This is a genomic window from Nocardia jiangxiensis NBRC 101359, assembly GCF_000308615.1.
In the GTDB taxonomy this organism is placed as follows: Bacteria; Actinomycetota; Actinomycetes; order Mycobacteriales; family Mycobacteriaceae; genus Nocardia; species Nocardia jiangxiensis.
On the sequence record NZ_BAGB01000075.1, the window covers coordinates 1 to 57,671 of the forward strand.

At 68.2% G+C, this 57,671-nt stretch carries 27 protein-coding genes and 1 pseudogene (1 of these 28 running past the window's edge); 12 read left to right on the plus strand and 16 right to left on the minus strand.

Annotated elements, in window-relative coordinates:
• Positions 1-204, minus strand: a 204-nt coding sequence (locus ON40_RS32035; RefSeq protein ID WP_040828823.1) for a hypothetical protein, incomplete at its 3' end; no start/stop codon positions are given.
• Positions 205-440: 236 nt separating this feature from the next.
• Here ON40_RS32035 and ON40_RS32040 point away from each other — a divergent pair.
• From ON40_RS32040 to ON40_RS32050, 3 genes are all read left to right on the plus strand, one after another.
• Positions 441-1,805: a S1 family peptidase gene (locus ON40_RS32040; protein ID WP_040828824.1), complete on the plus strand. Its 1,365-nt coding sequence runs from the start codon at positions 441-443 to the stop codon at positions 1,803-1,805.
• A gap of 111 nt (positions 1,806-1,916) precedes the next feature.
• Positions 1,917-3,266 (plus strand): S1 family peptidase, encoded by a 1,350-nt coding sequence (locus ON40_RS32045; RefSeq protein WP_051193830.1) that lies wholly within the window; start codon positions 1,917-1,919, stop codon positions 3,264-3,266.
• Positions 3,267-3,623: 357 nt separating this feature from the next.
• Positions 3,624-4,466 (plus strand): NRDE family protein, encoded by an 843-nt coding sequence (locus tag ON40_RS32050; RefSeq protein WP_040828825.1) that lies wholly within the window; start codon positions 3,624-3,626, stop codon positions 4,464-4,466.
• Positions 4,467-4,477: 11 nt separating this feature from the next.
• Here the strand turns inward: ON40_RS32050 and ON40_RS32055 are convergent, their stop codons facing one another.
• Positions 4,478-5,194, minus strand: coding sequence for a DUF8020 domain-containing protein (locus ON40_RS32055; RefSeq protein WP_040828826.1), 717 nt, complete (start codon positions 5,192-5,194; stop codon positions 4,478-4,480).
• A 136-nt stretch (positions 5,195-5,330) separates the two neighbouring features.
• Positions 5,331-6,116, minus strand: a complete 786-nt coding sequence (locus ON40_RS32060; RefSeq protein ID WP_085997843.1) for a DUF8020 domain-containing protein — start codon at positions 6,114-6,116, stop codon at positions 5,331-5,333.
• Between the two features lie 521 nt (positions 6,117-6,637).
• Between ON40_RS32060 and ON40_RS32065 the strand changes: the two genes are divergently transcribed.
• Positions 6,638-9,820, plus strand: coding sequence for a (Fe-S)-binding protein (locus ON40_RS32065; RefSeq protein ID WP_040828828.1), 3,183 nt, complete (start codon positions 6,638-6,640; stop codon positions 9,818-9,820).
• A 328-nt stretch (positions 9,821-10,148) separates the two neighbouring features.
• Here ON40_RS32065 and ON40_RS32070 read toward each other — a convergent pair whose 3' ends face one another.
• Complete coding sequence (locus tag ON40_RS32070; RefSeq protein ID WP_040828829.1) at positions 10,149-10,598, minus strand: hypothetical protein; 450 nt, start codon at positions 10,596-10,598, stop codon at positions 10,149-10,151.
• Positions 10,599-10,852: 254 nt separating this feature from the next.
• On the opposite strand from ON40_RS32070, the gene ON40_RS32075 reads away from it, so the two are divergent.
• From ON40_RS32075 to ON40_RS54910, 3 genes and pseudogenes are all read left to right on the plus strand, one after another.
• Positions 10,853-12,190, plus strand: a complete 1,338-nt coding sequence (locus ON40_RS32075; RefSeq protein WP_083896082.1) for a helix-turn-helix domain-containing protein — start codon at positions 10,853-10,855, stop codon at positions 12,188-12,190.
• A gap of 87 nt (positions 12,191-12,277) precedes the next feature.
• On the plus strand, positions 12,278-13,534 hold the full coding sequence (locus ON40_RS32080; protein ID WP_040828832.1) for a pyridoxal phosphate-dependent aminotransferase: 1,257 nt from the start codon (positions 12,278-12,280) through the stop codon (positions 13,532-13,534).
• 353 nt (positions 13,535-13,887) lie between these two features.
• A pseudogene (locus tag ON40_RS54910) lies at positions 13,888-15,138 on the plus strand (YibE/F family protein); the annotation flags it as partial.
• An 858-nt stretch (positions 15,139-15,996) separates the two neighbouring features.
• On the opposite strand, the gene ON40_RS32090 reads toward ON40_RS54910, so the two are convergent.
• Both ON40_RS32090 and ON40_RS32095 read right to left on the minus strand, forming a co-directional pair.
• Positions 15,997-17,394: a DUF7159 family protein gene (locus ON40_RS32090; protein ID WP_063713133.1), complete on the minus strand. Its 1,398-nt coding sequence runs from the start codon at positions 17,392-17,394 to the stop codon at positions 15,997-15,999.
• A gap of 130 nt (positions 17,395-17,524) precedes the next feature.
• The gene (locus ON40_RS32095; RefSeq protein WP_040828833.1) at positions 17,525-18,847 is read right to left on the minus strand and encodes a UDP-glucose dehydrogenase family protein; all 1,323 of its coding nucleotides are present in this window, start codon (positions 18,845-18,847) and stop codon (positions 17,525-17,527) included.
• A gap of 280 nt (positions 18,848-19,127) precedes the next feature.
• On the opposite strand from ON40_RS32095, the gene ON40_RS54915 reads away from it, so the two are divergent.
• From ON40_RS54915 to ON40_RS32110, 3 genes are all read left to right on the plus strand, one after another.
• Positions 19,128-20,159: a protease pro-enzyme activation domain-containing protein gene (locus tag ON40_RS54915; protein ID WP_051193833.1), complete on the plus strand. Its 1,032-nt coding sequence runs from the start codon at positions 19,128-19,130 to the stop codon at positions 20,157-20,159.
• Positions 20,108-20,656: a YdcF family protein gene (locus ON40_RS32105; protein WP_051193835.1), complete on the plus strand. Its 549-nt coding sequence runs from the start codon at positions 20,108-20,110 to the stop codon at positions 20,654-20,656. The genes ON40_RS54915 and ON40_RS32105 overlap by 52 nt, the downstream gene beginning before the upstream one ends.
• 129 nt (positions 20,657-20,785) lie before the next feature.
• Positions 20,786-22,426 carry a purine-cytosine permease family protein gene (locus tag ON40_RS32110; RefSeq protein WP_051193837.1) on the plus strand — a complete coding sequence of 547 codons (1,641 nt, stop codon included), beginning with the start codon at positions 20,786-20,788 and terminating at the stop codon, positions 22,424-22,426.
• Between the two features lie 84 nt (positions 22,427-22,510).
• Here ON40_RS32110 and dcd read toward each other — a convergent pair whose 3' ends face one another.
• The 8 genes from dcd to ON40_RS32150 form a co-directional block, all read right to left on the minus strand.
• Complete coding sequence (gene dcd, locus ON40_RS32115) at positions 22,511-23,086, minus strand: dCTP deaminase (protein ID WP_040828835.1); 576 nt, start codon at positions 23,084-23,086, stop codon at positions 22,511-22,513.
• Positions 23,087-23,221: 135 nt separating this feature from the next.
• Entirely contained in the window at positions 23,222-23,998 is a 777-nt protein-coding gene (locus ON40_RS32120; RefSeq protein ID WP_040828837.1) for a MerR family transcriptional regulator, read from the minus strand.
• A gap of 84 nt (positions 23,999-24,082) precedes the next feature.
• Positions 24,083-25,597 carry a flavin-containing monooxygenase gene (locus tag ON40_RS32125; RefSeq protein WP_040828838.1) on the minus strand — a complete coding sequence of 505 codons (1,515 nt, stop codon included), beginning with the start codon at positions 25,595-25,597 and terminating at the stop codon, positions 24,083-24,085.
• A 10-nt stretch (positions 25,598-25,607) separates the two neighbouring features.
• Positions 25,608-26,528 carry a ferritin family protein gene (locus ON40_RS32130; RefSeq protein ID WP_040828840.1) on the minus strand — a complete coding sequence of 307 codons (921 nt, stop codon included), beginning with the start codon at positions 26,526-26,528 and terminating at the stop codon, positions 25,608-25,610.
• A gap of 1 nt (position 26,529) precedes the next feature.
• Positions 26,530-27,438: an SDR family NAD(P)-dependent oxidoreductase gene (locus ON40_RS32135; protein WP_051193839.1), complete on the minus strand. Its 909-nt coding sequence runs from the start codon at positions 27,436-27,438 to the stop codon at positions 26,530-26,532.
• A 2-nt stretch (positions 27,439-27,440) separates the two neighbouring features.
• Positions 27,441-28,433, minus strand: coding sequence for an alpha/beta hydrolase (locus ON40_RS32140; RefSeq protein ID WP_051193841.1), 993 nt, complete (start codon positions 28,431-28,433; stop codon positions 27,441-27,443).
• A 281-nt stretch (positions 28,434-28,714) separates the two neighbouring features.
• Positions 28,715-29,707, minus strand: coding sequence for a ketopantoate reductase family protein (locus ON40_RS32145; protein ID WP_040828841.1), 993 nt, complete (start codon positions 29,705-29,707; stop codon positions 28,715-28,717).
• A gap of 78 nt (positions 29,708-29,785) precedes the next feature.
• Entirely contained in the window at positions 29,786-30,331 is a 546-nt protein-coding gene (locus ON40_RS32150; RefSeq protein ID WP_157186497.1) for an SLATT domain-containing protein, read from the minus strand.
• A gap of 147 nt (positions 30,332-30,478) precedes the next feature.
• Here ON40_RS32150 and ON40_RS32155 point away from each other — a divergent pair, with 147 nt between their 5' ends.
• Both ON40_RS32155 and ON40_RS32160 read left to right on the plus strand, forming a co-directional pair.
• Positions 30,479-30,859, plus strand: a complete 381-nt coding sequence (locus ON40_RS32155; RefSeq protein WP_040828843.1) for a hypothetical protein — start codon at positions 30,479-30,481, stop codon at positions 30,857-30,859.
• A 69-nt stretch (positions 30,860-30,928) separates the two neighbouring features.
• Complete coding sequence (locus ON40_RS32160; RefSeq protein ID WP_040828844.1) at positions 30,929-31,741, plus strand: hypothetical protein; 813 nt, start codon at positions 30,929-30,931, stop codon at positions 31,739-31,741.
• A 25-nt stretch (positions 31,742-31,766) separates the two neighbouring features.
• Here the strand turns inward: ON40_RS32160 and ON40_RS48465 are convergent, their stop codons facing one another.
• Positions 31,767-32,555, minus strand: a complete 789-nt coding sequence (locus ON40_RS48465; protein WP_051193842.1) for a hypothetical protein — start codon at positions 32,553-32,555, stop codon at positions 31,767-31,769.
• Positions 32,552-57,671, minus strand: the 3' portion of a protein-coding gene (locus tag ON40_RS32175; RefSeq protein ID WP_157186498.1) for a C2 family cysteine protease. 10,112 nt of this gene lie beyond the right edge of the window; 25,120 of the gene's 35,232 nt are visible here — the last part of the coding sequence; its start codon lies beyond the right edge, outside the window; its stop codon occupies positions 32,552-32,554. The genes ON40_RS48465 and ON40_RS32175 overlap by 4 nt, the downstream gene beginning before the upstream one ends.

The window sequence follows — 57,671 nt, forward strand, 5'->3', positions numbered from 1 at the left end:
CACCACGCGCGCCCCGGCCACGGTCGTCCCCCGGCCTCCGGTCCGGCGCACCGCCGTTCCGCCACCGCCGAGCAGCGCGCCGCCGGCCACGACCCCGCCCGGTTCCGCGCCGACCGGCACGCCGACCACGGAGCCGAGCGCCACCACCGACCCGAACGACCCCTGGTACACCACACCGAGCCAATCGCCGTACTTTCCATACACTTTCGATCCCTACCCGACGTTCCCGATGCCGCCGACCTACGGTTTCCCGTCCGCGAACATTCCATGATCGGTTCATAGCGAACTTCGCGCGTTTGTGCCTTAAAGTGATGCGCTGACCGTAATAATCCGGCGTCGGCCGGAGGGTGCGGTCGGCAGCAGAGCGAGGGTCGTTGTCGCGCAACGAAACACGGCCCCCGGATCTACCGGCACGATCGGGTGCCTTACGAAGGGACTTCATGCGCAAGTTGACGGGCCGTCGCGCAACGGTCAAAGCTTCCACCGTCGCAATCGCCTCGACCCTGCTCCTGAGTCCCCTGCTCGGTACCACAACCGCCAGTGCCGCACCCGCCCCGGCAGCGCAGCTCAAAGCCGATCAGTTACCGCCCACGCTGGTGCAGGCCATCGCACGCGATCTGAAGATGACCCCGGCGCAGTACCTCGATCGCGCCGCCAAGGCCCAGCAGTTGCGCGACTACGCCCGCCAGTTCCGGTCCGCGCACCCGGAGCAGTTCGCCGGCGCCTGGATGACCCGGGACGGCAAACCGACCATGGCCGTCACCTCGCTCGAGGCCGCTCACACCGCATCCTCGGCCGGATATCAGACCCGGCTGGCCCCGATCTCGGCGGACAAACTGGAGGGCTCGCTCGATCAGCTCACCCAGTGGATCAACACCCTGCCCCGCCAGGTCTCCTCGGCGATCAACTCGGTGGCGATCGACTTCCTGAACAGCCAGCTGGTGCTGACCGTCGCCAACACACCGGCCGGACATCTGCTGAACCTGCCGACGCTGATCGCCAATGTGAAGGTGATCCTGTCCCCCGACGCCGGCGGCCCGGTCGACCACCACCCGATGGGTGGGGACACCTACATCAGCGCGCCCACCTCGCTGAACGACTCCCAGCTCAAGACCGTCGACGTGTGCTCGTTCGGTTTCAACAGCGTCGACTCGCACGGCACGGCGCTGAATATCAGTGCGGGACACTGTGATCCGAATCTGGGCAAGGGCAATCAGCAGGCCGGGGTGTGGGTGCCCGATCCGCGCAACCTCAAGTCGAGCCCGCAGGCGGGTTCGTTCGTGAACGCCCAGTTGGGCGGGTCGAGCGGCCTGGACTACTCGGTGATCAAGCTGACCGACCGCGCGGTGAAGGCCGGGATGGACAAGCCCTCGGTGCGCGGCGCGAACGGCACCACGCTCACCCTCACCGGTACCGCCGAGCCGGTGACCGGCGCACCGGTGTGCAAGTCCGGACAGTCCTCGACATTCACCTGCGGCTACGTCGTCGCGGACCGGGTGGAGACACAGCTGTACACCGCGGAGGGCGAATCCAAGACCGTGCGCGGTTTCGCCAGTTCGGCGTGCACGCTGGGCGGCGACAGCGGCGGCGCGATCGTGACCGGTACGCTTGCTCTCGGCATCACCAGCGGTTCGAACGCGGCCGACGCACCGGACTGCAAAGCGGCCAATATCGATCTCGCACAGTACGGCGGCACGGCCTCACTGGGTATCCCGATCCGGTCGATCCTCGCCGATATCGACGCCAGGTCCGGCGGCGGGCTCGGCTCGGGGATCTCGGTCCGGGTACGCCCGAATGCCGGATAAGTGTGGATTGTCCGTGAATTTCTTCTGAACGATTTCGGCGTGCGTCCCCGCGCAGCCGATTACCCGACGTGATAAGTAGGCATCAGAGTGCGAAACCCATATAGTCGGCACATGCTCCTGCCACGCCATCTGCCCTCGCGCGCTGCCCGCCGCGGCTCGCGCAACCGTTTCCGCAATGCTGCGGTCGCCGCCTCCGCGGCGATGTTGGTCCTGGGCCCGCTCGCGGCAACGGCATCCGCGGATCCGGCCAAGGCTCCCACGCCGAATCTGCCGGTCGACCTGGCCACGGCCGTGCAGCGGGATCTGAAGATCTCCCCGCAGGAGTACCTGCACCGGGCCGATCTGGCACAGCACGTGAGCGACTTCGCCACCACCGCGCAGCGGGAGTACCCGCAGACCTTCGCCGGCGCCTGGCTGAACGACGCCGGTAAGGCCGTGATCGCGCTGGCTCCCGGCGCCGGTCACGACGATGCGAGCAAGGCCGCCACCACGGCCGGATACCAGGTCAAGCAGGTCGCCAAGACCGAGACCGCGCTGCGCAGCGAGAAGAACGCCTTCCAGCAGTGGCTGTCCGGACAGCCCAAGTCGGTCTCGGAGAAGGTGCGCGGCGCGGTGATCGACACCGTGAACAACGCGCTCGCGGTCCGGGTCGACAAGGCCGGACTGCCGATGCCCGGATTCATCGATCCGGCGCGGGTGATCGTGATGGCCGCCGCGCCGACCGGCCCGCAGCAGTCCGATATCGCCAAGGCTTCGGCCGTCGCGGGGCAGATGCGCACCACCCAGGTCGCCGCCGGTGACGCGTATGCCTCGGTCGCGGGCAAGATGCAGCTGATCTGCTCCTCGGGTTTCAACGGCACCGACAGCCGCGGCAACGTCGTCAACATCACCGCCGGTCACTGTGACCCGAACATCCCCGCCGCGGGCACCGCGAACGCCCCGGCCATGTACGAGGTCGCGCCGGGCGAGCACCTGGGTGCGCAGCTGGGCACCTTCCAGAAGTCGGTGCTCGGCGCACAGGACTACTCGATCGTCGCGATCAACAGCGCGGCGCGGAACCGCTTCAGCAACAACCTGGTTCGTGTTCCGGGTCAGGCGCCGCTGGCGATCACCGGCGTCGCGAATCCGGTCGTCGGCGCACCGGTCTGCAAGTCGGGTTCGCGCACCGGTTTCAGCTGCGGTGTGGTGAGCGCGGTCGACCAGGAGGTCCAGGTCGGCGATCACAACCTGGAGCACTCGTTCTCCGCGAACATCTGCGCCCTGCCCGGTGACTCCGGCGGCCCGCTGGTGTCCGGCACCAAGGCGCTGGGCGTGTCCAGCGCGTCGTCGGTGGCCGACTACCCGATCTGCGAGATCCCCAACCTGATCGGCGCCCTCACCGGCAACGCCCCGCAGCTGTTCGCTCAGCCCCTCAGCGCGGTCCTGTCCGCCAACCCGGGCCTGCGCCTGCGCACCAACTGATCTCCCCGCCGAAAGGGCCGACAGCACAACGCTGTCGGCCCTTTCGCATGCTGCACTGCCGAACCGATTGGCAGCTCAACGGCGGTGCCGGACAGTTACGGAATCCTGGGACATCCGGCATTCTGAATATATGTGCCTGATCGTGGCGGACCGACCGCGTCTCCAGCAGAGACGGCACACCTCGAGGTCACCGAATTCCGTCCACCCGAGGAAACGCCAACTCCAAGGCCGTGGCCCCCGGGTCGATTCTGGACTGACCGGAGCGCCAGGAGCGAAGCGGGGGAGCGGAGGGAGGGAAGAATCGAGCCTCAGGGGGCCTCGGCCCCGCTGGAGCGAAGCGGAGGCCAAAGGTACAGCATGTGTCTGGTTTTGACGGCGTGGCGGGCGCACCCGGAATATCGGTTGATCGTGGCGGCCAACCGGGACGAGTTCTACACCCGCCCCACCGAATCCATGCGGCGGTGGCCCGAGGTGGCGGGGTTGCTCGCGGGGCGGGATCTGGGGGCGCGAGCCGCGATCCCCGGGACCTGGCTCGGATTGATGGGCGAGGCGCATCGGTTCGCGGCGGTGACGAATGTGCGCGGACCGGGTGAGGATCGCACCGATGTGCGTTCGCGCGGTGCGCTGCTGATGGATTTCCTGCGCGGTGAGATCGCGCCGAAGAAGTTCCTCACCGCGGTGGCGGACGCACCGGACGACTACAACGGTTACAACCTGATCGTCTCGGATCTGCAGACGCTGTGGTGGCACAGCAATCGCAGCGCGCACACTCCGCTCGAGCTTCCCCCGGGCCTGCACGGACTGTCCAACGGCGCACTGCTGGGTTCGGTGGACAGCCTGCGCGACAACGTGGTTCGCACCGATACCGACGCACCGGCCTGGCCGAAGGTGCGCGAGGGGCTACGCGACCTCGCCGCGGTCATCGCGAACGATCCGAGTGATGTGGACGGCTGTTTCACCGTCCTGGCGGACCGGACTATCGCACCCGACGACGAATTGCCTTCCACCGGACTGCCTCTCGAACGCGAGCGCACGGTGTCGGCGCGGTTCATCCCCAGCACCGATCACGGAACCCGGTGCAGCACAGTGCTGTTGGTCCGGGAGAACGGCGAATTCATGATCACCGAGCGATCTTTCGCCATGCGCGGACGCGATCTCGGCGAGGCGTCCTTCAGCGGCCGCCTCGAACTACCGCACTGAGCCGGAACCGCTCAACGACCCGGATTCGCCCACTGGGTGGTGCCGTCCTTCGCCTTCCACGTGTTCTGCAGCTCGATGACCGCCTGATTCAGCGACGGACCGCCCGCCAGGATCGTGCCCAGCACGCCGCCGCCGATCCCGCCCAGGATCAGACCGGGGATGCAGACGATCCAGAACGTCAGCACGCAGCCGACCAGACCGCCGATCACCGCGCCGATCAGACCGCCGACCGCGAAGGCCAGACCGGCCTTGGTCGCGACATCGTTGAACGCGCGCTGATTCTCGACCGCCGAGGCGACGGGCTGGGCCTGCAGCGGCTTGCCGGCGACGGTCGCGCCGACCAACCGGGGCGCGATCGGCTTGCTCAGATCCACTCCGGCGGGACGGACCGGGGTCAGATCCAGTTCGCGGCCGTCCGCGCGCAATACCGGGGTCACCGGGATCCGCACCCCGGACACCCGGAAGTCCAGCGGCAGTTCGAGCGCGACGGCCCCGGCCGAATCCTTGACGTTCACGACCCGCCGAGTCTGCCCGGGTGTTTCGCCGGGCTTGTCGACCAGCTGGAACGTGCCGTTCTTCAGCTTGGTGACGACCGTCTTCCCGACCTTCGCGGCCGAATATTCGATCTGCGGCCGGGCGGTTGCAGGATCGGCGTGCGCGGTACCCAGCGCGACGGTCATCGAGCCGATGACCAGGGCCGCCGCAGCAGCGCTTCTGCGGAACGTCATTCGGTATTCCAATCCCTCATCAGTTTCGGCCGTGATCTTAGCCGAACGGGCCGCATCGGGCCGGGCTTACCGCCACGGGCGGATATACGACACCGGCCCACTCGCCGAAAAGGCGAGCGGGCCGGTGTGTTCGGAATTACTTGTGCGCCGCCGACGTGGTGGGACTGACGCCCACCGCCTGCGCCCACTTGGTCTTACCGGCCGGCTTCTGCAGCGTGCTGATCAGATCCATACCAGCCGCGACCAGGGTCGGACCACCGGCGGCGATGGTGCCGACGATGCCGCCGAGGGTCGCGCCGATCGGGATACCGGCGATGCAGCCCACACCGAACAGCGGCAGACCGAAGATGCAGCCGACGACCGCGCCGATGGCCATGCCCACGAAGCTGCCGATACCGGTGGCCAGGCCGAACTTCGTCGCGAAGTCGGTCATCGCGGCGTTGTCCTCCTGCGGCGAGGCGATGTCCTTGGCCTGCGGCGCGGCACTCGGCTTGGCCTGCGAGGTCGTGTTCGACGCGGCCTTCGGCTCGGCCTGCGCTACGACGCCCGGGTTGGCCTGCACCGATGCGATCGGCTCGGGGACCACGGTCTCTTTCGTGATTTTCGCGCCGGCGGGCTTCTGCGGCGTCAGCTGCAGAACCTTGCCGTTCTCTTTCACAACCGGCACGACCGGAATCTGCACGCCGGAGATGCGGTAATCCACCGGCATTTCCATAGCGATTTTTCCGGCCTTGTTTTTGACATTGATAATTTGCTGTGGCTTTGCCTGCGGCGTCGCGCCGGGCTTCTGCACCACCTGGAAGGTTCCCCCCTGCAGGGTGGCCACTACCGCCTTGTCCACCAGCTTGACCGAGTAGTCGATCGCGTCTGCGGCCGGCTTCGGAGCGGGGGCGGCGTGCGCGGTACCGACAGCGGCGGTCATCGCACCGATGACCAGTGCGGCGCCCGCGGTAGCGGTGCGGAACTTCATTCGGTTTTCCAATCATCAACGGGTGCCGCGGTGTGCCTCCTCTCCGCGAGAGCTCACGCATCCCTCGAGTCGCTGCCACATCGGTACCGCCGATGGGCGCGGCCTACGGGAACCCTCCCCGAGCAGAGTGGAGATTTACACAGCAAGCAGGACGCGCTGAGCCTAATCGAACGGTCCCCCGGAAGCGACATCCATTTCCCACCATTTGGGGTACGCGTGTCCTTCCCCGGAGGCGAAATTGCCGGGATTTACCGTTATACCGATTCACATCACCGCAAACGCCCAGGACAGTACGTGAGCCGACTCACACACGAGGGCCCATGAGCCCCGGCACGCTGGGGCGTATCAGCTTGCGATCATAGAGTGGACAGCTAAGTTACCGGCGGGTAACTTACTGGCAGTTAGTATGCGAGACAACCCTGGCGGCAACAGCCCTGCCGCCGATGCTCGTTGAACCGAAGGAAGGTCGCGACATGAATGCCCTGACAGTGACGCTGGGCACGATCGGAGTGGTGTTCAGCCTGTTGGCTTGGGCGTCATTCCTGGGCGGCGTCGGCAAGATGGTCCGTGCCATCCGGCTCGGACAATCCGCACCGGACCGCTGGCGGCCGTTCCTGCCCCGCCTGAAGACGATGATCGTCGAGTTCCTGGCCCACACCCGGATGGTCAAGTTCCGGACCGTCGGCTGGGCGCACTGGCTCGTGATGATCGGCTTCCTGGCCGGGTTCATCCTGTACTTCGAGGCGTACGGGCAGACCTTCGATCCCGAGTTCCACTGGCCGATCTTCGGCAATTGGCACATCTACCACTTCATGGACGAGCTGCTCGGCATCGCGACCGTGATCGGCATCCTGGTGCTGATCGTGATTCGCCAGCTCAACCACCCCCGGGTGCCCGCCCGGCTGTCCCGCTTCTCGGGTTCGGCGTTCGGCGCGGCCTACGCGATCGAGGCGATCGTGTTCATCGAAGGCATCGGCATGGTCCTGGTGAAGGCCGGCAAGATCGCCACCTATCACGAGTCGACCGCGTGGACCGACTTCTTCACCATGCAGGTGGCCAAGCTGCTCCCCAGCAGCGTGGCGCTGGTCGCGGTGTTCGCGTTCGTCAAGATGGTGTCCGGCAGCACCTTCCTGCTGCTGGTCGGCCGCAACATCAACTGGGGTGTGGCGTGGCACCGGTTCGCGGCGTTCTTCAACATCTACTTCAAGCGTGAGGACGACGGCGGCGTCGCGCTGGGTGCGGCCAAGCCGATGACGTCCAACGGCAAAGCCCTGCTGGACATGGAGGAGATCGATCCCGACAACGACACCCTGGGCGTCGGCAAGGTCGAGGACTTCTCCTGGAAGGGCTGGCTGGACTTCACCACCTGCACCGAATGCGGTCGCTGCCAGTCGCAGTGCCCGGCGTGGAACACCGGTAAGCCGTTGTCTCCCAAGCTGTTGATCATGTCGCTGCGCGACCACGGACAGGCCAAGGCGCCGTATCTGCTGGCCGGTGGCCGCAAGGATATGGGCGGGGACGAGATCGGCCTGGTCGATGCCGAGGGCAAGCCGAACGAGGCCGCGCTGGCGCAGATCTCGGAGGCGGCGCGGACCGAGGCCGAGCGGCCGCTGGTCGGTGCGCAGGATGTGAACGGCATCATCGATCCCGAGGTGCTGTGGAGCTGCACCACCTGTGGCGCGTGCGTCGAGCAGTGCCCGGTGGATATCGAGCACGTCGACCACATCATCGATATGCGTCGTTACCAGGTGCTGATCGAATCGGAGTTCCCGTCCGAGCTGGCGGGCCTGTTCAAGAATCTGGAGAACAAGGGCAACCCCTGGGGTCAGAACGCCAAGGACCGGCTCAACTGGATCTCCGAGCTGGACTTCGACATTCCGGTGTTCGGCAAGGACGCCGACAGCTTCGACGGTTACGAGTACCTGTTCTGGGTCGGCTGCGCCGGTGCGTACGAGGACCGCGCGAAGAAGACCACCAAGGCGGTCGCCGAACTGCTGGCCACCGCGGGCGTGAAGTTCATGGTGCTCGGTCAGGAGGAGACCTGCACCGGTGATTCGGCCCGTCGCGCGGGTAACGAATTCCTGTTCCAGCAGTTGGCCATGCAGAACATCGAGACGTTCAACTCGGTGTTCGAGGGTATCGAGCAGTCCAAGCGGAAGATCGTCGTCACCTGTGCACACTGCTTCAACGCGCTGAACAACGAATATCCGCAGGTGGGCGGCAATTACGAGGTCGTGCACCACACCCAGTTGCTGAACCGCCTGGTGCGCGGGAAGCAGCTCGTGCAGGTCAAGCCGGTGTCGGAGAAGGTCACCTACCACGACCCGTGCTACCTGGGCCGGCACAACAAGATCTACAACGCGCCCCGCGAACTGATGGGCGCCTCGGGCGCGACGGTGACCGAAATGCCGCGGCACGGCGAACGTTCCATGTGCTGTGGCGCCGGTGGCGCGCGCATGTGGATGGAGGAGCAGCTCGGTAAGCGGATCAACCTGGACCGGGTGGACGAGGCACTCTCGACGCTGGACGGCGGCAACTCGCCGTCGATGATCGCCACCGGCTGCCCGTTCTGCCGCGTCATGCTCACCGACGGCGTGACCGCGCGCAAGGATTCGGGCGAGGTCGGCCAGGGCGTCGAGGTGGTCGATGTGGCGCAGCTGATGCTGCAGTCCATCGAGCGGGTCGAACCGGCGACGTTGTCGCAGAACCTGACGGTGATCCAGGAGCCCAAGGCCGAGCCGGAACCCGAGCCCGCCGCACCTGCTGCGGAGGCGGCACCGGCCGCGGAACCCGCTGCCGCCGCGGAGGCGAAACCCGCTGCCCCCAACGGACTCGCGATGAAGGGCGGGGCCAAGGCGCCCGGCGGCGGACTGTCCATGAAGGGTGGCGGCAAGGCCCCCGGTGGCGGACTGTCGATGAAGGGCGCGGCCAAGGCGCCCGGCGCGAAGGCCGAACCGGCTGCGGCTGCGGCGGATTCGGCCGAAGCTCCGGCGGCTCCCGCACCCGCCAAGGGCCTGTCCATGAAGGGTGCGGCGAAAGCGCCCGGCGGCAAGGGACTCGCGATGAAGGGCGCGGCGAAAGCACCCGGGGCCAAGGCGACACCCGCTCCGGCCGAGACCGAATCCGCCGCGGAAGCTCCCGCCGCACCCGCGGCCAAGCCCGGCGGCCTGTCGATGAAGGGCGCTGCCAAGGCCCCCGGCGGCAAGGGTCTGGCCATGAAGGGCGGCATCAAGGCTCCCGGCGCGAAGTCTGCCGGAAGTGATTCCGAGGCAGGCGAATCCACCCCGGCCGAATCTGCTGCGGCTACCGAGCAGTCCGCGGCTACCGAATCGGCTCCGGCCGCATCGGAGTCCAAGCCGACGGTCGCCGCCAAGGGCTTGGCGATGAAGTCCGGATTCAAACGCCCCGGACCGAAGGCCCCCGGCGCGGCGAAACCGGCTGCGGAGGCGGCGCCTGCTCCGTCCGCCGACGGAGCGGCCCCGGCCGCGGAGACTGCTCCGGCTGCCGAGACTGCGGGCGAATCCTCCTCGGCTGCAGCGGAGTCCGCATCCACCGAGGCAGAGTCGTCCGGTAACGGCGCTCCCAGGCCCCCGACCGCCAAGCCCGGGGGCCTGGGCTTCAAGTCCGGAGCGAAGGCTCCGGGCCGCAAGAACTGACCGACTCCCGACAACCGAAGGGGCGTAGCCGATCTCGGCCACGCCCCTTCGGCGTTCCACGATTCTGCACCCGGACGCGCCCGCTCGCGATGCATCCACATCGATCCACAGCCTGTGGGCGACCCCGACCACGACTCGTAGGAGCAGAAGGCGGGCGGCGGCGGCGCCCCGGCCGGACGGTCGCGTACTCGGCGATCCGCGCTCGCCGTGGCGTCCAAGAGATTTCGGTGCGGGAGAACGAGCAGGCCCCATGGCCGGGCCCGCCCCCGTCGACTGCCGGGTGAAATGGGGGCGGACCCGGTGCGGGGCGGCGAGGACCGGTCTGCGGTCAGTCCTCGCCGCCACCCACCGCCAACGCTGTCGTGATGACGGCCGACAGGGGTGGGAGTGTGGTGTCGTCGCCGGTCGGCGGGACCACCCAGTGGCAGCCCTCCCGGGTCCAGCGGCCGAGGCCGGTCGGCAGCATGATCGCACTGCCGATGGCCGGAATGCCGATATCTATGCGGTTGAGCACGTCCACGACCTGCGGCCCGGGCGGATCGTCCGGAGTGACCACGAAACTCCAGCGGATCTGACGGGCCAGAACCGGAGCGGACATACCTTCCTCGACCAGGGATTCGCTGACCCGTTCGGCGCGAACGGTGGGCAGATGCAGAACGCCGATGCGGCTGGTGATCGGCAACATGACGTATCCGCCGCGCTCGATCACCGGCAGGGCGAACTCGTACCGGTACAACGCGACCCAATCCTCAGCGGTCCTGAGTTTCTCGACGTTCACGGCGAACTCCCTCGGTCCCTCCAAGGTTCCCGCGAACGGTGCCCGCGAGGTAACGCCCGCTCACTCGCCTTGCACTGCCCTTCCACTGCCTTTGACACCCGACCTGCTGTTTCCCCGATACCAGCTCGATTTCGGCTGTGGCCGTGATCACTTCGCGCTCGTACTCTGGAGTTCGAAGTTCGTGTGGAAAGGGTGACATCGTGGTCCGGCAGTGGTCTGGCAGGGAAGCCCGTGCCCTCCGCGATGCCAAGCGGATGAGTATCCGGGAGTTCGCTGCCCATTTGGGTGTACACGAACGACTGGTCTCGAAATGGGAGGCCGGGGGCACACGTGTCCACCCCCGGCCCGTCAACCAGGCCGCGCTGGACACCTCCCTGGCCAGGTCCGACGAGGTTGTGCGGGCACGGTTCGCGGCCATGATCGATCAGCCCCTCATCGATCGGCCCGCACCTGAATTCGATGCGCGGCCGGATGATTCGGCGCGCGCCCAGTACTCGAGCGACGCGGAACTGCTGACACTCGTCGACAACGGTGCGATGAGAGGTGATGCGTCGGGAACGATTTCGGAGAGGGATCTGATCATGGCGGCCGCCCACGAAGCCAGCGAGCATGCCGGACGCGCCGAGTCCACCAATATCGGCGCCACCACACTGGAGCAGTTCGACGCCGACGTCACCCGCATCGCCAACGCCTACGTGCACGCCTCGCCGGTCCCGATGATGGTCGAGATGCTGCGGGTGCGCCGGCGGGTGTACCGGTTCCTGGAGGGACATCAGAGTCCCGCGGACACCGGTCATCTGTATCTGCTCGCCGGCACCCTGTCCGGGTTGCTCGCCAACGCCAGTACCGATCTGGGTTATCACGACGCCGCGGGCGAGCAGGCCCGCGCGGCCTGGGCTTATGCGGAATTGTGCGGGCACAACGGATTACGCGCCTGGACCCGAGGCATGCAGGCGCTGATCGAGTACTGGTCCGAACGCCCGCGCCGCGCGGTGCAACTGGCGCAGAGCGGGCAGCAGTACGCGGATTCGGTGACCGCGAAGGTGCGACTGCTCAATATCGAGGCGCGCATCTGGTCCAAACTCGGTTCGATCAGCGATACCGAGCGCTGTATCCGCGCCGCCGACGTGGCCCGCGCCGGATCCGGCGCCGACGAACTGCACGACGAGATGGGCGGCGTCTTCGGATTCGACGAACCCAAGAGCCACTACTACGCCGGGGCCACCTACATCCATCTCGGCCAGGCCGAACCGGCGCTGATCGCGACCGATCGCGCCATCGACCTGTACGCCAACGGCCCGCAGGAACAGCGTTCCTACGGCGCGGAAGCCCTGGCCCGGGTGGACAATGCGGCAGCGCACCTGATCAACGGCAGTCTCGACGGTGCCGCGGATTCGGTGCGTCCGGTGCTCGAGCTGGCGGAGGACAAGCGCATCGCCCAGCTCGAGGAGCGCCTGACCGGGCTGCGGCACCGGATCGCCGGACCGCGTTTCCGGGCCACGGTCGAGGCCCGCACGCTGGACGAACGGATCGAGGAGTTCTGCGGATCGAGTGCGGCTCGGGGGATGCTGCCCATCGATCCGGCACTGTGACCTACTTCACAGTTCGCGGCCCGTCTCGCCGGAGCGAAGCGCAGGCCGAAGACACAGCGCGAAATCACAGTTGCCCGGGGTGGCACCATGGGACGGGTGAGTCCTACCAGCCAGTCACCGCAGCGTCCGCGCCCTCTGGAGCAGTCGAGGAAGCTTCAGAACGTTCTGTACGAGATCCGGGGCCCGGTACACGCACACGCGGCACGGCTGGAGTCGGAGGGGCATCGGATCCTGAAGCTCAACATCGGCAATCCGGCGCCGTTCGGCTTCGACGCGCCGGATGTGATCATGCGCGACATGATCGCGGCGCTGCCGGTGGCGCAGGGGTATTCCGAGTCCAAGGGCATCCTGTCCGCGCGGCGCGCGATCGTGACCCGCTACGAGCTGGTCTCCGGATTCCCGGAATTCGACGTCGACGACGTCTACCTGGGCAACGGCGTGTCCGAGCTGATCACCATGACCATGCAGGCCCTGCTGAACAACGGCGACGAGGTGCTGATCCCGGCGCCGGACTATCCGCTGTGGACGGCGATGACCAGCCTGGCCGGTGGCACACCGGTGCACTATCTGTGTGACGAGTCCAACGGCTGGCAGCCCGATATCGCCGATATCGAGTCCAAGATCACCGATCGGACCAAGGCGCTGCTGATCATCAACCCGAACAATCCGACGGGTGCGGTGTATTCGGCCGAGGTGTTGCAGCAGGTGGTCGATCTGGCCCGCAAACACCAGTTGCTGCTGCTGGCCGACGAGATCTACGACAAGATCCTGTACGACGACGCCAAGCACACCTCGTTGGCCACCTTGGCGCCCGACCTGCTGTGTCTGACGTTCAACGGCCTGTCCAAGGCGTATCGGGTGGCCGGATACCGTTCGGGCTGGCTGGTGATCAGCGGGCCGAAGGAGCATGCGAGCGGATTCCTGGAGGGTATCGATCTGCTGGCCTCCACCCGCCTGTGCCCGAATGTGCCTGCGCAGCATGCGATTCAGGTCGCCCTGGGCGGACATCAGAGCATCGAGGATCTGATCCTGCCGGGCGGGCGGCTGCTCGAGCAGCGCGATGTCGCCTGGGAGAAGCTCAACACCATTCCGGGTGTGTCCTGTGTGCAGCCCAAGGGTGCGCTGTACGCGTTCCCGCGGCTGGATCCCGAGGTGCACGAGATCCACGACGACGCGAAACTCGTCCTGGATCTGCTGTTGCAGGAGAAGATCCTGATGGTGCAGGGCACCGGTTTCAACTGGCCGCAGCACGATCATCTACGGATCGTGACGTTGCCGTGGGCGCGTGATCTGGCGGTGGCGATCGAGCGGTTCGGCAACTTCCTGGCGAGCTATCGGCAGTAACCCCCGATCGGGTGACCGTCCCATAAAACAGACCGGAAGTACGAGAAGTCGGGTTTTTGAAGACTTGACTAGCGCAAAGATCGCCGGTTTGTGTACAGTGGTTTTCGGCACCGAAAGTGCCCCGGCCGAGCCGCCTACCCCCCTGGGCCGCTCGGCCCCGGGTTCAGCCGCCTACCCCCCTGGGCCGCTGAGACCCCGGGCGGCGGAGACATCCCCCTGCTCTCCGCCGCCCCTCCCACACTCTTCGCATTTCGCCGGATTCGCTTGGTACGTCCGGGTTTTCGACGCGTCCGCCGGGAAAGCTCCGAAGCACTGCCAGTGCCGGTCGCGGTCCCATCCTTTACGCTCGCCCGGTGAGCGACCACCATCATCACCACGACCACTCCGGTCCGATCGCGATCGGGGCCACCGCGGCCCGGATCGTCGTCGGGCTGTTGACCGGCATCGGCGTGCTCGTGGTGATCGGCGCGGTGGTGCTGTGGCCGAGTCATCAGCACATCGATATTCCACTGCCGATGCAGAACGGCGGCGGCGGCGCGGTGCAGACCGAAGCCGGCACGGTGACCAAGCAGGACACCGGCCCCTGCGGCAGCCAGTCGAACGGCAAGGTGTTCGCCGAAACCCCGCAACCGCCGCCCAACAACAGTTACGTCTGCGCGCGCAGCCTGGTCGCCATCGAATCCGGACCGGCCACAGGTCATCACACCCTGCTGGAGATCGCACCCGGTCCCGGCCAGCCCGTCCTGCATCAGGGCGATCACATCCGGGTCCTGCGGCAGAACGATCCCACCGGACAGCCCAACTACTCCTTCGAGGACTACTCCCGCGGCTTCCCGCTGACGCTGGTCGTACTGATCTTCGCTCTGGTGGTCGTCGTGGTGGCGCGCTGGCGCGGATTGCGCGCGGTGATCGGGCTGGTATTCGCCTTCGTCGTGCTGATCATGTTCATGTTGCCCGCGCTACTGGACGGCAAACCCGCACTTCCGGTCGCGGTGGTGGCGGGGGCGATCATCCTCTACGCGGTGCTGTATCTGGCGCACGGGGTGAATCTGCGTACCAGTTCGGCGCTGCTGGGCACGTTGAGCGCGATGGTCTTGGCGACCGTATTGTCCTGGGCGGCATTGAAGATCACCCATGTGACCGGGTTGTCCCAGGAGGACAACACCAACGTCGCCACCTACGTGCAGCACGTGAGTATCACCGGACTGCTGTTGGCGGGGTTCATCATCGGCTCGCTCGGTGTGCTCAACGACGTCACCATCACCCAGGCCTCGGCGGCCTTCGAACTCGCCGCGATCGACGAGAAGGCCACGCGCCGAGAGGTTTTCGCCGCCGCCATGCGGGTGGGCCGGGACCATATCGCCAGTACCGTGTACACGCTGGTGCTCGCCTACGCCGGCGGTGCGCTGCCGCTGCTGCTGATGTTCTCGGTGGCGGGGCGCTCGCTGAGTGATGTGATCACCGGCGATTCGGTGGCCATCGAGATCGTGCGATCCGCCGTGGGCGGCATCTGCCTGGCGTTGGCGGTGCCGCTGACCACGGTCATCGCGGTCCTGCTGGCCCGGCCGTTCTCGCTGAAATCCGAACCCGAACCCCCGCGCCGGCGCACTCGGCCCGCGAAGGCCGTCGCGGGTGAACGGCCGACGCGTCGCGGACAGGACGCCCGGCCGCGGCGACGCGCGGTCGAACCGCAGCGACGTGCCGAGGCCGAAGCCGATTCGGACGACGAGGACTATCTGCACAGTCTCTCGCAGGAGGAGTACCGGCCCACGCGGCCGGGCCGGACCGCGACGCGGCGACGTCCCGAGACCGATTCCGCGAGCAGCGGTTCCGCGGCGACCGAACAGCCGCCCGAGGAGTACGCGAACCGCGCCGAGGAGTCATATCCGCGCCGCCGGGCGAGCAGTCCGGCCGCGAATCAACAACCTAGCGAGCCGTATTCGGGCGAGCAGCCCGCCGCGCCCCGCCGACGTCTGAGCGCGGAACCGCCGCACACCGGTTCACAACCCTCTGTGCAGCGCCCCGACCCGTACGCGAACCAGTGGCCGAACCAGGCCGAACCCGGCTATTCCGCACCCGACGCGACAGCCGATCCCCGGTCCCGCCGGAGCCGCCTGTCCGCCGAACCGTCGCCGGACTACGACACGAACCCCACCTACGACACCGGCGCGAACTCCTCCCCCGACTGGTTCGCCGACGCCGCGCCGAACCGCCATTCCGGCCAGGCGTACCCCGACCCCTGGCCCGCCGCCGACCCCTACGCGAGCGACACCTACTCGAATCAATGGTCCGGCGAACAGTATCCGGGCGAATCCCCCGACTACCCGCCGCAACCCAGACCGCGACTGTCCGGCCGACCCGAGAACACCGACACGTCGGGCCGCCACTACCGAAGAGACTGGTCCGCAAACGAATACGACGAATGACCACCGACGGTGCCTCCGCGCACGGATCCGGCCGGTTCAGTGATGCGGAGCCGGAGGCAGCAACGGGGGGATGGTCGGTACCACGATGGCAGGCAGTCCGGGTACGACGATGATCGTATTCGGTCCGGGACGGGTGGGAGCGGGGGATTCCGAACGCGGGTGATACTCCGGCGGCGGGGCCACCGAGGCATTGGTGGAATCGGCGGGTGGCGGGGTGACCGTCGTGCTGGGTGCGGAAGTGTGCGGGATGCTGGTCGGCACCGCGCTCCGGGTCGATTTCGTACTCTGCGAATCGCCCTGCAGCACTTGCGGACCCCAGCCCAGGGCCAGACCCAGCGCCGCGACCACGACCAGTGCGCCGACCGCGACTCCCGCCACGCTCAGATCGCGTAGCCCGCGCGGCGCGCTGATCCCGCCCGACGCGAATTCGCCCGCGACGGACCGTGTTCCCCGGCCGCCGAACATCATCCGCCGCTTCCCGCGACGCGATCGGCCGCGACCACCGAGCACCGACCGGTCGGGTCGCACCACCGGCAGTATCTCGGTCTCGGCCTCGAAGGCCGCGCGCGCCTGTGCGACGGCCCGCGACGGACGGGCCAGCAGCGCAGCACCGCGGGCGATCACCGTCTCCGGATGCGCCGGCGCCAGCACCGGAACCCGCAGCCACCGTTCCAGAACCTTTGCCACCTGCGGAATCTGCGCGCAACCGCCGATCGCGACGACGGCCTGCACCGACCGTTCGGACCGGGTGATCACATCGCGCGTCATCCGGGCCGAGGACTCCACGGCCAGCATGATCAGCGCGTCGAAGTTCTCCTGCGACAACAGCACCAGCCCGTATTCGGACGGCAGGGCGACCGCGGTGCTGCCGGTCAACTGTTCCTTGGCCGAGCGGCACAGTTGATCGAGCAGTTCGAGCCCCTCGGGATCGGGCGGATGCGCGATGCGGCCGGACGCGATCTGCTGTTCGCGGATCAGCGAATCCAGATAGTCGCCGCTGATATCGCTGGTGCGCTCGCTGTGGTGGATCTGGCGGGTGACGATATCGACCACGCTGACCGACAGGCCCGCACCGCCCAGATCGTAGAGCGCGATCGTGGTCATCCCCTGCAATTCGCCACTGGCCTGCAGGAATTCGACCGCCGCCGCGACCTCGGGCACCAGTTCGTAATTGATGACCTGCCGACGTGCGAGGGCCGCGCGCACCGCCCGCGCATGCGGTTCGCTGCGATAGGCGATCGCGGTGGCGCCGATGTCCGGACCGAGTGCGGCGAGGATCGCCTCGACGGCGGCATCCTCCACGGGCTGCTCCCCCACCGCGGCGACCCGCATATCGAAACGGTCCGGTGCGAATTGTTCGGCGGAATTACCGGGCTGGGGACGCGCAACGCGAATGGCGCTCGCCCCCACCGATATTCCCAATACCGAACTCATCTGCTGCCCATCTCGTCTCACACTGCACGACGTGCGCGCGGGCCGCTACGCAAGCTGGGTTCTACGCGAGATCCAGCCGTTGTCACTCACGTCCGCGGTACGGGCCACTGTACCTTGCCCCGCTACCAGACTACGGTGTGCCGAGTCCGGCGTACACCCATCCGGCCTCGCGCCACCTGGCGCGTTCGAGACAGTTGCGGCCGTCGATGATCGACCGCGAACGCACCACCGGATTCAGATCCTCGGGACGCAATGCGGTGAATTCCTTCCATTCTGTAAGCACCAACACCACATCCGCGCGATCGCAGGCATCCGCGACGGAGGTCGCATAATTCAGCGTCGGAAATACCCGCCGCGAATTCTCCAGAGCCTTGGGATCGTAGACGCTCACCACCGCGCCGTGCAGTTGAATCATTCCGGCGACATTGAGTGCGGGTGAATCGCGAACATCGTCGGATTCGGGTTTGAACGCCGCGCCGAGGACGGCCACGTTCGCCCCGAGCAAAGAGCCGCCGCACGCCTTCGCGGCCATGTCGACCACCTTGGTCCGGCGGCGCATGTTGATGTTGTCGACCTCGCGCAGGAACGCCACCGCGTGATCGGCGCCGAGTTCACCGGCGCGGGCCATGAACGCGCGAATGTCCTTGGGCAGGCAGCCACCGCCGAATCCCAAGCCCGCGTTGAGGAATCGGCGTCCGATGCGGGCGTCGTAACCCAGCGCGTCGGCCAGGACCGTGACGTCCGCGCCGGTCGCCTCGCACACCTCCGAGACCGCGTTGATGAACGAGATCTTGGTCGCCAGAAAGGCATTCGCCGAGACCTTCACCAATTCCGCTGTGGCCAAGTCGGTCTGCAGGAACGGAACCTGTGCCTCGAGCAGCTCCGCGTAGATCTCCCGGACCAGTCCGGCGACCCAGTCGGCCCGCTCGCGCGCGGAGTCCAGGCCGAGCACCAGCCGGTCCGGACGCAGGGTGTCCTGGACGGCGAAACCCTCGCGCAGGAATTCCGGATTCCACGCGACCTCTACCTCGGCCGTCGCGGCGGCCCGAGCGCGCGCGCCCAGTTCGGCCGCGGTGCCCACCGGGACGGTGGATTTGCCGATGATCACCGAGGGCCGCTCGATCAGCGGGACGAGCGAATCGATCACGGCGTGAACATATTTCAGATCCGCGGCGTATTCGCCCTTCTTCTGCGGGGTGCCCACGCCGAGGAAGTGCACGTCGGCGTGATCGGCCGCCTCGGGATACGAGGTGGTGAAGCGCAGCCGCCCGGCATCGAGGTTGCGGCGCAGCACCTCCTCGAGGCCCGGCTCGTAGAAGGGCGTCACCCCGTCGGAGAGCTTGGCGACCTTACCCGGGTCGACGTCGACGCCGACCACGTCGTGGCCCAGCTCGGCCATGCACGCGGCATGGGTGGCCCCCAGATACCCAGTCCCGAAAACCGTGAGACGCATATTCCATTGGTAAGCGCCCGTCGTGGCCGTGCCGCGTCGCCGAGGCAAGTGCTCGGGCAACATCAGATGTACAGGCGGAAACCCCTAGCTCACCGCCATCCTCACCGGAGCCCGGGTGGACACCGGAGCGCAACCCGCCCGAAACAACCACTCCGAACCCGGACCCCGCGATCCGGGTCGCGCAGATCGCCGGTTGCGCTACGCTGGAGCCCTGTCGCGAGGGGGGGAGACCGAAAATGACAGCACTCCTTCGCATTTCGTGTGAACGGAGAATCTGCCGATGTCCGATGCCGCCACCGCTGCACTCCCCGGGAGTGCGCGCACCGCACTCACCGGAGTCGAAACTCTCGGTCCGGTCGATCCGGCCGCGACCGTCGAATTCACGGTGGTACTGCGCCGCCGCGCCGAACTGCCCGCGGATCTGATCGCCGGACCGCGCGCCGTCTCGGTTCAGGAGTTCACGCAGCAGTACGGCGCGGATCCGGCCGATCTGGAACTGGTCGTCTCGTCGCTGGAATCGGCCGGGGCCACGATCCTGGAGCAGCATCCCGGATCGCGCCGGGTGCGGGCGAGCGCACCGGTGTCGGTGGCGCAGAACGTGTTCGGTACCGAACTGGTCAGGGTGAACTCGGCGCATCCGGTCGGCGGCGAGCAGGTCGAACATCGGATGCGCACCGGTGAACTGTCCACCCCCGCAGCGCTGGCGGGCGTCGTCATCGCGGTGCTCGGCCTGGACGACCGCCCGCAGGTCGGAGTTCATCTACGCGCCGCCGCGGCGAATCCGGCGCAGCGACAGACCTACACCCCGCCCCAGCTCGCCGACATCTACCACTTCCCGCAGGCCAGCGGCACGCAGCAGCGCGCGGCCATCCTCGAATTCGGCGGCGGCTACGCCGAGGCGGATCTCACGGCGTACTTCACCGAACTGGGTATCGAAGCGCCCAAGGTGAGGCCGTTGCTGCCCTCGGTGATATCGCGGAAGCCGGGTGCGACCTGCCCGGCGGCGACGCCGCGGTACAGCGCGGGCTGGAGCAGGCCGACGCGGGTCTGCAACAGTTCGGCGATCCGGCAGAACAGACCTGCCCACAGCGGCGCGGCGGCACTCGTCCCGCCGATCGACGCATCGCTGCCTGTACCGCGCGGGCGCGGGCTGGGACGCGTGCACCGGCCTGGGCGTCCCACACGGCGAGGAACTGCTGGAAGTCGTGCGGCAGTACCTGATCTACGGAGCCGACCGACCGCGCTGGCTACGATCGGCGGATGGCACAGCGCCGCGGCAGAACGAGAGCGAAGTGGGCTGCGCTCGTCGTGATCGTCCTGCTCGTGGTCGCGGTGACCGCGCTGTGGCCGGTATACGTTCGGCCGCAGGTCGATTCGCCCGCGCCCGCGGATGCGATCCTGGTGCTCGGCGGTGCGCACGACGGACGCGAGGAGCTGGGGTTGCGGCTGGCGCGGGAGGGTTACGCACCGCGCGTGCTGTTCTCCGATCCTTACGAGCACAGCCCGCTGATGAACCGGATCTGTCACGGCGGATACCGGGTCGAGGTGGACTGCTTCGACCCTGATCCGCGCACCACGCTCGGGGAGGGACGCGCGCTGGCCGAACGGGCGCGGGCGGGGCACTGGCGGCGGGTGATCGTGGTGACGTTCACCCCGCACGTCTCGCGGGCCCGCTATGTGCTCGGAAAGTGCTGGAGCGGAGAGATTCTCATGGTCGACGCGCATCCGCCCGTCTCGTTCCGGCGCTGGGCGTACAACTTCCTCTATCAATCGGTCGGCTATGTGAAAGCCGTCACCGAACAGTGCTGAGCCCTGCCGAATTCGCCGCCGAGGATGTGAAGTAACGCATCCGTAACGGCCCGGCAAACGCGGCTGCACATTCGCGAACCACCCTCGGCCCAGAGCCTGTTCACGCGGGCCGAGATAGAGGGAGTTCACGTGGTCGACGTCCACGATCGCCGGGTGCAAGCCACCGCGACGAAGGAAACACTGGAAGACTACACGTTACGGTTCGCGCCGCGCAGCTATCGAAAATGGAGTCCGGCGGTGGTCGGCGTCTCGGCCCTGGGCGGCATCGCCTACCTGGCCGATTTCTCCATCGGAGCCAATGTCGGCATCGCGAACGGCACCGGGAACGCCCTGCTGGGCATCGGCATCTTCGCGGTCGTCATCATGCTGACCGGATTTCCGCTGGCCTACTATGCCGCGCGCTACAACATCGATCTGGATCTGATCACCCGCGGCAGCGGATTCGGATACTACGGGTCGGTGATCACCAATCTGGTGTTCGCGTCGTTCACGTTCATCTTCTTCGCCACCGAGGGTTCGATCATGGCGCAGGGATTGCAACTGGGACTGCACATTCCGCTGTGGCTGGGCTATCTGGCGTCCACGCTGCTGATCTTCCCGCTGGTGATCTACGGGATGAACACCCTGGCCAAACTTCAGGTGTGGACGACGCCGCTGTGGCTGCTGCTGATGGTGCTGCCGTTCGTGTTCCTGCTGGTGCGGCACCCGGACTCGGTGCGCAGCTTCTTCGCCTACGGCGGTAAGGACGGTGGCGGCGTGAGCCTGACGGGCGCGCTGCTCGCCGCGGGCGTATGCCTGTCGCTGATCGCGCAGATCGCCGAGCAGATCGATTATCTGCGCTTCATGCCGCCGAAAACCCCTGAGAACAAACGCAAATGGTGGGGCTGGATGTTGCTGGCCGGACCGGGCTGGGTGATCTTCGGTGCGGTCAAACAGGTCGTCGGCCTGTTCCTCGCGGTCTATCTGATCGCGAATCTTCCTGGCGCACAATCGATCGCCAATCAGCCGGTGCATCAGTTCCTGGAGATCTACCGCGATATGGTGCCGGGCTGGCTGGCCATGACGCTGGCGGTGGTGCTCGTGGTGATCAGCCAGATCAAAATCAATGTGACCAATGCGTATTCGGGTTCGCTGGCGTGGACGAACTCCTTCACCCGCGTCACCAAGACCTATCCGGGACGACTGGTCTTCCTCGGCGTCAATCTGGCGATCGCGCTGATTCTCATGGAAGCCAACATGTTCGACTTCCTGAACAATATCCTCGGCTTCTACGCCAACTGCGGTATCGCCTGGATCGTCACCGTCGCAACGGATATCGCGGTCAACAAGTATCTGCTGAAGATCTCGCCGAAGCAGCCGGAATTCCGGCGCGGCATGCTGTACAACTTCAACCCGGTCGGACTCGTCGGATTCGGCGCCGCGGCGGTGCTGTCCATTCTGACGTTCTTCGGCGCGTTCGGGGAAACCCTGAAGCCGTACTCGCCGATCGTCGCGGTGGTGCTGGCCTTCGTCCTGACCCCGCTCACCGCCGTGCTCACCAAGGGCCGCTACTACCTGCGCCGCACCGACGACGGCATCGACCTGCCGATGTTCGACGAACACGGCAACCCGTCCGGCGAAACCCTCACCTGCCACGTCACCGGCGTCGACTTCGAACGCCCCGACATGATCGCCTCCGCGATCCCCGGCCCCGAGGGCGAAATCCAGTACATCAGCTCCTTGGCGCTGTCCACGGACAAGTCCGGCGAACACGTCCTGCCTGGTCACTGAGTTGTCAACACCGGACGCACCCCGTACACGGAGCCGCCTCGCGCGGACTGTGGACGGGGTGCGTCTGCGTGTGCGAGCGGAGGCTCAGGGCTTGGGCAGGGGGAAGTTCAGATAGGCCCGGGACGGTGTGGGGCCGCGCTGGCCCTGGTACTTGGAACCGGCCGCGCTGCTGCCGTAGGGGTTCTCCGCGGGGCTGGTCAGGCGCAGCAGGCAGAGCTGGCCGATCTTCATCCCGGGCCACAGCGTGATCGGAAGATTCGCGACGTTGGACAGCTCGAGGGTGATGTGGCCGGAGAATCCGGGATCGATGAATCCGGCCGTGGAGTGGGTGAGCAGGCCCAATCGGCCCAGACTCGACTTACCCTCGAGCCGCCCGGCCAGATCGTCCGGCAGGGTGCACACCTCGAGTGTCGAGCCCAGCACGAATTCGCCGGGATGCAGGACGAACGGCTCCCCCTCGGTCGGCTCGACCAGGCTGGTCAGCTCGTCCTGGCGCTGCGCCGGATCGATATGGGTGTAGCGAGTGTTGTTGAACACCCGGAACATCCGGTCCAGCCGCACGTCGATACTCGACGGCTGCACCAGCCTCTCCTCGAACGGCTCCAGCCCGAGCCGCCCACTGGCCAGCTCGGCACGAATGTCGCGATCGGAAAGCAGCACGCAGGAATCCTAGTCACGTGGTCTGCGGGGTGAGTGCGACGGGGACCGGGCGGCCCGTCGAGCTGCGGTGACGCCTGTACCGCCGACGCGTCGAGCCGCCTGCCGGGACCAACCACAGGACCCCCGCCGGCCGGTTCACTTGCCGTGCTGCGACACCGTCCCGTGCCGCAGCGCCGCCGTCGCCAGATAGTCGCCGAGTTCGCTGCGCAGCACCCGGTCCAGGGATTGGGCCAGGCTGGTGTGCACCGCGGTGACGCCCAGTTCGCGCAGGTGGTTGAGCATCTGGGTGGTCTCGGCGATCTCCTCGTTGCTCTCGGGCAGCCACCCGGGGCCGTGTTCGGCGACCAGGTGGTCCTTGGCCGCGGTGACCATGAGTTCGGCGATATCGTCGACCCGGCTGATCACCGCCGAGTACAGATCCAGCAGCCGGCGCAGGCCGATACCGTATCCGTGCAGTTCGGCGAAGGTGGTGAGCAATTCGGGTTCGGTGAACTCGACGGTCTCCTCGTGCAGGCGGACCAGGCCCAGTTCGCTCAGCCGGGCCAGCAGATCCGGATCGGGCATGCCGGTGTCCTGCTCACCGAGCACGGTGGCGACGAGTTCGCGCGGCACCTCGAGCGTCTCGCCCTTGCCCCAGGTCGCGGTCACCGCATGTTGCAGGCCGAGGATCTCGGTCAGATCCTTGCCGGTCTCCCAGCTGGTGATGAAATCCGCGATGTGCGCGGTGGTGAAACCGCGTTGCAGCAGCGCATCGATGATCTTCAGCCGCTCGAGATGCGATTCGTCGTAGATGAAGGCGCGGCCGCTGCGCTTGCTCGGCACCGGGAGCAGTCCGCGCTCCTGATAGGCGCGCACGTTGCGGGAGGTGGTGCCGGCCGCTCGGGCGAGATCGTCGATGCGGTATTCCGCCATCCGAGGATCTCCATTCCCTTCGCTGCGAGCCGCTCGAGCGCCCGTGCCGCCGGTTGCGGCGCGGGCGTACTACTCGAATCGAGTCTAACCGGTGGCCGTGGTCACCGGCCGCCGCTCGCCGGGCGCGCGCGAGGCCGGTGTCAGCACGAAGTCGTCCGGATCCACCCGCGCCAGCTCCCGCGCGTACTGGGTGCCGAAGCCCGGGTACATGGTGGCGTTGAACCCGTCCTCGGTGAGATACCAACTGCGGCAACCGGAATTCCACGTGGTGCCGGTCAGCCGACGTTGCAGCCGGGCGTTGTAGCTGTCCTGCCGATCCCGGCGCACCTCGAGCGCACGCAGATCCCGATCGAGGATCAGGCCGATGGCATCGGTCAGATAGTCGATCTGGGCCTCCATGTAGACCAGGGCCGAATTGTGCCCGGGACCGGAGTTGGGACCGAAGGTCAGGAACAGATTCGGATATCCCGCCACCGTGACGCTCTTGAATGCGTAAGCGCCCCGGTGCCATTCGTCCGCGAGCACCCGGCCGTCGCGGCCGGTGACCGGTATCGGCGAACCGGTCTTGGACACCTCGAACCCGGTGGCGAACACGATGCAGTCGAAGCGGTGCTCGATCCCCTCGGCGGTGCGGATGCCCTGCGGGCTGATCGCGGCGATCGGCCAGGTCACCAGCGTGCACTTGTCCCGCTGCAACGCCGGATAGTAGTCACTGCTCATCAGCAGGCGTTTGCATCCGGCCCGGAAATCCGGGGTCAGCTGCCGCCGCAGCCACGGATCGCGCACCTGAGTTCGCAAGTGCAGCAGGGCAACCGATTCGACGACCCGGGTCAGCGGGGTATTCCACACCACGCCCAGCGCGACGGACTCGTGTCCCCAGAACCACGCCTCGCGGGCCAGCGACTGGGTGACCGGCAGCTGCCGGTACAGGCGCCTGGTCAGCGCGTTCGTCTCCCGGTTGAGCCGGGGCAGCACCCAGCCGGGCGTGCGCTGGAACACCTTGACCGATCCGGCCCGCTCGACCAGTTCCGGAATCATCTGCACCGCACTGGCGCCCGTGCCGACCACGGCCACCCGTTTCCTGGTGAAGTCGTAGTCGTGATCCCACCGGGCGCTGTGGATCTTGTGCCCCTCGAAGGTCTCGATCCCCTCGATCGCGGGAAGACTGGCATTGGCCAATGGACCCGAGGCGAGAACGACGGTGCGCGCCTCGACCTTTCGGCGTCGATCACTGAAACTCACCGTCCAGGTGCCGCTGGCCTCGTCGTAGTCGACTCCGGTCACGTTGTGGCCGAATCGGATTCGCGGAGCGATCCCGAATTCCCGGACCATGGTATCGATGTACCCGAGAATTTCCGCACTGCCGGAATAGGTCTGCGACCAATTCGGATTGGGCGCGAAACTGTAGGAGTACAACCGCGAGGGGATGTCGCAGGCCGCGCCCGGATAGGTGTTGTCCCGCCAGGTCCCGCCGACCCGGTCACCCCGCTCGAAGACGGCGAAGTTCCCGATCCCCTTCTGCCGCAACCTGATCGCCGTGCCGACACCGGCGAAACCGGCTCCGATGATCGCTACGTCCAGCATCTGTGTCTCGCTCATATCCGTCCGTTCACGCGACCGGCTCGTAGGTCAGTTCCTTCGACCACGTCGGCTGCGGGCGCAGCAGCGCCTTGGGATAGTGCGAGGTCAGCTTCACCATGGCGTCGGCGAACAGGTGGTACGGGTGATCGCGATGCACGACCCAGTTGCTGTGCATCTTGACGAACTGGAACATCGGCAGCCGCCGCACGAACTCGCTGCGCTCGCCCACACTCGCGTACCGGCGCATCGCGCCGTACAGCTTCTCCTCGCTGACGCCCATCGCGACGATGTTGTCGCGCATCTTGTTCAGCAGCGGAATGTAACTCAGCGTGCCGACGATGAGCGAGGGCTTGCACCAGCCGCCGACCATATCGATCGCCAGCTTCCGGACCGGCGCGTGCCCGAGCAGATCCATGACCGCGTAATCGGTTGCCAGATGGCGTGATTCGTCGTTGTTGATCTTCTTGAACACCTCCTGCGCGATCGGATCGGTGACCTCGTCGGTGATGAATTTGATCAGCGCGCCGTCCAGGGCCACCTCGAGCATCGGGATCACGGTGCCCAGGAACGACAGCGACATGCCGTCGGAGTACTTGTCCAGGAAGTCGATCACGAGTTTGACGTTGACGTTCGGCTCCGGAATCTCGTCACCGTCGAGCATGCCCCAGCGCCGCATCAGGGCCAGTTCGGCGTTGGCGTGGCGCTGCTCCTCGGCGTGGAAATACCGGTAGATCTCCTTCAGCGTCTCGGTCGGGGCCTTCTTGGCCATGGCCGCGAAACCGCGTGCGCCGACGTTCTCGATCCACATCAGATCGGCCATGAAGGGCTTCAACCGGGCATGCAGATCAGGTTGGATCAGCTCGGCTCCCGGTGCGTCCCAATCGATATCGGCCAGTGCCCACTGCCGGGACTTGATCTTGGCCAGCATATCGTCGAAGTCGAAGGACATCTCAGACTCCTGTCTTCGTATCGTGTCCGTCCGCCGTCTCGATCGAATGCTGATCGTCGTGCGGCAGAAGATGATTCAGCACGCCCAGGGCGTGTGCGTAGAGGGCCGGGAAGTGCCGCTTGAGATGCCAGATCACCTGGGCGTCCAACTGCGGCACCACGTACAACCGGCCCCGGTCGTTGGCGTCGAGGGTGGTGCGCGCCACCTGCTCCGGGGTGAAACCGGTCCAGCGCATGAGGGTTTCGGCCAGCTGCTGCGAGGCCGCGGTGATGCGGCCGTCCCGGGCGACGTTGGTGCGCACGAAGGTCGGGCACAGCACCGTCACCGCGACGCCGCTACCGGACAGTTCCGCGGCCATCGTCTCCGACAGCGACATGACCGCGGCCTTGGACACGTTGTACGGGCCCATCGAGGGTGCGGCGGCGAATCCGGCCGCCGAGGCGACGTTGATGATGCCGCCGCGTCCGGCCGCGCGCAGCCTCGGGACGAAGATCTCGCTGCCGTGCACCACACCCCACATGTTGATGCCCAGCGCCCACTGCCAGTCCTCGAATCCGATCTCCCCCACGGGTTTTCCGCCGATGCCCACACCCGCGTTGTTGACCACCAGGGTGGGCGGGCCGCCGAAGATCAGCTCGGCGTGCATGGCCAGGCTCTCCACGTCCTCGCGCCGGGAGACGTCGCAGACGACCGCGTGCGCCGCGCTGCCGTGGATCCGCCGGATCATCCGGACCGTCTCCTGCGCACGGCCCTCATCGATGTCGGCGCACACCACTTCGCCACCGCGAGCGGACAATTCGAGGGCGAAGGCGCGGCCGATACCGCTGCCCGCGCCGGTCACCACCGCCTTCGCGGCACGCGAGCGGCGGTCGCCGCCCAGGGCGGCCACCAGATCGTCGAGTATCCACATGTTCAGCTCACCCGTTCCCGAACCGAGTTCTCCGCGAGTGCGGAGCGGACGAATTCCGCGACGCGACGCAGCGCGGGCCCCGCTTCGGGGACCAGCAGCGGCAACGCCTGGAAGACATGAATGCGGCCCGGCCACAGCTCGAGCTCGCAGCGAACCCCTGCCGCGCAAGCCATCTCGTGCAGGTGCCGCGCGTCATCGGACAGCATTTCCTCCGCACCGGCCTGCACGAACAGCGGCGGCAGCGGGGTACCGGGCGCGATGTCCAGTCGCAGTCGCGGCGAGGCCGCGGACTGTCCGCGCGTGTACAGCTCCACGAGCCGACGACCGGCCCGTGCAGGCGCCATCGGATCCGGGCGCCGCCGATCCTGCTGTTCGGCGAGCGTGAGCGTGAGATCCATCAGCGGCGAGAACATGAACGCTCCCGCGGGCTGCACGATGCCCGTGCGATCGTTGTGCAGCAACAGATCCAGCGCGAGATGCCCGCCCGCGGAATCGCCGCCGATCACCAGATCACTTGCTAGGTAACCCTTTTCGAGCAGCCAGCGGTATCCGGCCGCGACGTCCTGGGCCGCCGCCGGGAACCGGTGTTCGGGCGCGAGCCGATAGTCGACGAGAAATACCGGCAGTCCGGTCGCCTTCGACAGCCGCGAGGCCAGCCCGCGGTGGGTGCGCGCCGAGCAGACGACGTACCCGCTGCCGTGGATGTAGTAGATCGCGCGCTCGCCGTGCTCCACTCCTGCGGCCCGCACCCATTCCCCGCGCAGGTCACCGGCGCGAACCTCGACCACCGAGGTCCCCGGCAGGGTCGGCCCGAATGCCGCCATCACCGCCGCGATCAGCCCGCGGCCCGCCCAGATCCCCGCCCGATTGGCCGGCAACAACCCGTTGACCTGCCGCAACCCGGCCACCGAGGCGGCCGCCGCGATCTGCGCCCGCACGGACGCGGACCGCGGCAGCCCGGCGCCAGAGGTCACCGTTGACCCTGTACTCGTCATAGTCAGAGCATCACAGCGAATGTGCCAGTTGTCAATGGCACATTCATTCCCGCCGTTTTCTGCTCCCGACGACCCCACCCGCAGCAGCGACACTCGTCTCCCCCACGGCCGAACGCGTGGCCGAGGCCCTGCGCGGCGCGGTGGCCGACTCACATCGGGAATGCGGCTGCGCGAACACGTTCTGTCCGACGTGCTGGACATCTCCCGAAACACCTTGCGCGAGGCGCTGTTCCAGCTCATCGCCGGTGCCGGAGCACGCGGTGCGGCGACGGACCGCGTGATCAGCCGAGCATCGCGCGCAGTCGGCTCGGCGCGATGTCGCGGGGTTCGCGGCGGTCGCGGGCGTATTCGGTGACCAGGCGCTGGAGTAGATCGTTGATCGGCGTCGGCACCCCGTGCAGCCGTCCGAGCAGGGCGATCTCGCCGTTGAGGTAGTCGACCTCGGACGACCCGGTCACGCGGGCCAGGCTCTGCCACGTCGAGCCGCCGAGCCGGGGCACACCCTCGATCTGCTGCAACTGCATCCGATCACCCTGCACCACTGCACGTTCCGCCTCGTCGGCGTAGGGGATCCCGGCCGCGGCCAGGACCACCTCGCCCTCGGCTCGGGCTCCACTCCACAGGTCCTCGGCCGGTTCGCCGCTGTCGTCCAGCAGGGCCATCAGGGCGTTGCCCAGATTGTTGAGAAGTTTTCCGTACTTCCAGCGCATCACGTCCTCGACGACCGGGGCCAGGAAGGCGCTCGAGGCCAGATGCTTGCCGAATTCACTTATCGTGGAATCACTTCCGTGCGGATAGCGGCCGAGCGTCAGGATGCCGCTCATGGGCGCGGTGTGCGAGACAACCACGCCCGGTTCCAGATGCGTCGCGGGCAGCCACACGCACATCCCGTAGACCGTGCGGAAGATCCGCTGCGCGACCCGTTCGTTCTCCACGCCGTTCTGGGCGCACACCAGCGCGAGCCGGTCCGCGGCGATCCCGCCACCGGCCACCGGCGCGGCGGCCCACTGCGTCAGCGCGGCCACGGTGTCCTGCGCTTTCACCGCGAGTACCAGCACGTCGTCGGCCCGCAACTCGCCGAGTTCGGCGGCATCGGTGACGGCGTGCACCGGCAACGTCTCGGCGCCCTCGACGGTGACCAGCCGCAACCCGCTGCCTCGCAGCGCCGCCAGATGCGCGCCGCGGGCGACCAGCACCACGTCGTTGCCGCCCTGAATCAGCCGCGCGCCGATGACACCGCCGACCGCACCCGCCCCGATGATGATGTATCGCATACCGGCGATGCTATGTGTGATCGGGCTCCGGGGCAGTCCAGGGCACACCGACCGAAGGTTCGCGTACGTCACCGTGGGCTATTCGCCCGAGCCACTCTCGCGTTCATGTGGGGCGGTTTGTGTTCGGCGCAGCGATGTCCACGCCTCGAGATCGTCCTCGAGGACCGCGTTGAGGTTCCCCATGGTTTCGCGGGCGAGCATGCGACGGTCTTCCCCTTCGGCCAGGCGAAGTTCCGTGGTTCGCAGGAGGGCTTGGAGCTGGCCGAGGATCACGCTGCGCTGCACCCACATCTCGCGGTGCCGATACAGCCCGTCCCATGCGGCGAGCACTCCGATCGACGCGGCCAGGCCGGTGCTGGCCAGGCCCAGCCAGGGGGCGTGGAACACCGCCACGGCCGCGCCGACCACGGCGATCAGGCCGTTCGCCACCGCGGTCCACACGACCACGCGTTTGGCCCGGGTCTTCACCACGACGCGGGAGCGGTGGTATTCGTTCCGATAGAACGTCAGGTAGTGGAGGGCGATCGCCATCGGGTCGGCCCCCTCGGGCGGGGAATCGGGGCTGTGCAGCCCGGAGGAGCGAGCTCTGCTCGGCTCGGGGGCGGGCCGACGAAGCTTGAGCATGTATTCCCTGTTCAGAGGAGTGAGACCGTACCATCGGGGTGGTTCAAGGTAGCATGCATGGTTGCATTCGAGTGGCATTCGGGTCTATTCTGATCGAGGAACAGACTCCCGGTGAGGCAGGCTCACCCATCCGAGGTTGTGAGGCCGATGAGCGCACTCGACGAGGTCATTGCCAGCCACGTGGAGACGTCCCGGCTGCCCACCTCCGAGCTCGCGCGTCAGCTCGTCCACAATCTGGGGCCCACGCTCGTCGCGCTGGTCGCCAACGTGCGCGATCGCAAACTGCCGTACAAGTGGTCGCAGACGGACGGGCCGCGCCCCCGCGATGCCGCACTCACCCGCCTGCAGGTGGCCCACCGCTGTTGGAGCATTCTCGCCGCCCCCGAAGGCGCGGATGTGGCCCGAGCATGGTTCATCGGTGCGAATCCGCGTCTGGACGAGGACTCGCCGGCCATTGCGATCCGCGAAGGCCGCTATCGCGAAGTGATCACTGCCGCAGTCGCATTCGTGGACAACTCGGACAACTGACCTGCACTCGGTTTCCCCCCTTCGCTACGATTCCCTGGACAGGACGGCTCGGACGAAGGGGGAATTGTGGTGTCCGTCAGCGATATCCGCTCCAGCGCCAACACCAGCCGCAGGTGCCCCAAAACCGGCCTCGCACTCGTTTCCGCCGCTCGCCGTGAGGTTTTCCGCCTCGCAAAGCCCATCTACGGCCCGCTCGATCCGATCACTCGCGGCGTATCCGCCTTCGAGGACCGCGAGGAATGGAACAGATTCGACGTCGAAGGGCAACGGACCGTCTACGCGGCGAGCACCATGGAAGGCGCCTACGGTGAACTGCTGGCGCCACTGCGACCCAAACTGCCGACAGCGGCCAGCGCGTACTTCGACGACGTGCACCAGGACGACGAGCTCGAATCGCTGATCCGCGAGGAATGGCGAAGCTCCGGATACCGCCCGCCCGGCGAGGTCGACCTGACGTGGCTGGCCGAACTCAAACTCTATCGAATCACCTTGCCCGCCAGAGGCTGGCTCATCGATATCGAAGCCGCAGCGAGCCTTTCGGTCATCAGCACCGCCTACGCTCCCCGGGCTCTCATCGAACGCGGAATCACCGACATCACCGTCGCCGAATTACGCGGCCCCGCGCGCTGGCTCACCACCGCGATCGCGAGCCGCATCTGGCCGGTCACCCTCTACGACGGGACACTGTCCCACGGGGTGATGTACGGATCGCGATATGGCAGCGAATGGAGCTGTTGGGCCGTCTGGCTCCGGCGATCCAAGCGATCGCACCCGAAGGGCCTGGTCACCACCGCCGACAGCGGCACCGAAGTCCTGCAACCGGCACTCAACCCCCCGCTGCAGGCGGTCCTGTCGACCTACGGCCTGACCGGCGCCTGGTAGCGGCTCGCCGCGGCCGAGGAAACGCTCAACGACCGGTCCTCGGCGCATCGGCGATCCGCCGCAACTCGGCCAGGCCCTGGGCCAGATCCTCGTCGCCCGGTCCGGCGACCCCGGACAACCGGTCCTCGGCGAAGGCGGTCAGGCGGCGCAGCGCCTCGGTGGCGGGTTGTCCGGCGCGGTGGGCGTCGCTCAGGCGCATCCACCACAGGCCCGCCGCGATCTCACCCGTGCGCCCGGCCGCCGGGCGGGGCAGATATCCGGCCGCATCATCGGTGACCGCGGCCCAGACATAGCCCACCACAACGGAATCCAGCCGGACCGGCAGATATCGGACCGGAGCGTCGGTCTCGGACGCGTAGTTCTCCAGCGGGGCGCTCACCAGCGGACCCCAGCCCTGCTCGCGGTCCACCGGTGTGCCGTCGGGATAGGTGCCGTCCTGGATCAGCGGGCCCTCGCCCAGCGGCGGTCCGTCCGGATTGAGCTGCTCCCACAGCCAGGCCAGGCTCGGCGATTCGACGGGACTGCTCTGCGCCGGAACGGTTCCGGCGACCGCGTCCTCGGGTGCGCCGATCCATCGCTCGATCGCGGCACGCGCGGTCAGCCCGGCCGCTGCCGACTCGTTCAGTCTCGCCTCCCAGGCGATCAGGCAGTCCAGATCGTCACCGGCCACGGCCAGCCGACGCTCGAAACCCGCGGCATGCTGGTCCGGGGACGCCCATACGCAGCCGATCACCTCACCGCGCCGGTGTACCGGCAGATAGACCACGGGTCGCCGCGTCCAGTGGTGGTAGCCGGGGGGTGTGCTGCTGGTCATGGGTACACGATATTCAGATGTACCCGGTCCTGCTCGACACCGTTGCGGAGGAGCATATTTCGCACCTCCCGGTAGAAGTCTTCGAAGGTGCCGCCGCGATGCCGTTCCAGCGCGATGCCGATCACGCTGGATCGCAGGCCGCCGAAACTGTCGTCGGGTGGTTCGGCGCCGAATCCGACACCGGCCAGGACCTGTTCGGATCCGGGCGGCACATCCCAGCCGAAGAACTCCGCGTGCGTATCCTGCACCGCCCGCAGCCACGTGACCACCCGATGCGCCGCGAGCAGATCGCGCACGTAGATGACGATGCCGTCGGCGCGCTGTTCGAGTGGACCGGCCACCTTCATCGCGTAGATACCGGGGAACCGATGCGGATCATCGACGATTTCGTGCACGATTCCCGCGGTCACCCGGGGACGCGCGGCGCCGGGCGTATTGACGTAGATCTTGAATCCGATGTCGCCGCCGCGCATTCCGTCCAGGTGGAGCTGCCGGTTGTACTGCACGAAGGGAACGTCCTGCGGGACCCACTCATCGATGTTCTCCTGGTCGAGCAGTCTCGCCACACCCGGCACGATGGCGGTGCGCGCACGACCGGCCGCACGGTCCTGGCGATCCTGCGGCACATGACCCTCGAGATTCCGCGTCGACCGGTCCCCGAGGATCCGCGCCAACGCATGGAGGTACTCGCGCGGATCCTCGGCCGGGTCTCCCGCGCCCCGCTGCCGGTACATGGTGTAGACATCGTCCGCATTGCCGATGACCGTGCGGCGATCCCAGATCTCCCGCAGGAATCCGTCCAGGCTCTCCAGCGACAACGCCGGCAGACGCACCCCGTTGCGCACATAGGTCTCTTCCCGCAGGGCGCGCAGGTCGTCGAAGGTCACCTCCGGCCATACCGGCAGCAGCGAGGCGTACAGCTGATCCAGGGTGCGCGGCCGATGGAACAGGTCCGGGAAAACCTGCAGGATGTGTTGCAGCGCCGCGCTCGACATGTACCCGGTCGGCCGCACGGCCGGGCGAGCAGTGGAGAACAAGTTGCCCTCGACCCAGCGACGGGGTTCGGCGGTGGGCTGCGCCTCGGTGTCCGAGCCGTCGAGACCGATGCGCGGCCCGTATCCGGGAACCGCCGAGGGCGGCTCCACCCGGGCGTGCAGCACGGTGACCCCGTCGGCGGCGGTTTCGACGGCGAAGATCCGGTAGTTCGTGCCACGCGCCAGGACGAGTTCCCGCTGACTCGGGAAGACGCCGTCGCCGCCGATGTAGACGCCTCTCGCGCCCGGCGGGACGATCAGCTCGATGCGGTATGCCTCATGGCTCGCGGCGGATGCGACCGATGTGGACAGGAAGCCGAGCTCGCGCTGCGGAACGTTGACGAGGTTGCCGTATCCGTCGGTCGCGAGGAAGCCGATGTCGTTGAGCCCCCGGATGATTCGGATCGGCTCGGTCAGCGGCAACCGGCGCGCGGTCGCCCGATCGAGCAGAGCGATCTGATGGCGGATCGTCTCCGGGGCGAGGCTTCGGCCGAAGTACCGGCGGTGGATCGCGGCGGCCTCGTCGAAGGTTTCGGCGTCCTGCTGGATCTGCTCCCATCGGGCCTCGGGCCGCGGATCGTGCAGGACGACGTTCAGCGCCTGCAATTCCCCGATCGCCTCGGCGGATCGGGACCTGTTGGCCAGCAGTTCGTTTCGCCGATGGAACAACGAGACGAGTTCGGGCGGATCGTCATGTGGTCCGGTCAGCGCATGCAGGATCTCGCTGCTCCAACGGAGCCGACCGACCCAGTTCGCGAGGTCGGCGTACGACATGTTCCGCCGGAGAACGGTGTTGATCAGGCCCGCTTCCTCATAGGCGTGCAGGGCGGCGCGCACCTGCCCGGGCTGCCGGTCCCAGTTGCGCAGGCGGCGGTGACCGAACGCGTCGCCCTGCTCGTCGGTGTAGAAGCGGCGAATGCCGTCGGCATCGACAACTCCCTCGTGGAAACCAGGGATGACGGACGGATTGCCCTGGTGCACAACGGGATGAGCCGGATAGCCGTGCGGGGTGAAGAACGCGGCGTGCGTGGCCGACAGCCCGCGCCGGGGTTGCGGCGGAAATGCATGCGCCACACCGAATCCGGGATCGACGACGTTGATCGCGCCGTACTCGTTGACCATCAGGTACGCGTGCGCCCCGATGCCGTTGCGGTCGGTGGTCGTGTACTCGTCCACGACGAGGGCGAGGTGACCGTGGCCGAGGGCCAGCAGATCACCGGCGATGTCGGCGTGGTCGACGACGGGCCGCAACCAGGCCCCGGCGGCGTGCTCGAGCTCCTCCCGGGTGACGCCGTTCAGGCCCGGGTGCACGGCGAGGAGCCGGACGACGGGACTGTTGGTGCGACGGTGCAGTTCAGCGATGGTCAGCGGACCGCAGAGGTTGGAATGCCCGTCGGACAGACCGATCCGAGCGCGCGATTCCACACTGGCGGGAATGTGCAGCGTACTGCCGTCGGACGCGCGGACGGTCGTCCCGCCGGAACTGCCGAGCGTGCGCGTGGTTTCGCTGCGGCCGTCCTGACGTGCGGGTGGCTCGACGATCCGGCTCGGCCGGTCGGCCGGGCGCCCGGCGACGTCGTGGACCGTCACCACGGACGAACCGATATGCGGCATGGCGGATTTCGCCGCGAAAAGGTGAATCTGCTGTGGCGCGGCGGCATTCGGCCCGGCCCGGTGCGCGTCGGCGAATGCGGACACCGCCGCGCCGAGCCGGTCGGGGGTGCGGTCGCGCGAATCGGTGAACATGCGAGGCAGCAGCCGGTGTGCGCTGCCCGAGTCCCACAGGCCGCGCAACGACTGCGGCAACAGCCGTCGCAGCCGGTTCCGGTCCGGGGTGGAGTCGACCCACACCACCGTCGCGGAATCCGGTTCTGTGCGAGCCGTTTTCGCCTGCCGGTGTGCTGCATCGGCGATCGCGGGCGTCATCGAGCCGATCGATGCGCCCGCGGGAGCGTGCCAGTACACCGTGCCCGCGGTGTCCACGTCACCGATCGCGATGGTCGCGTGACCGTGTCGCCCCTTGGCCTCCTGGTCGAAGGACAGCAGGTGCACCGGGGCGTCGTCGCCGCCGGACCGCTTGGCGGCGATGACGCTCTGCAGGCTCGCGGTATACAGTTCGGCGAGTGTGGATTTCAGGTTCCGCAGCCTGCGACGGTCGCCCGAGGACAGTGCCCCGCCGAGGGCGTCGAGCCGGGTGATCTCGAGCTGGATGTACTTGCGGTTCAGCGCGTCTCGTACCGACGCGGGTATGCCTTCGCCGTTGCGCAGTCCTGGGTGACCGGTGAGCAGCCCGGACTGGTAGGCAGGGGCGAGATCCTCGAAATGCAGGTTGTCCCACCAGGTCCGGCCCTGGTCCCGCCACCACGCCGCGCGATCCTGCGCCGAGAACCCGGCGTCGTCGAATCCGCGCGGCCGCTGCGGCGGGGTCAGCCGGTCGGCCGGTCCGCTCGGCGAGGGGTGGGCGAAGGTCTGCTCTCGCAGTGTCCGCTGGGTCCGGCCGACGGCCAATTCGCTTCGCCAGTAGTCCAGTTCGGCCCGCTGCCGGTCGAGATTCCAGCGCTGGATGCGTGCGACCTTGCTCGCCACGTGGTCGTCGTGTTCGGTGACCGCGTTCTGCGTGCGGGACAGGGCCTGCTCCATCGCCGCCAGCAGGACCCACCGCCGGGCGACCTCGGCGCGTTGGCGGTCCAGTTCGCCGGACCGATCGCGTGGCACGTTCTCGAAATCCTGCCGGGTGAACCGCTCGTCCAGCACGAGCCCCTGCCGGCGCAGCCAATCCAGGGCGAAGTCGTTGATCTCGGGTCGCGGCAGATAATGTCCGCTGCGGTCGCTCATGACGGTGAGCCGGCCGTCGCGCGCCTCGAACTCACCGGCGGCGGTGACGGTCCGCCCGCCGAGGAACGAGGAGTGGTGCCGCTCGCCGAATACCTGGTCACCGGCGTACAGGTTGCCGAATTCGTCCATCACGAACATCGCCCGGCCCGTCCCGCTGACGTGTGCGGAACGCATACTCCCGGTGTCGAACGGCAAGCCGTCGGCGGCTCGGAACAGTCTGCCGTCCCGGCCCACGAACAATCGGTACGACTCGAGCTCCTCGGGGCTCATATGCCCGACGGGGCTGTAGTACGGGACTCTCGGCAGAGCCTCGCGCGGCCGCATGGCCGGGGTGCGCGCGATGCTGGATCTGGCGGCGATCGGCCGGGTTTCGTCGATGTACTTCTTGTCCAGCGCCGCGCCGTCGAGCAGCGGGAGCTGAGGCGAGGCCAGCACCCGATCCAGGGGCGGCGGGATCTGCTCCTTCGGTATCGCCGCGCTCGCGGAAGCGGGCCGGTCCGGCGAGCGCGGCGCGTCGCGTTTCGTGAACAGCGCGCCCTCGGGGGTCACACCGATCTCGTAGTGCCCCTCGGGGGTTCGGCGCACGAACACCACCGGCCTGCCCGGGGCTCCGGTGATCTCGGACGAGCGGTCGTCCGGTGACACGCCGACCGCGTTCATGCCCAGGGCCATGACCGCGGCCGTCAGCGCTCGTTCCGCCTCGGCGGGTGTCGCATTCAGGTGGTCGGCGGGGTCCGCCGCGATGAGGTCGCGGGCCTGCGCCATGCGTCGGTCGAAGGCCCGCTGCCGCTGCTGTTCCCGTTCCCACTGCACATCGGTCGTCGATCCGCTCCGCCGCAGATCGTCGACCTCGCCACGGTGGTAGGCCTCGGCGCGCACCAGATCGGACAGATTCTCGTCCATGTGATCACGGACGGCCGCGCCGTCGGGCAGGCTCAGGATCCGGGCGAGGGCGGTGAACAGCGGGTCGTGATCGTCGGGTACCCGGGCCCAGTGCTGCGGCATGGTGGGTGTGCGGGAGAGGTCGGGTGCGGTACTTCCGTCGCCGTGGATCGCGATTCCGCCGAGGCGTGCGGTACTCGGCGTCTGCGCGCTGTGCCGTGGCCGCGGTTCCGGCGGTTGCACGGCGGACCGGGCGGCGACGTGGCCATCCCGCACCGGAACCGTCACCCCCAGCGGACCGTACAGGCCGAACGCACCGGCGCCACTCATACCGAGACGGCCGAACTTCGGCAGATGCGCGAAATCCACCGCGACGATGCCGCCGCGACGCGGGACGGTCGGATCGGGCGGGTCGATGCGGTCCGGATCACGGAGCCAGGCAGCGTCCGGGCTCGGCCGCCACCAGGGCTTACCGTTCCGCGCGGTGTAGAACTCGCGCCCGCCGGGCTCACGCCGGAATCGGCGGCCGTCCCGATATCGGTGGTGCTCGACGCCGTCCGTACTCCGGTGGTACCGCCCGTCCGGTCCGATGCCGTAGACCTCGCCGTTCGGATCATCCCGGTACTGGGCGCCGTCCGGGCCGATCCGGTAGACGGTCCCGTCGGGCTCGCGGCGGAACCGGAAACCGTTCTGCCCCAGGGTGAATCCGGATTCGTGCGGGATGAGCCGGTATTCGATGCCGGGCAGCGGCTCGGGCAGCTTCCCCTTGCCGTCGTGCGGATTCTCCAGCAGCAGCCCGGTGGGCGTGCCGGAGTCGTCGCGTTCGACGCCCAGCACCGCGTACGCGTGATCGCCCACCAAACCCGGTACGGCGGTGGCGTTCTCGGTCTCCTGTCCGAACGATCGCGTGGCGACGACGATCGTGGTGCCGCGGCGCAGCGCGAAGTCGATCCGATGACCGACCGTCCGGGCGAGGTGCCGATAGGGATCGGACAGCGTCCGCCCCTCGGCCGGTCCCTCGCGCACTTCGCGGTACACGTCGAGCAGGATGTTCTTCTCCGACTCCCAGCGTCCCGGGAACCGCTCCTCCAGGTATGCACGGAAACCGTTGGAGGACAACAAGTCCCTGGTCTCCATGAACTGCTTCCAGAGCGCGGTCCGGGCGTTGCGATCGGACGGGTGCGCGGCGCGCAACTCGTTCGAGAAGGCCGCGCGCAGCTGTTCGGTCCTGCGTTCCAGGTCGCCGTAGCTGTCGGCGGCCGCGCGGATGAATTCCGGGTCCGCGCCCTCGCCCAGCAGTTCTGCCAGATCGGCGGCATCCAGGCGCAGCGGATCGAGGAAGGACTCGTCATCGATATCGCGCACGGGCTGCGCGCGGCCGTCCTCGGACAGGTAGAACCCGGCGTGTAGATGTCGGGTGACGTCCAGGTCGCCACCCTCGGTCAGCTTCCGGTAGCCCTCGTCGCCACCCAGCCGATGCGCTACAGCCTTCTCGATCATGCTGGGCCACAACGGTTCTCCGGGGCCGTGGCCGATATAGCGCGCGGTCTCGGTGCCGGGCGCGAGGTAGATACTCTTCTCGACCCGGACCCATTCGTTCTTCCCGTCGACGCGCAACCGGACGCTGACGGTGCCGTCACCGTGATCGTGCAGCATGGCGCGAATCGCGTGCGGGTTGCGGTGGGCCATCGCCTTGAGCGGTGCGACCAGGTTGCAGTCCCCCACCGCACCCTGCCGTGCGTCCTCGGGGCGCGGCCCGTACGGGCCGAACAGATCCTCCGAATGCCGTTCGGCGAGTAGAGGTATCGGGTGCACGACGTCGTCGGGGACGTTGCGGATCGCGTACCACGCCGAATCCTCGGGGCTCTTGATCACGCGCCACAGCCCGGGGCCGTTCATGGCAGCCAGCGTGCTGCCGTAGGCGATGCTCACCCCCTTCTCCACGTTCCCGGCGCCGATGCCGAGTATCCGGATCTCACTCGGCACGTTCCAGCTCAGCGTGCCGCGAGTGGAGGATGCGTCGGGCACGAAGGTGAATCCGTCGGCCATGTCCACCGACACCCGCATATCCAGCTGTCCGGCCGGGCCGTCGAACCGGTAGTAGGGCCGTCCCGAGGACGGGACGACGAATTCGGCCTCCGCCTGTCCGGTGGTCGGCAACTGCGACATCTTGCCGACGAGATCGATGAGGGTGAGCACCGGACCGGTGTGCGGCTCGTAACCCGCGGAAATCGGTACGGGGACGACCGGGAGCAGTTGCCGCTTCCGTTCGGGGGTGAGGTTCTCCAGGCGCTCGTGCTCGGCCAGAACCGGCGGCTCGAGTCCGCTGCGGTCGTACTCGGTTCGCGGCGGGGCGGGAACATCTTTCGCGCCGAAGACGTCCGGCTGTTCCAGGGTCTGCTGCAAATCGCCGAAGTAGGTCTCATCGTCCTCGGGTTCGAAATCGGTTGCGGGCCGGGTGGATCCCGATGCCGCCGGATCGGTGTGCACGTCCGTCGCGGACGACGCGGTGTGCTCGACCCCAGCGGGCGAGGTGGCGAAACCCATCCGCGTCGTGACGGGGAAGTCGGACCCGTACAGGCCGTGGGCGCCCGCGCCGCTCAGTGCGAGCGTGTTGAACTTCGGCAGATGTTCGAGTCCGACCGCGAGCAGGCCGCCGCGCAGCGGGATGGTCGGATCCGGCGGGTCGATGCGGAACGGGTCGAGGAACCACGTCGTGCTGCCCGCCGGTCTGGTCCACTTGCCGCCGCTCGCGTCGGTCAAACGTCCACCGCCGCCGGGCAATTGCAGATATCGGGTGCCGTCGGGCAGCGTGGTGTGCTCGATGCCGTTCGGATCCCGCCGATATCGGATTCCGGTCGGGCCGTAGGCGAATCGGGTGCCGTCGGGATCCACGCGGTACCGGGTGCCGTCCGGCTCGCTGCCGTATTCGGTGAACGTGCCGTCGGCGTGGTGGACCCGGCGCGACCGCCCGCCGTCCGCGTTCGGCCGATACTCGTCCTCCCGGACGTCGAGGCGATATTCGAGGCCGGGGGCCGGGGCCACGGGACTCCGGTTGTTGTCGTGTGGGTTCTCCAGGACGAGTCCCACCGGCCGACCGCTCGCATCGCGCTCGACCCCGAGCACGGCGTAGTAGTGATTGCCGAGCAGCCCCGGCACCGCGCCGCGATTCGCGTACACCCCGCCGAACAGGTCCGTACCGAGCACCGCGACGGTGCCGCGCCGCAACGCGAAGTCGATCCGCTCCGCGGTGGCCCGTGCGAGCGCCCCGGCACGGGAACCGAACGTGCGACTCTCCGCCCCGGCGATGCGGAAATCGCCGTATGCCTCGCCGAAATACTGTGTCAGAGCGTCTTTTTCGACGTCCCACTGATCCGGGAACAGCTCGTCGAGGTAAGCGCGGAAACCCGGCGCCGAGTATCGGTCCTCGGTGCGCATGAACTGATCCCACGCGGCGTCGCGGGCGGCCGGATCCTGGTGGTTCCGGGAGATCTCCTCCCAGCGCGCGGTGCGCAGGCCGTCCGCGACGAGGTACCAGCCGTGCACGGTGTCGGCGATCTCGCGGGAGAATTCGATATCGACCTGCGGCGCAGCATGATTCGTCACATCCGAGCGCACACTCGAACGCAGCGCGTAGTCGGACACCAGCTCGTGCAGGGTGTCGACGTCGAATCCCAACGGGTTCAGGAAGTTCCAGTCGTCGACGTAGTGCACCGGTTGATGCACACCCCCGGCCCCGACGCGGTGGAAACCGCGGCCCAGGCGCGCGGCCGCCTCGGCGGACTGGACTCCGACGATCCCCTCGTATCCGTCCTCCTTACCGAAGCGATGCGCGAAGGCCTTCTCGATCAGGCTGGGCCACAGGGGTTCTCCGGGTTCGTGCGCGACGAAGGAGGCGGATTTCGTATTCGCGTCGACGGGCACCGTCATCAGATGGCGATCCCAGACCGGCACCTTGTCGACCATCAGGCGGACGCTGACGGTTCCGTCGCCGTGATCGTGCAGCATGTCCATGATCGCGTCCGGATCGTGTTCGGACAGCCATTTGAAGGGTGCGATCAGGCCGCAGTTGCCCAGGCCGCCCTGTCGCGCGTCCTGCGGCATCGGCCGACCCTGCGGCCCGTACAGGGGTGAGGTTCGCCGATCGGCGAACTGCGGCGGCTTGCCCACGACGTCGTCGGAGGCCCGGATGTGGGTCCAGCCCGCGACTCCGGGGCGTTTCACCGATCGACGCATTCCGGTTCCGGAACGCATCACCAGCGGCGCGCCGTGCGCCAGGGTCAGCGGAGCCCACTGCCCCTGATCGTCGCGGCCGAGGATGCGCAGGCGCGAGCCCGGCTGAGCACGCCAGTTCAGGTGGCCGGTGACGCCGCCGGGGTTATCGGGCTGGAAGGTGAAGTCCTGCGCCAGGTCGGCGGGGATGCGGTAGGTCGGGCCGTTGGTTCGGATGGTCTCGTAGTAGGCGGGGGCGTCGTGCGGTCGGTGCAGGGTCGCGCGCTCGGTGCCGATGGCGGGCAGCAGCGACGTCCTGCCGTTCTGGTCGACGATCGTCAACTTGTCGAAATGCCGGAACGGGACCGTCGCCCGCACCGGGACCACCGGGAACGACGTGGCGATCTGCTCCTCGGTCAGGTTCTCCAGGCGCTGGTCGGCGGGCAGCGGGCCGGGGCGCTCGAGCTGCGGATGTGCCAGGTCCGGGCGGCGCGGCTGCGGCGTGAGGTCGCCGGAAACCGGCTCGTCGAGCAGGTCGAGCAGGTCCGCGCCGAAGTAGGTGTCGCCGCCGGTCGGCTCGAATTCGGTTGTACCGGCGGCGGATTGCTGCTGCGACGACTGGGGGGCGGTGTTCGCGGCGGAGGTGTCCATCGTGGGACGAACGGTCGGCGGCGCCATCTGCGGTGCGGGAAGGCTTGTCGGCGAGGCTGTTTCGTGTGCTGTCGCAGCGGCCTGGGGCCCGTACAGCCCGTGGGCGCCCGGCCCGTCCATGCTGAGGCGGGTGAACTTGGGCAGATGTTCCAGTCCGACCGCGACGACCCCGCCCCCGAGCGGCGAGGCCATATCCGGTGGATCGTCGAATTCCGGAGCTGGCGAGAACTGGGTCTCGCCGGGACTCTTGCGGTAGGTGGTGCCGTACCAGTTGGTCCAGTACTCGGTGCCATCCGGCGTGCGCCGGAATTTCTTGCCGTCCGGATGGGTCCGGTACTCGGTGCGGTCCGGAGCCGTGCGGTGCCGGGTGCCGTCCTGGTCGAGCCGGTAGAACGTGCCGTCCGGATCGCGGCGGTCCTGGCTGCCGTCCGGATGGATGTGCGAGACCGTGCCGTCGGCTTCCTCCTGCCGCAGCGAACCCGCGCCGTCGGGGGTGTAGCCGGTTCCGCTGGGAGCCAGGCGATATTGAATGCCGCCGACCGGAGCGGGGTAGAGCTGGTTGTCGTCCCACGGGTTGTCCAGCAGCAGCCGCACCGGGGTGCCGGTCTCGTCCCGCTCGACCCCGAGCACGGTGTAGGAGTGCCCGCCGACGAGACCGGGAACCCTGGTGACATCTTCCGTGGTATCGCCGAACCGGTGTGTATCGATCGTCACGCCGGTGCGGCGGCGCAGCGCGAATTCGATCTGCTGGGCGACTCCCTGGGCCATCGGATGATTCCCGGCAATCCAGCGATCCTCGGGAAGGCCACTGTGCGCAGCGGCGAAATAGTCTCGCAGCAGGTCTTTTCCGGTCGCCGCACCCTCCGGGTACAGCTCGTCCAGATAGGTCCGGAAGCCCTGCGGTGAGCGCAGATCCTCGGTGCGCAGATACTCCTCGTACGCGGCGTCCCTGGCATCGTCGTCGTCCGGGTGGGCGGCCGACAGGTCCTGCCACTTCGACTCACGCCCGGCCAGATTCCGGCGGTTCCACTCGTCGTGGGTGCCGACGATCCGGCGCACGAACTCCGGATCCCCGTCCGGGCCGACCACATCGTGCAGGGTGTTGGCGTCGATCCGCAGCGGATGCAGGAAATCCTCGTCGTCGATGCTGCGCGCCGGCTGATCGAACCAGTCGCCCGCGCTGCGGTATGTGTGCGCGCCGAGCACTCCCGCCGCTATACCGGGGTGAATACCCTCGGTGAAGCCGTGGTAGCCGTCACCGTTGTTGAGCCGGACCGCATACGCCTTCTCGATCATGCTGGCCCACAACGGCTCTCCCAGCGCATGCTTGGCGAAGTACCCCGCGGTGGTGCCCGGAGTGAGGTAGATGCTCTTGTGGACACGAACCCATTCGAACGCGTCACCGATCCGGAATCGGACGCTGACGGTGCCGTCCCCGTGATCGTGCAGGATCTGCCGGAGGGACTGCGGATCGATTCTGGCCCTGGCGCGCAGGCCGGAGAGCAGACCACAGTCCCCGGCCCCGCCCTGGCGCGCGTCACGGGCCTGCGGTCCGGCCGGGCCGAACAGGTCCTCGCCGGTCCGGTCGGCCAGCGTCGGCAGCTCGGACAGCACCGTGTGCGGCGCGTTGATCCGAACCCATGCGCCCTGACCCGGATGGGTCACCCACCGCCACGGGCCGTCTCCCGGCCTGGCCACGAGCTTGTTGCCGAACGGCACCTGGAGGGTGAACCGCTGTCCGGCGCTGTCGTAGGCAGTGAACCGGACCTCGCCGCCGGGCGCGTCCCACTCGAGCCGGTCCGGCTGTCCGGCGGATCCGGGATGGAGGGTGAAACCGTCGGTCAGCGAGGCGGGGAGGCGGACGGTGCGGTCCGGGAGGCGGATCTCGTACTGTGCGCCGGTCGGCTCATCGATGTAGGTCGCCTCGGCGGTGAAGGTCGCCGGAAGTTCGTGCGTCACACCGGTTTCATCGACCAGGACCAGCAGATCGCCGCCGTCGTCCGCGGTCTGCCGGATCGGTTCGACCGGGACGCCGGGCACCGGCAGCAGCGTCTCGCGTTGTTGGTCGGTGAGGTTCTCGAAGCGTTCGTGCTCGGCGAGGGTGGGCGGTTCGAATCCGGTGCGGTCGAAGTGGGTGTGCGGTAATTCCGGGCCCGGCGTGCCGTGGAAGTCGACGCCGAGGACCTCGCCCAGGTAGCCGAGCAGGGTGTCCTCGGATTCCGCTGTCGCGGTCGTGGTTTCGGCGGGGCCGTAGAGACCGTGCGCGCCGGGACCGCTCACCGCGAGCGTGGTGAATTTCGGCAGGTGGATGAGGTCGACCGCGACCACGCCGCCGCGGCGGGGGAAGGTCGGGTCCGGGGGATCGGCGCGACGAGAGTCGGGCACCCATCCGGAACCGTTGGGCACCTTGCGGATTCGACGGCCGTCCACGGTCGTCCCGAATTCGTTCCCGTCGGGGGTGCGCCAGTACCGCGCGCCGTCCGGATAGGCGATGTGCAGGACGTCGTCCTGGGTGTGCGTGTAGTACCGGGTGCCGTCCGGGTCGAGGGTGTAGGCAGTGCCGTCCGGATCCCAGCGATGCTGGGTGCCGTTCGCACGGGTGCGGTATTCGGTGCCGTCGGGGGCCTTGCGGTAGCGCTCACCGGTGGTCCCGGCGGGCTCGGGATCGAGACGGTATTCGACGCCGCTGCCCGGGGCGGGACGCTTCGGATCCCGGTTGTGGTCCTGCGGATTCTCCAGCAGGAGCCGAACCGGTCTGCCGGTGTCGTCGCGTTCGACCGCGAGGACCGGGTACGCGTGCGAATCGAGCAGGCCGGGTACCGCGGTCGCACCCTCGATGCCGTCGCCGAATCGGTAGGTGCCCACCAGTACCGTGCTGTCGCGCCGCAGCGCGAAGTCGATCCGGGCGGCGATCGCCTGGGCTGCGACGTCGTGGTTCGACCGCAACGATCGCTGGTCGGCGTCGCCGCCGTATACGCCGCTGAAATACCGTGTCAGAGCATCTTTTTCAGCGTTCCAGCGGTTCGGGTGGTCGCTCAGGGCCCGGTCGAGGTAGGCGCGGAACCGCTCGGCCGTCTGATGGGGGTACCGACCGTTCGCATGGGGGTATTCCGCCGCGAGGTAGCGGGTCCACTCCTCGTCCAGCGCGGCCTGGTCCGCCGGTGAGCCGCTCGGGTGGCGGTCGGTGAGTTCGTGCCACATCGCCGCGCGCCGCGTCTCGCGGTCCCGCTCCCAGGCGTCGTAGCTCTCGGCGAGTTCCCGGGCGAACTGGGGATCCGCGCCGGGAAGTTTCTCGCGCACCAGGTCGTGCAGGGTGTCCACATCGAATCGCAAGGGGTGCAAGAAGACTCGGTCGTCAACGCTGCGGACGGGCTGCCGGGATGCGCCGTCCCCGGTGCGCAGCCCGTCGATGCCCAGGCGTTCGGCCGAGGCGACGGTGTCCTTCGCCGCGAGTTCGTAGCCGTGATATCCGTTGCCGTCGTTGAACCGGAGTGCGTACGCCTTCTCGATCATTGCCGCCCACAACGGTTCTCCCGGTTCGTGACCGGCGAAATACCCGCTGTCGCTGCCGCGCCGCGCGTAGACGGACTTCTCCACGCGAACCCATTCCGGTGTGCCGCCGACATCGAAGCGCACGCTCGCCGTGCCATCCCCGTTGTCGTGCACGATCTTCCGGATCGCCGCCGGGTTGCGGGCGGCCAGATGTTTGAGGCGGCCGATCAGGATACAATCACCGGCCCGGCCCTGCCGCGCGTCCTCCGGTCGGGCACCGTTCGGCCCGAACAGCGGATCATGGTGCCGCGCAACGAGTTCGGGCGCTCTCGCAAACAGCCCGGCGGGCGCGGTGACCTCGACCGGCGCCGAATCTCCCGGACGTTTCACCGACCACGAGGACTCGCCCGAACGAGTGACCACGACCGGACTGTCGTGCCGCACACCGAGCCTGGTGACCTGGCCGTGCTCATCGGACCCCAGGAAGCGAACCTCGCCGCCCGGCACGTTCCACCGCAACCTGCCCAGCGTCCGGGAACCCCGCGGCGACCGGTAGGTGAAGGTCTCCGAGTCGATGAATTCGCTGGGGACCACCATGGCCGGTTCACCCGTGAGGTGAATCTCGTAGTACTGCCGCCCGGCGAGTTCGACCGGTCTGGCGGGCACCCGTCCGTCCGAGTCGGCCGGAAGCGTCCGGGTCTGCCCGTCCCGGTCGACGAACGTGATCGCCTCGCCGTCACGATCGGCCCGAAGCCGACGCAGGGTTATCGGGACGCCCGGCATCGGCAGCAGCTCCCGCTTCCGCTGCGGCGAAAGCTGTTCGTGGCCTTCGGCATCGAGGAGTCGATCGGCGGCGAGCAGGGGCGGCGGAGTCGATTCGGTGCGGTCGACATGCGACCGAGCCTGGGTGCCGCCGAACTCCGTGCCGAGAATGTCCAGCAGGTCGTGCCCGAAATAACTCTCGCCCTCCCCCGGCTCGAACGACGCCGCACGGGTGGATTCGGCTGCCGACGTGGACTCAGCGAGAGGCTGCCGGTCCTGCCCGATACCCGGCCCGTCGTCGGTCTCATCCGCGTCACCCGCATGCCGCGTGGGACCGACCGGCATCCCGTCCGCGCCGTAGAGGACCGCACGCACGCTCGCCAGATCTCGTTGTGGCAGCGGCGGGAACTGGTGTCGCACACCGATTCCCGGATCGACGACGGAGACGACCCCCTCATCGTCGACCAGCAGATACGCGTGCGCACCGACACCGTGTTCATCGGTGGTGGTGTAGGTGTCCACGACCAGAGCGGTGGCGCCGGAGCCGAGGCGATCGAGTTCCCGGGCCACGGCAGCATGGTCCGCGAACGATCGCAGGGGTGCACCGGCGTGGCTTTCGAGCTCGGCTCGAGTGACACCGCCGAGTCCGACCGGGCCGTCGAACAACGTGACAACAGGACTTCCGGTGCGACGCTTCAGTTCCGCAACGGCCAGGGGAGCGCAGTTGTTCCGCGACGCACCCGGACCGGTGTGCGGCGGTGCGGTCACGCCGGTGCCGCCGATCCGCGAATTCGACGCCTGCGCATCATGCTGCACGGGCGCGTGCGCGGCGCTTCCATCCCCTTGTACGGCCCCGGCCCTCCCGGCTGCCGCCAGGAGGTTCCGCGCCCCGCGGCCCGGCCGCGAGAATTCCCCGGCAGCCGCATCCGGGCGAGCGACCGCGCGGGTCGGTTCAGCCCGCGGCGGATTCACCACCGACGGCGAACCGGCCGCATGCCCCGACACCCCCGTGTGCGATCCATCCAGCGCTGCCGCGCCCCGGGCGACGGGCTGCGCGTACATGGTGACCACGGACGAATCCAGATGCGGTGCAGCATGTTCGGCCATCGATGCCGGGGCGTACAGGTTCACCCGCCGCAACCCGCCCTCGCCGATGCCGGACCGGCGCGCGTCGACGAACGCGGAGACCTCGGCGGCGAGACGCCCCGGTCCCTCCTGCACCGGGGCGGAGAACACACCGGGCAGCAGGCGTGCGGGCAGGTGAGTGGCCCGACTCTCGTCGTCGCCGATTCGGACCAGCATCGCATGGCCGGGCTGTCCGGCACGAGTGCGCGACGCATCCGGTTGTACGACAAGGGATATCGCGTGATTCAGCGGTTCGGTCGAATTCTGTGTCCGAGCGTCCCAGTGCACGGTGGCCGCGGCGTGCACCGGGCCGATACCGATGGTCGCGGTGCGCTGATGCCCCGATATGTCCTGTTCGAACGACAGCAGGTGCACCTCGGGCGGCTGCACACCCGCCTCGCGGGCGGTGAACGCGGCCTCGAGATCCACGGCGTGCAGATCAGCCAGGGTGTTGCGTAGGTTCCGCAGTCGACGGCGCTCGGCCCAGGACAGCGACCGGGCATCGGCGAGTGCGGTCAGGCGGGCGATCTCGAGCTGGACATACTTGCGGTTCAGCGTGTCCCGAACGGCTGCGGGAATGCCGTCGGCGTCGCGCAGCTCCGGGTGATCGGTGAGCAGGCCGAGTTGGTATTCCGGCGCGAGATCCCCGAAATGCAGGTTGTCCCACCAGGTTCGGCCGTGCTCGCGCCACCAGCGCGCCCGGTCCCGCACGTTCGGCTCGATACCGTCTCGACTGCCGGGCAGCTGTGGCGGAACGATGCGATCATGCGATCCGGCGCTCTCGGGGTGCGCGAATGTACTGTCCTGCCAGGACGTTCGGATGGTTCCACCGGCCAGCTCCGCACGCCACGCGTCGAGGTCGGTCTGCTGTTCGGTCACCGTCGCGCGGATGGCCTGCACCGCCTGGCGCACCGTATCGCCCTGCACCGCACCGGGTTTCGCGAGAGTGTCCTCCCACCGGGAAACCGCGTGCTTCGTCGCATCGAGCAGGATCTGCTGACGGTCCAGGTGAGCGCGCTGGCGTTGAGGTTCGTCGAAGCGATCCCGCGGCCGGTTGTCGTGTCCGAGCCGCTCGAAGCCTGCGTCGAGGGAAAGCCCCTGCCGCCGCAGCCAATCCAGGTAGAAGTCGTTGATCTCCGGGCGCGGCAGATAATGCCCGCTGCGATCGCTGAGCAACGTCAGTGTGCCATCGCGCGCCCCTATCTCACCGGCGGCGGTGACGGTGCGCCCGCCGAGGAACGAGGAATGATGCAGCACACCGGCTTCCGCAGGCGCGGCATACAGGTTGCCGAATTCGTCCGCTACGAAGATCGCTCGGCCGGGAGCCGGGCCGTGCTCGTAGGTGATCCGGGTGGTGTCGAAGGCGCGGCCGTCCGAGGCGCGGAACAAACGCCCGCCCGGCCCGATGAACAGGCGGTACTGTTCGAGTTCCTCGGCGTCCAGGTACCGGACCGCGGTGTCGAGTGAGCTCTCGGGCAGCCGTTCCAACTGCCGGGCGTTCGCGACGGGATCCAGCGTGGCGTGCACGGTCATCGGCCGGGTCTCGCCGAGATGCTGCTTCTCCAGCGTCGCGCCGCCGAGCAGCGGGGTCTGCGGCGAGGCCAGGACGCGATCCAGCGGCGCGGGGATCCGATCGCGCGGCACCACCCGGGCCGAGGAGGCGACGAGTTCGGACCGGCTCGGATCCGACGCAGTGGTGAACAACCCGCCGACCTCGGTCACGCCGATCTCGTAGGCACCCTCGGCCGTGCGCCGCACGAAGACCGCCTGCGCCTGCGGCGTCCCGAGCATCGGGATCACCTGCCCGTCCGGGCGCACACTCATCACGTTCTTGTGCAAGGCTTCCGCGGCCAGTCGCAGCGGCGCATCCGCGACGTCGGCATCGGTCGTCTTGCCGAACGCGGATGGTTTCGCCGCCAGCAGCCGGCGCGAACGCGTCATCCAGTCGTCGAAATCCTGCCGTCGCTGCTGCTCGCGCTGCCACTCGTCGGCGCCGATCCCGCCCTGATTCCGCTCCTGGTCGATCTCCTGGCGGCGACGAGTCTCGCGCAGCTCGGAACTGTCCAGATGCAGGCTCACATCCATCCGGACGAACCGCGCCGACGGCAGCCCCACGATCCGCGCCATGGTGGTGAACACCGCGTCCTCGCCGTCGGGCACCGGCTCCCAGCGCGGCGGCATGCGCAGGGGTGCGGATGTAGCGGGCTCGAATTCGCGCACGGCAACGGGATCGTGCGAGGTGGCCGAAGCCGGTTGAGTGGCAGCAGGTCCCGGCGTGGCGCCGATCCGGGGCTCCGGACTCTGTTCGGTCGGTTGGTTCTCGGTCGCCGGGCCCGACTCTGCGGCGGTCGGGTCGACCGGGTGCGGGGGGAGGACCGTGGCTTCGAGGACGACGCGGCCGGTGTCCGGGTCCGCGATGGCGGAGTTGATGACGTAGCTGGTGTCCCGAGGGAGCATGAGTTCGGCGACTCCGGGCATACCGCCGTGTTCGCCGATCCACCGGCCGTGGGTTCCCACCGGCAAGGTGAGGCGGAGTTCGTACTCCCACGGCCGCCCGTCCGGCATGGCGACCAGGTTGCGGCCGACCGAGGTGGACAGGTATCCGGGCTCGCGTTGCGCGGCGCCCACGAGCAGGTGGAATTCCCGGTCACCCAGGCGAATTCCGTCCCGGTCGAGCATGAACTCGACGTCGTGCAGACCGCGCACGACCCGCAGCGGTTCGGTGAGCGGCAGCGGCCGCCGGGTGGCCTGATCGAGCAGGTCGGCGTAGTGGGCGAGGGTCTCGGGGGTTCGCGGCAGGCCGAGGTAGCGCTGGTAGAAGGAATCGGCCCAGCCGACTTCGGTGTGGTCGGAAAGCATTCGGTCCAGCAGCCGATCAGGTGCCGGATGCTCGAGGATTCCGCCCACCAACTCCAGGATCGCCGCCGCGGCCGTCGGATCCGGGACCACTTCCCGCAACGCCGCCGCGCCGCGGCGATGAATCGACGCCAGTGTGCCCACCGAGAGATTGCCCGGCCCGGTCAGTTCGGTCAGCAGTTCTACCGTACCGCTGTGTCGCTCGGCTCGATCCAGAGTCGCGGCGACACGGTCGAGCCCCGACCGGAGGAAGGAATTGATCTCCGAGTGCTCGAAGTAGGCCCAGATCGCGTGCCGCTGGGCAGGATCGAGCTCGTGCCAGCGATCCAGGACCGCGCTGCCGAAGCGCAGACCCTCCTCGTCGGTGTCGAATACCCGGATGCCGTTCGCATCGAGATGCCCTGCGCCGTCCTCGATCCCGGCCGGGACACTCGGCCGTGGCGCGAACTCCGGGCCGGGGGCGAACGCCGCCGGATCGTTCAGCCGATCCGCGTCGAGCGTGAACGCGCCACCATCCGACGCCATCGCCACCCGCATACCCGCCGGATTCTCGATCGACCCGTACAGCATGGCGAATTCACCGGAATCGCTGTACCGGACCAGTTTTCGAGGCTCGTCCGGTGGAATCACGATCAGGTTGAGTCGCAGGTCCTCCGCGACGAACGGCAACATCAGGTTCATCATGTGATCACCGGAGAACTCCGGCGCACGCAGATCAGCGATGAGGTGGCGCAGTTCGTCGTGCAGATAGCGTTCGAACCGCTGCACGAACTGCTGCCGCCGGGCCGCCTCGGCCTCGCGCTGTGCGGGTGTACCCTCCCCCTGCGCGATCCGAGCGTCCACGGCACGTTGGCGAGCCATCTCGGACCGGTTGATCTCCATCGAGCGAGGACTCAGAAACTTCCCGACATAGCTGTCGAAGCTCTGCTCGATCCGGTCCGCGAACGCCGCGCGCAGCTCCCGCGCGGAGGACTGCCCTTGCATTCGGGACAGTGCCTCGAACAGGTGATCCTGGTTGTCCGGCAACAACTCCCATCTCGGACCGGGGGTATCGGCCGAGGCGGGCAGATCCCGAGGCACGGAGGATTCCTCGGCGGCAGTCTCCGGCGGCCGGGTGAACCCGGTGTGCGAGGAGTCCCTCAGCGCCTCGGGCTGTTGCGCGGCGAGGTGTTCCGGACCGTACAGACCATGCGCACCCGTGTCGACCGGGCCGTCGATATCCATGGCATCGGCAGCCGGCAGGGCGGCGGACCGGCCGTCCATGCCGATGCGCGGTCCGGCACCGGCGACGGCCGTGGGCGGCTCCACCCGCGCGTGCAGGACGGTGACTCCGTCGGGATCGCGCTCCACACCGACGATCCGGTAGTTCGTGCCGCGCGGCAGAACGAGTTCCTGCTGCCCCGGATAGACGCCGTCGTCGCCGATGTAGGCGCCGCGCGCGCCCGGCGGCACGATCAGGTCCATCCGGTACGTGGCCAGGGGGTCACCGGCGCGCACCGACGTGGACATGAAGCCGAGTTCGTGCTGCGGGACGTTGATGATGCTGCCGTGCTCGTCGGTGGCGAGGAAGTCGATATCGTCGAGGAGGCGCACGAGGCGTACCGGCTCGGTCAACGGAAGCAGGTGCGCGGTCGCCTCGTCGAGTTCGGCGATCTGGTGGCGGAGCGTGTGGGCCCCGAAGGCCCGGCCGAAATACTCCAGGTGGTTCTGCGAGACTTCCCGGAAAAGCTCTGCGTCCCTGTCGATCTGCTCCAATCGAGCCTGCGGTCGCGGATCTTCCAGGACGGTGTTCAGCGCGCGCAGCGCCGCGATGTCGTCGGTCGACCGGGGCCCCTGTTCGAACAACTCCGCGCGCCGAGCGAACAACCTCGACACGTCCGGCACGATGCCGTAAGGCCCGGACAGCGCCTGCCAGATCTCGCTGCTCTCCCGCAGCCGATCGACCCAGGCGTCGATTTCGGCATCCGATCCGAAATTCCGCAGCACACTGTTGACCAGGAACGATTCCTCGTAGGCCCGCAGCGCCGCGCGCTGGGACTCGGGCAGTCGATCCCAGATGCGCAACCGCTCGCGGGCGAATGCCGCACCCGCCTCGTCGGTGTGGAAGCGGCGGATGCCGTCAGAATCGACATGTCCGAGCGAGTGCGCGGGGTCGGTCGCCGGATCGTCGGGGTTCGGGACCGCATGGGCCGGATGGCCGTCGGGTGTGTACAGCACGGCGCTGGTGGCCACGAGATCGCGGCGGGGTATCGGCGGAAACGCGTGCGCCACATCGAATCCGGGATCGATGACCTTGATCGCGCCGTTCTCGTTGACCAGCAGGTAGGCGTGCGCCCCGATCCCGGCGGCGTCCGTGGTGTGGTAGTCGTCCACGACCAGTGCGAGGTGGCCGTGGCCGAGCGTCAGCAGCTGATTCGCGATGGCCGCGTGATCACCGAACGGCTGCAGCCAGGCCCCGGCCGCATGTTCGATCTGCGCCCGGGTGATGCCGTCGAGCCCCAGGGGAACCGTGATGAGCCGAGCGATCGGGCTGTCGGTGCGGCGGCGCAGCTCGGCGATGGTGAGCGGACCGCACAGGTTGTTGTGCCCCACGGACGAAGGGCCGGGAAGGTCACCGAGGGCGCGCGAGGCTGCCGGGGCGGCCACGTGCGATGAGCTGTCACCAGTGAGCCCGCGGCCCGGGCCGATGCGTGTTCCGTCGAGCCGGTGGGATGGGCCGGTGCGAGCGCTCGATTCGGTCGCATGCGAGCTACTGCCGTCGGATCTCCCCGAGGTGGCTCGACCGGAACGGCCTCTACCCGAGCGGTTCTGGCTGTAGCGCCCGCCGAAGACCGGCAACGCCGCATCGCGCCGACCCCGCCCGGTGCGATCACCCGGTGGGAGAGTGCCCGCCGCGTCGCTCTCGTCTGCCTGTGCGGCAGCGGCGATATCGGCCGGGCCGTAGAAGCCGTGCGCACCCGCGCCGCTCATGCCGATGGCCTTGAACTTCGGCAGGTGCGCCAGATCGACCGCGACGACGCCGCCCCGGCGCGGGATGGTCATATCCGGCGGGTCGGTGCGGAGCGAATCCGGGGACCATTGCGGGGCGCCCGGCCGTTTGATCCATCTGCCGCCGTTCTTGTCGGTCAGGAATTCGGTGCGGTCGGGGGCGCGGCGGATCCGGCTGCCGTCGGGGAATGCCATGTGCTGTACGCGATCCCGGGTCTGCGCGAAGCGAACCCCGGTGGGTGCGATGGCGTAGACGGTCCCGTCCGGATCGCGCCGGTACTGGCCGCCGTCCGGGCGCAGGCCGTACTCGGTGTAGGTGCCGTCGGGCCGTCCCGACTCGTCCAGCACGGGCACCCGGCGATACCGGTTGCCCGCGGCGTCGGGGGTGTACTGCGTGCCGCGCGGGTCGAGCCGGTACTCGATCCCGGCGACCGGGGTCCGATAGACCCGGTTGGCGTCCCACGGCTGGTGATCCCACGGATTCTCCACCAGCACGCGCGCCGGCTCGCCGGACTCGTCGTATTCGACCGCGTGCACGGCGTAGACGTGGTTGCCCGCCAAACCCGGTACCGCGGTGCGATTTTCGGTCCCCGGACCGAAAGTGTGCGTGGTGAGTGTCACCGTGGTGCCGCGTTGCAGCGCCCACTCGATCCGCCGCCCGATGGCCTGCTTGGCGACCGCGAAATCGTTCGACAACCGGCGATGCGCGGGCCCGCCGGTGCGCAGTTCACTGAAATACGCTGCCAGGGCGGCCTTTTCGGCTTCCCATCTACCCGGAAAACGCCGGTCGAGATCGGCGCGGAATCCCTCGGGCGTACCGGGATCGCCGGTGCGCGTGAACTCCTGCCACGCGAGGTCCCTGGCGACCTTGTCCTGCCCGTGCGTGGTCTCGAGGTTGTGCCAGGTGGTGCTGCGCAGCTCGGAACGTTCCCGCCGCCACTGGTCGTAGGTCTCGGCGAGTTCCCGGGCGAACTCGATATCCGCCTTGGGCAACAACTTTCGCGGCGTCCCGGGCGGCACACCGGCGCGCATGCGCCGCTGCACCAGATCGTGCAGCGTATCGGCGTCGAACCCGAGCGGGTGCAGGTAGGCCGAATCATCGACGCTGCGGACCGGTTGTCGCAGGTTGCTGCCGGGCGCCTGGTACGATCCGGCGCCCAGGCGCGCGTCCACCTCGGCCGGACGTCCGGCGATCGTATCGAGGGCGTGGTAGCCGTTGCCGTTGCCGAACCGCCTCGCGAATGCCTTCTCGATCAGGCTGACCCACAACGGTTCTCCGGGCTCGTGGCCGACGAAATGTCCCCTGCCGTCGGTCTCGTAGATCTCCGAGGTGACCGGAACCCATTCGTGCGCGCCGTCCACCAGGAACCGGATGCTGACCACGCCGTTGCCGTGGTCGTGCACCATATCGGTGATCGATCGCGGGTTGTGCTCCGCTCGATGTTTGAGCACGGCCAGCAGCGCGCAGTCACCGAGCGCGCCCTGACGAACGTCCTGCGCGCGCGGACCGCCCACCGCGAAGACCGGATCGCCACGTCGATCGACCAGATCCGGCAGCTTCGGCAGCACACTGCGCGGAGCGGTCACCGCGACCGACCCGGATTCACCGGGCAGTTCGATCCACCGCCGCGCACCCGTCCCGGGCCGCGCCGCGATCGGCTCGTCGTACGGCGCCCGGAGCACGGTCGGCTGCCCGTGCGCATCGACGCCGAGGAATCGAACCTCTCCCCCGGTCTCGGACATATCGATGTCCCAGCTCAACCGGCCCGAATCGCCGCCGGGCCGGTCCGGTTCGAAGCTGAAGTCCTCGACCAGGGCGGCCGGGATCACCCGGTGCCGTCCGTTCGGCCGCGCGATCCGGTAGGCCCAGGATCCGTCCTCCTGCTGAATCTTTCGCGCCTGCACCATGTCGTCGGTGGGCAGCCGGTGTACGCGGCCGTCGCCGTCGACCAGCGTGATGACGTCCTCGTCGCGGTCGGTGAAGGTGAACACGTCGTCGTCGACGGGGGCCGACGGGCGCTCGAGCGTGACGGGCACGGGAAGGACCGGCAGCAGTTCCTCGCGCTGCTCGGGGGTGAGATCGTCCAGGTTGTCGAACCGGGTGTCCGGGCGCACGGGTGCGGGGCCGTCGTCGTGTTGCTGATCGACGGGAGTCGTGACCTGTTCGGGGACAACACGTTCGATCTCTCCCAGCAGGGCCGCACCGAAGTAGGTCTCGCCGTCCTCGGGCTCGAATGCCGGTGTCGCGGTGCGGGCCGGGTTGTTCCCCTCGACCGGTCGGGTGTCGGATGTGGTTGCGGTCGACCGATTCTCGGAGGCGTCCGATACCTGGGCGACGGTTCCGTCGGGGCGGCTGAGCGCGAGCGTCGCCGCACCGCGCAAGGGCAGCAGGCCCGCCGGTGGTCCGGGAGCGCGGGCGGTGGGGGCCAGCCCCGACCCATCCTGCGGTATCGCTGTGGCAGTCCGATTCGATCCGGAGCCCTCCACCGCGACAGGACCGGAATCGATGTGGGGCGCGGTGGCTTTCGCGAGCGAGTCGGGCGCGTGCAGCTCGATCATGAACGGCGCGGCGGCATTCGGACCCGAGCGACGGGCATCGCCGAACGCGGTGATCGTCGCGGCCAACCGGTTCGGGCCGCGACCGGAGAACAACGCCGTCGGCGACCACGACCAGGTCCGCGGGCTCTGCCCGGCGGCCGGGTCGACGGTCAGGATCGTCGCGCTGTTCGATTGCGCACCAACGTGTTCCGTGTGCGCCAGCGCCGCCTCGGTCACGGCGTGCGTCATCGCGCCGACCGAGGCGTCGGCGGGGACGTGCCAGTGCACCGAAGCCGCGCTGTCGACGTCACCGAATGCGATGGTCGCGGCCGCACGCCACCCCTGCGGATCCTGATCGAAGGACAGCAGGTGCACCGGGGCCGCGCCGGTCCGGGATGCGGTGAGCGCCGCCTCGAGCTCCGCGGTGTACACATCGGCGAGGGCGGTCTTCAGGTTGTGCAACCGACGCTGGATGTCCGGCGTGCGGTCGGAGCCGCTCCCCAGCCGCGCTATCTCGAGCTGAAGATGCCTGCGGTTCAAAGTATTGCGCACCGCGGCGGGAATGCCCTCACCATTGCGCAGACCGGGGAAATCGGTGAGCAGACCGGATTGGTAGGCCGGTGCGAGATGCTCGAAGTGCAGTCCGTCCCACCAGCTACGGCCGTGCTCGCTCCACCAGCTCGCCAGATTGCGCGACGACCGCTCGGCGGCATCCAGTTCCGGCGGGGCCTGCGGGGGCCTGATCCGATCCTCCGGCGCCGTGGGCGAGGGATGCGCGAAGAGTTGACTACGCAGATCCGGCTGCACCACGCCCCCGTCGAGTCCGGCTCGCCAGCGGTCGATTTCGGCCTGCCGCTGGTTCAGCGCCGCACGCGCGGCCTGTACGCCCGCACGCACCGTGGGCTCATCCGCACCGTCCGATGCGGCCAGGGCGGTCTCCTTGCCGGTGAGCGCCGCCGCGGCCGCATCGAGCTGAATCTGCCGCCGCACGATCTCCTCGCGTTGCCGGTCCAATTCGCCGAACCGTTCACGGAGCTGGTTCTCGTGATCGAGCCGCTGGAAGTCGTAGCCGACGTGCAGGCCCTGATGTCGCAGCACGTCCAGGGCGTAGTCGTTGATCTCCGCGCGGGGCAGATAGTGCCCGCTGCGGTCGCCCATCGCGATCAGCCGACCGGCCCGCACGGCCATCTCACCGGCCGCGGTGACGCTGCGCCCGCCCAGGAACGACGAATGGTGCAGCACACCGGGTTTCAGATTTCCGGCGTACAGGTTGCCGAATTCGTCCATCACGAATATCGCTCGGCCCCTGGGGCTTTCGATCGTGGTGTCCAGCGGCATGCCGTCGCTGACGCGGAACAGCAACCCGTTCGGCCCGACGAATACCCGGTACCCTTCGAGTTCCTCGGGGGTCATGTGCTTGACCGGCGTGTGGAAGGCGAGTTCGGGGAGCTCGGGGAGCGTTCTCGCGTCCGGGATCGCCTCGAAGCTGGATTTCGTCGCGATCGGCCGGATTTCACCCGCGTACCGCTTGTCCAGCGCCGCACCGTCGAGCAGCGGCGTCTGCGGCGATGCCAGCACCCGGGTCAGCGGTGGCGGGATGCGATCCTCCGGTATCGCCGGGCCGGGACGAGTACCGCGAGCGGGCGGCGCGGCCGATTCGACCGGTCCCACGAACAGATTGCCCGCCGCCGTGGTACCGATCTCGTACCGCCCGTCGGAGGTGCGGCGCAGGAACACATCC

Excerpts from the sequence above, each read along its gene's own strand:
- ON40_RS32040 (WP_040828824.1), top strand. The coding sequence starts at position 441 with ATGCGCAAGTTGACGGGCCGTCGCGCAACGGTCAAAGCTTCCACCGTC.
- ON40_RS32045 (WP_051193830.1), top strand. The coding sequence starts at position 1,917 with ATGCTCCTGCCACGCCATCTGCCCTCGCGCGCTGCCCGCCGCGGCTCG.
- ON40_RS32050 (WP_040828825.1), top strand. The coding sequence starts at position 3,624 with ATGTGTCTGGTTTTGACGGCGTGGCGGGCGCACCCGGAATATCGGTTG.
- ON40_RS32055 (WP_040828826.1), bottom strand. The coding sequence starts at position 5,194 with ATGACGTTCCGCAGAAGCGCTGCTGCGGCGGCCCTGGTCATCGGCTCG.
- ON40_RS32060 (WP_085997843.1), bottom strand. The coding sequence starts at position 6,116 with ATGACCGCCGCTGTCGGTACCGCGCACGCCGCCCCCGCTCCGAAGCCG.
- ON40_RS32065 (WP_040828828.1), top strand. The coding sequence starts at position 6,638 with ATGAATGCCCTGACAGTGACGCTGGGCACGATCGGAGTGGTGTTCAGC.
- ON40_RS32075 (WP_083896082.1), top strand. The coding sequence starts at position 10,853 with ATGAGTATCCGGGAGTTCGCTGCCCATTTGGGTGTACACGAACGACTG.
- ON40_RS32080 (WP_040828832.1), top strand. The coding sequence starts at position 12,278 with ATGGGACGGGTGAGTCCTACCAGCCAGTCACCGCAGCGTCCGCGCCCT.
- ON40_RS32090 (WP_063713133.1), bottom strand. The coding sequence starts at position 17,394 with ATGAGTTCGGTATTGGGAATATCGGTGGGGGCGAGCGCCATTCGCGTT.
- ON40_RS32095 (WP_040828833.1), bottom strand. The coding sequence starts at position 18,847 with ATGCGTCTCACGGTTTTCGGGACTGGGTATCTGGGGGCCACCCATGCC.
- ON40_RS54915 (WP_051193833.1), top strand. The coding sequence starts at position 19,128 with ATGTCCGATGCCGCCACCGCTGCACTCCCCGGGAGTGCGCGCACCGCA.
- ON40_RS32105 (WP_051193835.1), top strand. The coding sequence starts at position 20,108 with ATGGCACAGCGCCGCGGCAGAACGAGAGCGAAGTGGGCTGCGCTCGTC.
- ON40_RS32120 (WP_040828837.1), bottom strand. The coding sequence starts at position 23,998 with ATGGCGGAATACCGCATCGACGATCTCGCCCGAGCGGCCGGCACCACC.
- ON40_RS32125 (WP_040828838.1), bottom strand. The coding sequence starts at position 25,597 with ATGAGCGAGACACAGATGCTGGACGTAGCGATCATCGGAGCCGGTTTC.
- ON40_RS32130 (WP_040828840.1), bottom strand. The coding sequence starts at position 26,528 with ATGTCCTTCGACTTCGACGATATGCTGGCCAAGATCAAGTCCCGGCAG.
- ON40_RS32135 (WP_051193839.1), bottom strand. The coding sequence starts at position 27,438 with ATGTGGATACTCGACGATCTGGTGGCCGCCCTGGGCGGCGACCGCCGC.
- ON40_RS32140 (WP_051193841.1), bottom strand. The coding sequence starts at position 28,433 with ATGACGAGTACAGGGTCAACGGTGACCTCTGGCGCCGGGCTGCCGCGG.
- ON40_RS32145 (WP_040828841.1), bottom strand. The coding sequence starts at position 29,707 with ATGCGATACATCATCATCGGGGCGGGTGCGGTCGGCGGTGTCATCGGC.
- ON40_RS32150 (WP_157186497.1), bottom strand. The coding sequence starts at position 30,331 with ATGCTCAAGCTTCGTCGGCCCGCCCCCGAGCCGAGCAGAGCTCGCTCC.
- ON40_RS32155 (WP_040828843.1), top strand. The coding sequence starts at position 30,479 with ATGAGCGCACTCGACGAGGTCATTGCCAGCCACGTGGAGACGTCCCGG.
- ON40_RS48465 (WP_051193842.1), bottom strand. The coding sequence starts at position 32,555 with ATGACCAGCAGCACACCCCCCGGCTACCACCACTGGACGCGGCGACCC.